A 57488-nucleotide genomic window follows, 5' to 3' on the forward strand; every position below is an offset into this window, starting at 1 on the left:
AGGCCGTCACCTCCCAGATCCCCGACCGGGACCTCGGTGAGAAGAACGTCCACATCGGCCCGTCCGACTACGTGGCCTGGCTGGACGACCGCAAGTGGGCCTACGTCCGCCTTGAGGGCCGCGCCTTCGGTGACGTCCCGCTGAACCTGGAGTACAAGCTGGAGGTCTGGGACTCCCCGAACTCCGCGGGTGTCATCATCGACGCCCTGCGCGCCGCGAAGATCGCCAAGGACCGCGGCATCGGCGGACCGATCCTGTCGGCGTCCTCCTACTTCATGAAGTCCCCGCCGGTCCAGTACTTCGACGACGAGGCCCGCGAGAACGTCGAGAAGTTCATCCGTGGTGAGGTCGAGCGCTAAAGCCCTGAGGGCCATCGCTCGCACCAGAACGCTCCTGCCAGGGCTGTGAAGGTCCCCGGGTCAACCGACCCGGGGACCTTCCGCATGTGTGAGGCTGTGCCCCATGCCCGTCGTCCGTGACCTGCGCGTCCTGTTGCGCCTGCGGTACTTCCGACGCCTGCTGTACATCCGCCTCCTGTCCCAGGGCGCCGACGGCGTCTACCAGGTCGCACTCGCCGCGTATGTCGTCTTCTCCCCCGAGAAACAGACCTCGGCGACTGCCATCGCCTCCACGATGGCAGTCCTGCTGCTCCCCTACTCACTGGTCGGCCCGTTCGCCGGCGTCCTGCTGGACCGCTGGCGGCGCCGACAGGTCTTCGTGTACGGCAATCTGCTGCGCGCCCTGATGGCCGCGGCCACCGCCGCGCTGATGGTCAGCCAGGTCCCGGACTGGCTGTTCTACGTCTCCGCGCTGTGTGTCACGGCCGTCAACCGCTTCATCCTCGCCGGGCTGTCCGCCTCTCTGCCCCGTGTGGTGGACGCCGAGCGTCTGGTGCTCGCGAACTCTCTGTCGCCGACAGCCGGGACGCTCGCCGCGACCGCGGGCGGCGGTCTGGCCTTCGCCGTACGGCTCGTGGCGTCCGGATCCGACGCGGCAGTGGTCCTCCTCGGCGCCTTTCTCTATCTGTGCGCCGGCCTCAGCGCCCTCACCCTGCCGCCCGCGCTCCTCGGCCCCGACCGGCAGCCGAAACGCCCGCACATGTCCACCGCCCTCGCCGACGCGGCACGCGCCCTCATCGCGGCTGTCCGGCACCTGGCCGCACCCCAGCGCAGGGAGGCCGCCTGGGCGCTGGCCGCGATGACACTGATGCGCTTCTGCTACGGGGCGCTGCTGGTCCTTCTGCTCATGCTGTGCCGGTACGCCCTCTCCACGACGTCCGAGGCGGGGCTCCGACTGCTCGGACTCGCACTGGCGGTGTCCGGTGCGGGATTCTTCGTGGCGGCCGCGGTGACGCCGTGGGCGGCGGCGCGCCTCGGTCCCGAACGGTGGATCGCGGTGTGCTCCGGAACCGCCACCGTACTGGTGCCTGCCCTGGGGCTTCCCTTCGCCGCCGGGCCGCTCCTGGCCGCGGCCTTCATTCTGGGCCTGATCACCCAGGGCGCCAAGATCGCCACCGACACCATCGTCCAAGCCTGCGTCGATGACGCATTCCGCGGCCGGATCTTCTCCGTGTACGACGTGCTCTTCAACGTGGCCTTCGTCGGCGCGGCCGGAGTGGCTGCTCTGATGCTGCCGCCGGACGGCCGCTCGACACCCCTGGTGATCCTGGTCGCCGTCCTCTACGGCGGGGTCGCCACAGCCTTGGCTCGCTTCGAGCGTCGCTGAGGCGGCCGACCAGGAAACGGAGAGGGCGATGTTTCACGTGAAACACCGCCCCTCGACGCCACAAGCCCCGGGTGGGTGTTTCACGTGAAACACCGCCGGACCCGGCAGCACAGAGATCAGCTCTGCTCTGCCCACCAGTCCTTCAGAGCCGTCACGGCCGCGTCATGCTCCATCGGGCCGTTCTCCAGACGCAGCTCCAGCATGTGCTTGTAAGCCTTGCCGATCACGGGGCCGGGACCGACACCCAGGATCTCCATGATCTGGTTGCCGTCGAGGTCCGGGCGGATCGCGTCCAGCTCTTCCTGCTCCTGCAACTGGGCGATGCGCTCCTCCAGGCCGTCGTAGGCCCTGGACAGCGCGGCCGCCTTTCGCTTGTTGCGGGTGGTGCAGTCCGAGCGGGTCAGCTTGTGCAGGCGATCCAGCAGCGGGCCCGCGTCACGGACGTAGCGCCGCACTGCGGAGTCCGTCCACTCTCCGGTGCCGTAGCCGTGAAAGCGCAGGTGGAGTTCGACCAGCCGTGAGACGTCCTTCACCAGGTCATTGGAGTACTTCAGGGCGGTCATGCGCTTCTTGGTCATCTTGGCACCGACCACCTCGTGGTGGTGGAACGAGACCCGGCCGTCCTTCTCGAAGCGGCGCGTCCGCGGCTTGCCGATGTCGTGCAGCAGCGCGGCCAGCCGGAGCACGAGATCGGGGCCGTCCTCCTCCAGGGCGATCGCCTGCTCCAGGACGATCAGCGTGTGGTCGTAGACGTCCTTGTGCCGATGGTGCTCGTCCCGCTCCAGACGCAGTGCCGGCAGCTCGGGCAGCACATGACCCGCGAGCCCGGTGTCCACGAGCAGGCCCAGTCCCTTGCGTGGGTGTGCGGAGAGGATCAGCTTGTTCAGCTCGTCCCGGACCCGCTCGGCCGAGACGATCTCGATACGTCCGGCCATCTCCGTCATCGCCGTGACGACCTCAGGGGCAAGCGTGAAGTCCAGCTGGGCGGCGAACCGCGCAGCCCGCATCATCCGCAGGGGGTCGTCCGAGAACGACTCCTCGGGCGTACCCGGCGTCCGCAGCAGCCGGGCCGCGAGATCCTCAAGGCCACCGTGCGGGTCGATGAACTCCTTCTCGGGCAGCGCCACGGCCATCGCGTTGACCGTGAAATCGCGGCGGACCAGGTCCTCCTCGATGGAGTCGCCGTACGACACCTCGGGCTTGCGCGAGGTGCGGTCGTAGGCCTCCGACCGATAGGTCGTGATCTCGATCTGGTAGCCGTCCTTCTGCGCGCCGACGGTGCCGAAGGCGATTCCGACCTCCCAGACGGCGTCCGCCCATGGCCGGACGATCTTGAGAACGTCCTCGGGGCGGGCGTCGGTCGTGAAGTCCAGGTCGTTGCCGAGCCGGCCGAGCAACGCGTCGCGCACCGATCCGCCGACCAGGGCGAGCGAGAACCCGGCCTCCTGGAATCGGCGGGCGAGATCGTCGGCGACGGGCGCCACCCGCAGCAGCTCGGCGACCGCGCGCTGCTGCGCCTGGCTCAGGGCAGAGGGAGTGTCTTCGTTGGGGTTCGGCACAACAGAAGAGGGTACGTGCCGCGGCGAGCCGGAGCGCCCTCCATTTCCTCCGGGACGGCCCTGGCAGGGGCGGTGGACGGCTCCCGGCATACCCACCGCAAGCACTGCCCTCGCGGCGTTCGGACGTTCTCCCCTCGATACTGGATATAGAGGACGGGCCGTCGCGGCTCCTCGATCTTGTGGCGGAGACCGCGGCACTTCCGCTCAGCGCGCATCGTTACCATGCGTGGACGCACATTCCGACGACCACTGACGACGACGAGGGACGGGCGAGCGCGTGGCCGAGGCGGCAGACTTCCAGGGGACCAGTGCCTCACCTGCCCGCCGGTGGCTGCGGCGCACCGGCGCGCTGCTCGCGGGGGCGCCTCTGCTGGCCGGGCTGCTGCAGCTGCCCGCCGCGGGGCCCGCCCAGGCCGCCTCCTCGGACGCGGTGTCCGTCTCCCTGGACTCGCTCACCCCCAACGCCCCCACGGACGGGGACACGCTGACCGTGTCGGGCACGGTGACCAACAACGGCAAGCAGACCGTCACCGGCGCCCATGCGGATCTGCGGGTGGGTCCCCTGCTCAACACCCGCTCGGCGATCGACGCCGTCGCCCGGCACTCCGACGACCTGCCGGGTGACACCGGCTCCGAGGTCGGCGGCAAGTACGAGAAGAAGTTCTCCAAGCTGTCCCCGGGCGTCGCCGAGCACTTCAGCATCTCCGTCCCCGTCGACAAGCTCGATCTCGGCGACGACGGCGTCTACGAGTTCGGTGTCGCCCTCTCCGGCCAGACCGCCGCGCAGCCCTGGGACCGGGTGCTCGGCATCCAGCGGACGTTCCTGCCGTGGCAGCCGTCCGAAGCCGGTACCAAGACCAGGACGACGTTCCTGTGGCCGCTGCTCTCCACGGTCCGTATGACGGCCAAGACGGGCGCCGGTGAGCTCCAGACACCGGTGTTCCTCAACGACGATCTGGCCAAGGAGCTGGCGCCGGGCGGCCGGCTGGCCCAGATGGTGGAGCTGGGCAAGGACCTCGACGTCACCTGGGTGATCGACCCGGACCTGCTGGCCTCGGTGGACCGGATGGCGACCGGCAACTACCGGCTGCCGGGCGACGGGGACACCACCACGCCCGGCCCGCGCGAGCACCAGGCGGTCGCCAAGCAGTGGCTGGCGAACCTGCAGAAGGCGGTGGCGGGCAAGGAGGTCGTCGCGCTTCCCTTCGGCGACCCGGACCTGGCGTCCCTCGCCCACAACGGCACCAGCGTCACCGGCTCGCTCAGCCACCTCAAGGACGCCACCGATGTCGCCGCCATCACCGTCAAGACCGTGCTTCACGTCACACCGAGCACCGACTTCGCCTGGCCGGTGGAGGGCGCCGTGGACCCGGCGATCATGAAGGTCGCGACCTCCGCCGGAGCCGACCGTGTGATCGCCCGCAGCGACAGCCTCCAGGAGACGGCCGGGCTGTCGTACACGCCTTCCGCCGCCCGGCCGGTCGGCGCTGGCACCACGGCGGTGGTCTCCGACGCCCGGCTGTCCACGGCCTTCGAGGGCGATCTGACGAAGGCGGACTCGGCCACGCTCGCCGTGCAGGAGTTCCTGGCCCAGAGCCTTGAGGTGAACGCGCAGACGGACAAGCAGCGCAGCGTCGTCGTCGCCCCGCAGCGCATGCCCACGGGGAGCCAGGCACAGGCGATGGCGGCGGCGCTCAAGGCGCTCCAGGGCGGGAACTGGTCCCAGACCCAGGATCTCGGCGCCGCGGCCAAGGACAAGCCCGACCCGGATGCCACCACGCGCATCCCGTCAGGGTCCGCCTATCCCTCGTCGCTGCGCTCGGAGGAACTGCCGCGGACGGCCTTCGAGCAGATCGCGCGCACCCAGGACAAGCTCGACAGCTTCCAGGTGATCCTCTCCGACCAGTCCCGCGTCGTGACCCCGTTCGGGCGGGCCATAAACCGTGAGATGTCCGCGTCGTGGCGGGGCAGGAGCGCGGCAGCGAGCAGCTACCGGGACGGCGTCGAGGACTGGCTCGACCACCTGGCCGACCAGGTCAAGCTGATCGACAAGTCGGAGACCAAGCTCTCCGGCCGCAGCGCCACCATCCCGGTGACCGTCCAGAACAACCTCGTCCAGCCCGTCGGACACCTGGTCCTGCGCCTCACGTCAAGCATGCCGACCCGGCTGAAGATCGGCGGCAAGGCCTACGACGAGCAGCCGGTCGAGATCTCCGGCGGGCACAGCCAGTCCGTGAAGTTCACCACCTCCGCCAACGCCAACGGCCGGGTCACGGTGGTCGCCCAGCTGTACACCGAGGACGGCGTGAAGTACGGCGCTCCCGTCAGCTTCGACGTGAAGGTCACCGAGATCACGCCCACCGTGATGCTGGTCATCGGCGGCGGCGTCCTCCTCCTCGTCCTCGCCGGCTTCCGGATGTACACCCAGCGCAAGCGCGCCGCGGCCCGCCAGAACGAGGACGGCAGCGGCACTGCGGAAGAGGCCACCGACGAGCCGGGGAACCCCGGCGCCCCTACGGATCGTCTCCCGGAAAAGCCGGAGGAATCCAGCTCCCCCGCCGGGGCAGACGACCCGGAGCACCCGAGTGACCCTGCGCCGGACACCGCACCGGAAAGCGCCGACCCGTCCGGGACGGGTGAGAGAGTGGACCGTTGAGCGATGTCGTGGCCGGTGAGCCAGGGACGATGAGGTGGGGTAAGCATGAACGCGCCGTACGACGGTGATCGCGGCCAGGGCGCGGCCGGCTCGGGCTACCCCGAGACGCCGCCGGAGCCCGGTCAGGTACCGCCGCAGCAAGCGGCGGACATGTACCTCCAGGACGCCTACGACCAGGATCCCTACCGGGCGCACGACCTGACCGCGCAGGACCCGGTCGCCGAGGCGCTCTACGACCGCGCCGCACACCCCCCGCCCCCTGCCGGCAGCTACGAGCAGCAGCAGCCCCTGTACGCCCCGCCCGCCCCGTCACCGTACGCACCCGACCCGCGGGTATGGGCGCAGACACCGGCGCCGGAGCCGGAGGGTGCGGCCCCGCACATGCCGTACGGCGACGACCCGCGCACGACCCAGTTCGTGGGCGTGGACGACCTGGTCACGCACTCGGGCGAGGAGTACCACGAGCCGGACGCCTTCGCGCACCTCTTCAAGGACCAGCAGCAGAACGGTGGGCAGATGCCCATGGACGCACCGGGCTCCTCCGGACCGGCCGCCGCTCCGGGCACCGGGTACGGTCCCGTCGGCCAGTACCCGGCGAACGGCCAGGGCCCCCAGCAGGGCAACCCGTACGCCGAAGCCTCCTACCCGGCTGCCCCGGCGAACCCGCTGCAGCCGCCGGTGCCCGCCCCGGCCCCGGCACCGGACCCCGCAGGTCCGCACGACGACGCCGCGTCCGTGGCGGCAGCGGCTCCCGCGGTCGCTGCCGCCCCCGCGAAGAAGGGCGGCAAGGCCGCCGGGCTGCTGAAGTCCAGTGCCGTGATGGCGGCGGGCACGATGGTCTCCCGCCTCACCGGCTTCATCCGCTCCGCGCTGATCGCCGCAGCGCTCGGCCTCGGCTTCCTCGCCGACTCTTTCCAGGTCGCCTACCAGCTGCCGACGATGATCTACATCCTCACCGTCGGCGGCGGGCTCAACTCCGTCTTCGTGCCGCAGCTGGTGCGGTCCATGAAGGAGGACGAGGACGGCGGCGAGGCGTTCGCCAACCGGCTGCTGACCCTGGTGATGGTGGCCCTGGCCGCGCTCACCGGTCTGGCGATGTTCGCGGCGCCGCTGCTGGTGCGGTTGCTGTCTCCCACCATCGCCAGCAATCCGGCCGCCAACGACGTGGCGGTCACCTTCACCCGCTACTTCCTGCCCTCGATCTTCTTCATGGGCATCCATGTGGTGATGGGTCAGATCCTCAACGCCCGCGGCAAGTTCGGCGCGATGATGTGGACCCCGGTCCTGAACAACATCGTCATCATCGTCTCGCTCGGCCTGTTCATCTGGGTCTACGGCAGTGCCGCGAACTCCCATCTGGATGTCACCAACATTCCGCCTCAGGGGCAGCGGCTGCTCGGTGTGGGTGTGCTGCTCGGACTGGTCGTCCAGGCGCTGGCGATGATCCCGTATCTGCGCGAGACCGGCTTCCGGATCCGGCTGCGGTTCGACTGGAAGGGCCATGGCCTGGGCAAGGCCGCCATGCTCGCCAAGTGGACGGTCCTGTTCGTCCTCGCCAACCAGGCGGGCGCCATGGTCGTCACCCGTCTGTCCACCGCCGCCGGCAAGGACTCCGGCGTCAAGGGCACCGGCTTTGCCGCCTACGCCAACGCCCAGCTGATCTGGGGTCTGCCGCAGGCCATCATCACCGTGTCGCTGATGGCGGCCCTGCTGCCGCGCATCTCGCGCGCGGCCGCCGAGGGTGACGCCGGTGCCGTCCGCGACGACATCTCGCACGGCCTGCGCACCACCGCCGTCGCCATCGTCCCGGTCGCGTTCGGCTTCCTCGCACTCGGCATCCCGATGTGCACCTTGATCTTCGGTTCCGCAGGCACCGGCTCGGCCACCAACATGGGCTACATGCTGATGGCCTTCGCCCTGGGCCTGATCCCGTACTCGGTGCAGTACGTCGTCCTGCGGGCCTTCTACGCCTACGAAGACACCCGCACCCCCTTCTACAACACCGTCATCGTGGCGGCGGTGAACGCGAGCGCTTCCGCGCTGTGCTACTTCCTGCTGCCGTCCCGCTGGGCGGTCGCCGGTATGGCCGCAGCGTACGGTCTGAGCTACGCGATCGGCGTGGGCGTCGCCTGGCGGCGGCTGCGCCAGCGGCTCGGCGGTGACCTGGACGGCACCCGGGTGCTGCGGACGTACGCACGCCTGTGCATCGCCTCCGTGCCCGCGGCCCTGCTCAGCGGCGCGGCCTGCTACGGCATCGGGCACACCCTCGGCCAGGGCGTCGTCGGGTCCTTCGCCGCGCTGCTCGCCGGCGGTGCCGTCCTGCTCGGCGTCTTCTTCGTCGCCGCCCGCCGGATGCGCATCGAGGAACTGAACTCGCTCGTGGGCATGGTCCGCGGGCGTCTGGGCCGCTGAGGCGGGGGTAGGCGCACAACCATCGTCCGCCGTCGTGTGTCGTGCATAGCGGCGGACTGTGGGCACAATTGGTTTCGGCGTCGGACAGCGTGCAACGGATGGGGAGGCAGGGACGACGGTGGCGGAACGGAGCACGGCTGCCGTCGACGTGGCAGACAACAGCGGTGAGCAGCCGCTGACCGCGAAGGCGGACCAGTCCACGGCCGACGGGGTGGCCAAGAACCCGGAGCAGGACACGGACAGCGACGAGGCACGGGGGAGCGGCGGGACCGAGGGTCCCGGGAAGAAGGCCTCGCCTCCCGAACTGCACAGCGGTCACAAGCTCGCCAGACGCTACCGACTGGAGGAGTGCGTCACCCGTCTGGACGGATTCAGCAGTTGGCGTGCGGTCGATGAGAAGCTCCGTCGTGCCGTCGGCGTGCATGTCCTTCCGGCGGACCATGCGCGGGCCCGTTCGGTCCTGGCTGCCGCCCGTTCCTCCGCGCTGCTCGGCGATCCGCGTTTCGTCCAGGTCCTGGATGCCGTCGAGGAGAACGACCTCGTCTACGTGGTGCACGAGTGGCTGCCCGACGCCACCGAGCTGACCACGCTCCTCACGACCGGCCCGCTGGAGCCGCACGACGCCTACCAGATGGTCAGTCAAGTCGCCTCCGCCATGGCCGCCGCGCACCGCGAGGGCCTCGCCCATCTGCGACTGAACCCGAACGCCGTGCTCCGCGCCTCGACCGGCCAGTGGCGCATCCGGGGCCTCGCCGTGAACGCCGCGCTGCGCGGCATCAGCTCCGACACCCCGCAGCGCACCGACACCGAGGGGATCGGCGCCCTGCTGTACGCCGCGCTGACCCAGCGCTGGCCGTACGAGAGCGACGCGTACGGTCTGTCCGGCCTCCCCAAGGGCGTCGGCCTGATCGCACCGGACCAGGTACGGGCCGGTGTTCACCGCGGCCTGTCCGAACTGGCCATGCGCGCACTCGCCAACGACGGGGCCACCGCCTCCCGGCACGAGGCTCCGTGCACCACGCCGGAGGAGCTGGTGAAGGCGATCGGCGAGATGCCGCGCATCCGCCCGCCGGAGCCCGCGTTCACGGCTCCGCCCGAGTACCAGCGCACGACCTACCAGCAGGGCACGTACGGCCGGCCGGCGCCGCATCCCGGCGTGACCCAGCCGGTCGTGCCCCCGCCGCCCCCGCTGCAGAGCCGCACCGGCAAGGCCCTGAAGTGGGCGGTGTCCGCCCTCCTCATCGCCGCCCTCGGTCTCGGCAGCTGGCAATTGGCGGACGCCCTGATGGACCGGGGCGGCAAGTCGGAGGACACCCACAAGAGCCAGACGACGGACGACGGCAACAAGGGGGCGGTGAACCCGAAGCCGCAGCCGATAAAGATCCAGAACGCTCGGGAATTCGTCGCCGAGCCCCCCGCCCAGAACGCCGGTGCCGAATCCAAGACCTACGACGGCGACCCGTCGACGTACTGGAAGACCAAGAGCTTCAGGGCGGGTCCGCCGATCGCGCCGTACAAGCCGGGCGTGGGCATCGTGTACGACCTCGGCTCGGTGAAGAAGCTCAGCACCGCCACTCTCGACATGCGCTACGCCGGCGACCACACGACGGTGGAGCTGTACGCTGCGGACTCGCTGACGCCGGCGTCGCTGGGCTCCATGACGGAGATCGGCAGCGTCACGACCACGAGCACCACCGCCACGGTGAGGGTCAAGAAGTCGGTCAAGACGCAGTACGTGCTCGTCTGGCTGACGGCCGTGCCGAACTCGGGGTACGACTCCACCCTGTATGCCAGCTCCGGCTGGAAGCAGGCCATCGGCGAAGTGCATTTCACGGGCTGACGTCGCACCCGGACGGGAGGGGGCAGATGGCGGAGGACGCCGGATACGACGGAGTGAGCGACAAGGATCTGCTCGCCCGCCATGTGGAAGGCGACTCGCATGCCTTCGGTGAGATCGTGCGGCGGCATCGGGATCGGCTCTGGGCGGTCGCACTGCGGACGCTGGGGGACCGCGAGGAGGCCGCTGACGCGGTCCAGGACGCCCTGGTGTCGGCCTACCGGGCCGCCCACACCTTCCGGGGCCAGTCGGCTGTCACCACATGGCTGCACCGGATCACGGTGAACGCCTGCCTGGACCGTGCCCGCAAGGTGGCCTCACGGAAGACCTCGCCGGTCGACGACACAGAACGGCTGGAGCAGCTGCTGGAGCCGCATGAGTCGGCTTCGGCACCGGCCGAGCGGAACGACGTGCACCGCCAGCTCCTCGAAGCGCTCGGTACCCTCCCGCACGACCAGCGGGCCGCCCTGGTCCTCGTGGACATGCAGGGCTACCCCGTGGCCGAGGCCGCCCGGATCCTCGATGTACCGACGGGCACCGTGAAGAGCCGGTGCGCCCGGGGCAGAGCCCGTCTGCTGCCTCTGCTGGCCCATCTACGGCCCGAGGGTTCCGGAAGTGGAAAGGAACCCGGCACGGGACGGAACCGGGTGGAGGGGACATCCGTCCCACCTGCAACGGGGTCTCCGAGCGAAGGCCTCAAGAACGCCGGACCGAGCGATTCAGCCGTAGTGAAGGGCGGAGGTGGGCGAGCGTGACTTCCATGACAGACACGGCCGGGCACCCGGACGTCGCGGAGATCTCCGACCTCACCGAAGGCCTTCTCCCTCCGGACCGCAGCAGGGTCATACGTCAGCATCTCGACTCGTGCGAGCTGTGCGCGGACGTCCATGCCTCACTGGAGGAGATCCGGGGACTGCTGGGGTCCGTATCGGAAACAGTGCGTATGCCGGCCGACGTGGCCGGCCGTATCGATGCGGCGCTCGCCGCCGAGGCACTTCTCAGCGCCTCCGGAGACGACATCACCGGCCATGTTTCACGTGAAACACCGGTTGCGGCCTCTCGCCCTGCCGGGCGACCGCAGGGTGCAACCGGACCAGGGCGGAAGAAGAGCGGACGCAGCCGCCGCAGGACCGTCGTGCTCGGGGGTGTTTTGACCGCGGCCGTGCTGGGGGCCGGAGCCCTGGTAGTCCAGGTGCTCGGCAGTGGGACGTCCACCACCACAGCTCACGGCAAGCCGAGTCCGTCCAGCAGCGCTTTCTCCGGTGTCAGTGTCCAGACCCAGGTGCGGGACCTGTTGGCTTCGAACAAGGACACCACACACGGAGACAGTGGTCAGCGGCCACGTTCCGGCACCGACTCCGGACGGGACACGCCGGGGGGCACAGAGAGCGCCAACACACTGCTTCAGACCGAGATCCCGGTGCCCGGCTGTGTCCGGCGGGCCCTCCCTCAGAGTGACCGTGCCCTGGCCGCGAAGTCGGGCACTTACGCCGGGAGGAGCGCCTACCTCGTCGTCGTGCGCGATAGCCACGACAGTGCTCGGGTCACGGCCTATGTCGTCGACGCAGCCTGTATGCGTCAACCTCCCACGGCCTCGGGCACGGTCCTCTTGAAAGAGTCCTACCCGCGCCCCTGAAATGACTCGGCCGAGGCTGTCGACAAGGAAAGGCCACGAGCACTGGACTCGTGGCCTTTCACGTCCCCCGCTCCACCACGCACAGCGTGCGTGTGCCCTGACACAGCGGGAATGCGCGCCCCGTAGGATCCGTTGGGTGGGGTGAGAGTTCTGAAAGGCGCTCCCACCGGTCGACCGACGCAGACCAGAGACGAGGAAACAAGCCGTGAGCGACGTCCGTAACGTGATCATCATCGGCTCCGGGCCCGCAGGCTACACGGCGGCGCTCTACACCGCGCGCGCGTCGCTGAAGCCTCTGGTGTTCGAGGGTGCCGTCACCGCCGGTGGCGCGCTGATGAACACCACCGAGGTCGAGAACTTCCCGGGCTTCCGCGACGGCATCATGGGCCCCGACCTCATGGACAACATGCGGGCGCAGTCCGAGCGCTTCGGCGCCGAGCTGGTCCCCGACGACATCGTCTCGGTCGACCTGACCGGTGAGATCAAGACCGTCACCGACACCGCCGGCACAGTGCACCGGGCGAAGGCCGTCATCGTCGCCACCGGCTCCCAGCACCGCAAGCTGGGCCTGCCGAACGAGGACGCGCTCTCCGGTCGGGGTGTCTCCTGGTGCGCCACCTGCGACGGTTTCTTCTTCAAGGACCAGGACATCGCCGTGATCGGCGGCGGCGACACCGCGATGGAGGAGGCCACCTTCCTCTCGCGCTTCGCCAAGTCCGTGACGATCGTCCACCGCCGGGACACCCTGCGCGCCTCCAAGGCGATGCAGGAGCGCGCCTTCGGCGACCCGAAGATCAAGTTCGTGTGGGACAGCGAGGTCGCCGAGATCCAGGGCGAGCAGAAGCTCTCCGGTCTGCAGCTGCGCAACGTCAAGACCGGTGAGCTGTCGGAGCTGCCCGTGACCGGTCTGTTCATCGCGATCGGCCACGACCCGCGCACCGAGCTGTTCAAGGGCCAGCTGGACCTGGACGAGGAGGGGTACCTGAAGGTCGCCTCCCCGTCCACCCTCACCAATGTCGCGGGTGTCTTCGCCGCCGGTGACGTGGTCGACCACACTTACCGCCAGGCGATCACGGCGGCCGGTACCGGCTGCTCCGCTGCTCTCGACGCCGAGCGCTTCCTCTCCGCCCTCGCCGACGAGGACAAGGCGGAGCCCGAGAAGACCGCCACCGTCTGACTTTCCCCCTCGCCCCACCGCACGATCGAGTTAAGGAGCCCGCCGTGGCCGGCACTCTGAAGAATGTGACCGACGATTCCTTCGAGCAGGACGTTCTCAAGAACGACAAGCCCGTCCTGGTGGACTTCTGGGCTGCCTGGTGCGGCCCGTGCCGCCAGATCGCCCCGTCTCTTGAGGCCATCGCTGCCGAGTACGGCGACAAGATCGAGATCGTCAAGCTCAACATCGATGAGAACCCCAATACGGCCGCCAAGTACGGCGTCATGTCCATCCCGACCCTGAACGTCTACCAGGGTGGCGAGGTCGCCAAGACCATCGTGGGCGCCAAGCCGAAGGCCGCGATCGTTCGCGACCTCGATGAGTTCATCGCCGAGTGACGTTTCACGTGAAACACGAATGGGCCAGCCCGGATGGGCTGGCCCATTCGCTTGAGAGGGTCGCAGCTTAGAGGGGCCGCAGCGCAGGCTCCTTCTGCACCGCTCCCAGAAGCCGGTCGAGCGCCATCTCCACGTCTTCCTTCCAGGAGAGCGTCGAGCGCAGCTCCAGCCGCAGCCGGGGATGTGTGGGGTGCTGCCGGACCGTCTTGAACCCCACGGCCAGCAGATGATCCGCCGGCAACAGACAGGCGGGCTCCTTCCAGCGGGCGTCACCGAAGGCCTCGATCGCTCTGAAGCCTCGGCGCAGCAGATCCTTGGCGACCGTCTGCACGAGCACCCGGCCGAGCCCCTGGCCCTGATAGCCGGGCATGATGAACGCCGTCATCAGCTGCACGGCGTCCGGCGAGACGGGGCTCGTGGGAAAGGCCGTCGAGCGCGGGACGTAGGCAGGAGGGGCGTAGAGCGCGAAGCCCACCGGCACATCGTCGACGTACACCACGCGGCCGCACGATCCCCAGTCCAGCAGGACGGCGGAGATCCACGCCTCCTTCTCCATCGCGGAGGTGCCGCCCTTTACCGCCGCTTCACCGCTGACGGGGTCCAGCTCCCAGAAGACGCACGAGCGGCAGCGTGAGGGAAGGTCCTGAAGGTTGTCCAGCGTGAGCGGCACGAGCCGACGCCCCATGAAGGCTGTTCCTCGCTTCCTTCGCCCGCCGCATCACAAGCGGCTGTCAGAGCGCTCCGTTCCCGGAGCAGGCTGCCGACGAATCCGCCGACCGCTCCAAGGCCCAGGCCCGCGCTCACCAGTCCGGTGCGGCTCATCGATCGCATGGCCCCCGACTCCCCATTCAGAGATACAGACGCTGTCCGGTGGATGTGCCATACCCGATCGCATCGTATCCACGATGCGATTTCCTCGATACCGACTCACAGCAAAGAGCGAGCCGTGTCCCGGTACACACCGGCCACGGCCCGCTCCCTGTACGACGAGTGGGCGAGCCAGAATCAGTCGTCCTGGTCCTCCGCCGCGTTCTCCTGAAGCTCGCCCTGCAGCACCGGTCCCTCACCCGGCGCGAGAGTGCTCAGGATGCGCTGCAGATCGTCCACGGAGGCGAACTCGACGGTGATCTTCCCCTTCTTCTGGCCCAGGTCGACCTTCACCCGGGTCTCGAAGCGGTCCGACAGGCGGGTCGCCAGCTCGTTCAGTGCCGGGGAGAGCCGGGAGCCGGCGCGCGGGCCCTTGGAGCGCTGAGGCTTCTGGGGACGCGAACCCATGAGGGTCACGATCTCCTCGACGGCTCGCACGGACAGGCCCTCGGCCACGATGCGGTGAGCCAGCCGGTCCTGTTCCTCAGGGTCTGTCACGGACAGCAGGGCGCGCGCGTGACCGGCGGAGAGGACCCCGGCGGCAACCCGCTTCTGGACCGTTGGCGAGAGCTTCAGCAGACGCAGGGTGTTGGAGACCTGGGGCCGGGAGCGCCCGATACGGTCGGCCAGCTGGTCGTGCGTGCAGTTGAAGTCCTTCAGCAGCTGGTCGTAGGCGGCCGCCTCTTCCAGCGGGTTCAGCTGCGCGCGGTGCAGGTTCTCCAGCAGCGCATCCAGAAGGAGCTTCTCATCCTCCGTGGCGCGGACGATCGCCGGGATGGCGTCCAGGCCGGCCTCACGGCAGGCTCGCCAGCGGCGCTCACCCATGATCAGCTCATAGCGGCCGGGCCCCAGCTGCCGTACCACGACGGGCTGCAGGAGACCGACCTCCTTGATGGAGGTCACCAGCTCGTGCAGCGCGTCCTCGTCGAAGACATCACGCGGCTGGCGGGGGTTGGGCGAGATCGCGTCGAGAGGGATCTCGGCGAAGTGCGCGCCCATCGGAGGAGCCGGCATCTCGGTGACCGGGTTTGCCGGGGGTTCCTCGGTTTCATGTGAAACAGGCGGCAGCGTGGCCACCTTGGCCGCGGCGACTCCGCGGTCAGTCGTCAGCACCGGGACCGCTGCCGGGGAGGTGGAGGCTCCGCCTCCCAGCGCGGCCGGAGCCGGGGTCTTCTCGGTCGGGGCAGCGGGGATCAGTGCGCCGAGCCCACGGCCCAGCCCCCTCCGTCGCTCGCTCACTGGATCCCCTCCACCATGCTCGGGTCGTTCTGAGCGCCGATGTGGGCCTGGCTCGCGTCGTAGCTGATGCCAATGCCTTTCAGCGCGATTTCTCGGGCCGCCTCAAGATACGAGAGGGCGCCGCTCGATCCAGGATCGTAAGTCAGCACCGTCTGCCCGTAGCTCGGCGCCTCGGAGATACGGACCGAGCGGGGAATGCTCGTCCGCAGCACCTCGTCGCCGAAGTGGGTGCGCACCTCTTCCGCGACCTGGGAGGCGAGACGCGTCCGGCCGTCGTACATGGTGAGCAGGATGGTCGACACATGCAGTGTGGGGTTGAGGTGCCCCCGCACCAGGTCGACGTTGCGCAGCAGCTGGCCCAGACCCTCCAGTGCGTAGTACTCACACTGGATCGGGATGAGGACCTCCTGGCCCGCCACCAGCGCGTTGACCGTCAGCAGGCCGAGTGAGGGCGGACAGTCGATGAGGATGTAGTCCAGGGGCTGTTCGTACGCCTGGATTGCCCGCTGAAGTCGGCTCTCCCGGGCCACCAGGGACACCAACTCGATCTCTGCACCGGCGAGATCGATGGTGGCCGGAGCGCAGAAGAGACCTTCCACATCCGAGACCGGTTGGACGACCTCGGCCAGAGGCTTGCTCTCCACCAACACGTCGTAGATGGAAGGGACTTCGGCGTGGTGGTCGATTCCGAGGGCGGTGGAGGCGTTGCCCTGGGGATCAAGATCGATCACCAGGACACGGGCGCCATGCAGAGCCAGCGAAGCGGCGAGGTTGACGGTCGTCGTCGTCTTGCCCACGCCGCCCTTCTGGTTGGCGACCACGATGACTCGGGTCTGCTCCGGTCGCGGCAGGCCTTCGCCGGCGCGGCCCAGAGCCTCTACCGCCAGTTGGGCCGCACGGCCGATGGGAGTGTCGTCCATCGGGGGCGGTGTTTCACGTGAAACATCCGCCCCCATCGACTCGGTACGGGGACCGGGGACCGGATCGGTCATCGGTCCCGCGATGTTGGCGTCGGACCGCAAGGATTCACTCTCCTCGACTTCAGGCTCGCAATGAACAGAGCCTCCCATGTCTTCGGGGTCGTGAACCAGTGAGGCCTGGGGTTCTGTGGAGAAATCCACCTCTGTGGACATCTTGGTTGCCCCTCCGAGTGAACTGAGAGGCTTGCGGTCGCGGGGTTCGGCCGCGGCGCGGCCACGACTGATGATGCCGTGCAGCAGTGAGCGACGTTTCACGTGAAACACGATGCACAGCGGCTGCGACCGGACCCCTGCGACACTCCGTCCTGCGTAGGTTTGGCACCTTGTGTGGAGTACGCCGCGTGGTCAGGACGGATCAGCGACGGCGGCGTGCCCGGCCCGTCCGCGCCGCCTTCGCCCGCTTCGCCGCGAACCGCACACCGCCGGGACTCTCACCGACCTCGACCCGCACGACGGTGGACAGCGGGTCCACCACTCCCTCGCCCACATGCAGGATGGACGTCTCCACCGCGCCGAGCTTGCTGAGGGCCGAGGCCGCGGCCTGCAGCTCCTCCTCGGCGGTGTCACCCTTGAGCGCGAGCATCTCGCCATAGGGACGCAGCAACGGGATGCCCCACGTGGCCAGACGGTCCAGCGGGGCCACGGCCCGAGCGGTCACCACATGGACCGGCGGCAACTTCCCCAGAACCTCCTCGGCACGTCCCCGCACGACCGTGACGTGGTCCAGGCCGAGCAGCTCGACGACCTCGGTGAGGAAATTGGTGCGCCGCAGCAGCGGCTCCAACAGGGTGATGTTCAGGTCGTCCCGGACCAGAGCGAGCGGAATGCCGGGCAGTCCGGCGCCGGAGCCGACGTCGCAGACCGTCACTCCCTCGGGAACGGCCTCGGAGAGCACCGCGCAGTTCAGCAGATGCCGCTCCCACAGGCGGGGCACCTCCCGCGGGCCGATCAGGCCACGCTGAACGCCCGCCTCGGCGAGCAGCTCCGCGTAGCGGACCGCATCGGCGAAACGATCACCAAACACTTCCCGCGCCTGTTCGGGCGCGGGGGGAAGCTCCGCTGCCTCCGTCACGGGGACCGTCCTTCCGTACAGCGCCGGCGCTTCGCGCGCCGGCCACCAGAACTACAGGCTGACAAAGTTCGGCCCCGTCTGCTCAACAGACGGGGCCGGTGGAACGTGGGGGCCGATCAGGCCGGCAGGATGACGACGAACCGCTGCGGCTCCTCGCCCTCTGACTCGCTGCGCAGTCCCGCGGCCTTGACCGCGTCGTGCACGACCTTGCGCTCGAACGGAGTCATCGGCTTGAGCTTGACGGGACCACCGGTGCTCTTCGCCTCGGCGGCGGCCTTCGCGCCGATCTCGGACAGCTCGGCCCGCTTCTTGGCCCGGTAACCCGCGATGTCCAGCATCAGCCGACTGCGGTCACCGGTCTCCCGGTGCACGGCGAGACGCGTCAGCTCCTGCAGCGCCTCCAGCACCTCGCCGTCCCGGCCGACCAGCTTCTGCAGGTCGCGGCTGCCGGTGTCACTGATGATCGACACGGAGGCGCGGTCGGCCTCGACATCCATGTCGATGTCGCCGTCGAGGTCGGCGATGTCCAGCAGACCCTCCAGGTAGTCCGCCGCGATCTCACCCTCCTGCTCCAGGCGGGTCAGGGTGTCTGCACCCTCGGCAGCGGCGGAGGTGGTGCCTTCCGTCACGGGATGGGCTCCTTCTTACTTCTTGGACGGGGACTTGGGCCGCTGCGGGCCACCCTTGCGCTGGCCGGACTGGGCCTTGCTGCGGGTGCCGGAGCCGGGCTTCGGGGCCTGCTGGGCAGCGGCGGGCTTGGCGTCCTGCGGCTCGTCGGACTTCTCCAGCGAGGTGGACGAGGTGGTCCCGGCCGCCTTGGGTCCGCCGGACTGACGCTGGGCCTTGGACTGGCGCTTGGGCTGCTGGCGCCGCGCCGCGGTGCCGGCCGCCGCCGAGGTGGTCTCCGCACCGTCTGCGGTCTGGTCCTCGGCCTGGGTCACGCTCTTCACCACGCTGCCGTCGGCCTGGGCGGCGAGACCGGCCTTGTTCAGCGCGTTGATGAACTTGCGCTCGAACTCGTTGCGGTCGCGGCCCTTGGCGACGATCGCCTTGACGATGGTCTTCTCGCTGCGGCGGCGGACCTTGCCGGTGTGGGTGACGTGCTTGGTCAGGCGCTCCAGGTAGGCGGCCTGGGCCTTGGAACCCGGGGTCGGGTTGTTGCGGATGACGTACATCTGCTGGCCCATGGTCCACACGTTGGTGGTCAGCCAGTAGACGAGGACACCGACCGGGAAGTTGATGCCGAAGACGGCGAACATGACCGGGAAGACGTACATCAGCATCTTCTGCTGCTGCATGAACGGCGTCTTGACCGTCGTGTCGACGTTCTTCGTCATCAGCTGACGCTGCGTGTAGAACTGCGAGAACGACATCAGGACGATCATGACCGCGGTCACGACCCGGACATCGGTCAGCGAGGCGCCGAGCGCCGCGACCGTGTCCGAGCTGTTCATGAACTTCGCGGCGAGCGGGGCGCCGAAGATGTGCGCATGACGGGCGCTGTTGAGCAGCGGCTCGTTGATGGCGCCGATCTTCGAGCCCGTCGCGATGCCGTTGAGCACGTGGTACAGGGCGAAGAAGAACGGGGACTGCGCCAGGATGGGAAGGCACGAGGAGAGCGGGTTGGTGCCCGTCTCCTTGTACAGCTTCATCATCTCTTCGGACTGACGCTGCCGGTCGTTCTTGTAGCGCTCCTGGATCTTCTTCATCTCCGGCTGGAGCGTCTGCATCGCGCGCGTCGACTTGATCTGCTTCACGAAGAGCGGGATCAGGCAGATGCGGATCAGAATCACCAGGGACACGATGGACAGGCCCCAGGCCCACCCGGAGTCAGGCCCGAAGATCGCCCCGTACACCTTGTGGAACTGGACGATGACCCAGGAGACGGGCCAGGTGATGAAACTGAAGAGGCTGGCAATCGTGTCCACTAATCATGCTCCTTGGGCATGGGACGAAGTCTCTGCGGCCGGGCTCGGAGGAAGCTCGGAAGAGAGCTTCTCTTCGGTGGCCGGTTCGGCGGCGGAGGGCCCGCCCCTGCGTGCACGCCAAGCGTCGCGCAGCATTTCGTGCCACCGCGGGCGCTTGCGCGGCGGAACATGGTCCACACCGCCCAGCGACCACGGATTGCACCGGAGGATGCGCCAGGCGGTGAGTGCCGTTCCCTTGACCGCACCGTGCCGGTCGATGGCCGTGTAGCCGTAGTGGGAGCACGACGGGTAGTACTTGCACACCGGCCCCAGCAGTGGACTGATCGTCCACTGGTACAGCTTGATCAGAGCCAGTAGCGGGTACTTCATCGCGTGCCCCCTCCCAGCAGCCGCTGAAGGGCGGCATCCAGGTCTCGGGCCAGCTGTGCGTGGTCTGCGTCGCCCGCTCCGGGCAGCGCTCGTACGACTACCAGGCTACCGGGGGGAAACAGGGCGACTCGGTCACGCATCAGATGACGCAGTCTGCGCTTCACTTTGTTGCGCACGACCGCACCACCCACGGCCTTGCTCACGACGAAACCCGCACGCGTCGGGGGAGCGCTCTCCCCAGGCGCGTGCGGGTCCGTGGCACCGCTACGAAGGTGGATGACGAGGGTCGGGCGTCCTGCCCGGCGTCCTCGTCGGACCGCGGTCGCGAAGTCCTCGCGCCGCCTCAGCCGATGCTCGGTAGGCAGCACGACGTCATGACCTGATCAGGATCAGGCGGACAGGCTGGCGCGACCCTTGGCGCGACGGTTCGCGAGAATCGCGCGGCCGGCACGGGTGCGCATCCGCAGGCGGAAGCCGTGGGTCTTCGCGCGGCGACGGTTGTTCGGCTGGAAGGTGCGCTTGCTCACTCGGGGGCTCCAGAAAATCGGTAGTGGCGGGGTGCCGTCTTGGCTGTCACCGTGCGCCCACGAGTAGCTCGCGTCACGCCCGAGTGCACCGCTTCCCGATCACCTGACGTGACCTGTGCCCATCGGAGGCAGGCGGCAGCAGCCATCGACAACTCGACCTGGTTACGGTACGCGGGGCTGCGCCATCCGGTCAAACCGAGGGTCACGGAGAGACACTATCCACAGGCTGGGGACAACAACTTGAACCGCACCCGCCGCGCTGACTACCGTGGCTGAACTCCGATTCGTTCTTTTGTCCCCCGCCCCGGCGGGTTTGCCCCCGCCGACCACCCGATGTACCCCGACCCGTTCCGCGATCACACGTTCGTGGGACCTGTGAGAGAGCGTGCCCTGTGGCTGACGTACCTGCCGATCTTGCCGCAGTGTGGCCACGCGTACTGGAGCAACTCCTCGGAGAGGGTCGCGTACAGGGTGTCGAGGCGAAGGACGAGCACTGGATCCGGCGCTGCCAGCCGCTCGCGCTGGTGGCGGACACCGCTCTGCTCGCCGTACCGAACGAATTCGCGAAGGGCGTACTGGAGGGCCGTCTCGCGCCGGTCGTCAGCGAGACGCTGAGCCGCGAGTGCGGCCGTCCCATTCGCATCGCGATCACCGTGGACGACTCCGCGGGCGAGCCGCCGGCTCCCTCGGCGCCGGTGCAGCAGACACCGAAGCCGCGCTACGAGGAGCCGGAGCTGCCGTCCGGTCCGTCCTACGAGGAACGGCCGTACGAGGGCTACGGCCGCCACCGCGCCGCCGAGCAGCCGCCGGCCGACCACCAGACCCGCGGCGACCAGCTCCCCGTCGTGCGCCCGGCGTATCCCTCCGAGTACCAGCGCCGCGAGCCCGGCGGCTGGCCGCGCCCCACACAGGACGAGTACGGCTGGCAGCAGCCGCGGCTCGGCTTCCCCGAGCGCGACCCGTACGCCTCGCCGTCGTCCCAGGACGCCTACGGTTCCGGCCCGGACGGCTACGGCCCGCCGTCGTCGGACTACCGCTCGCAGGGCACGAACCGGCCGTCGTACGAGCAGCAGCGCGGCGAGTACGACAGCCCGCGCACGGACTACGACTCCGGGCGCGCCGACTACGACTCCGCGCGCACCGAGTACGACCAGCGCGATCCCGTCCGCCGTGAGCTGCCCGACCAGCCGGCGGGCGGCGGCCCGGCGCACCGCGGCGGTCCCGGCCGCCCGGACCTGCCCGCGGCCGGCGGCACCGGAGCGCCCGGCCCGCTGGCCGCACAGCCCGCGCCGGCGAGCGGTCCCGGCGAGCCGACGGCACGGCTGAACCCCAAGTACCTCTTCGACACCTTCGTCATCGGCGCCTCCAACCGGTTCGCGCACGCCGCCGCGGTCGCCGTCGCCGAGGCACCGGCCAAGGCCTACAACCCCCTCTTCATCTACGGGGAGTCGGGACTCGGCAAGACGCACCTGCTGCACGCGATCGGGCACTACGCGCGCAGCCTCTACCCGGGCACGCGGGTGCGGTACGTGAGCTCGGAGGAGTTCACCAACGAGTTCATCAACTCCATCCGCGACGGCAAGGGCGACAGCTTCCGCAAGCGCTACCGCGAGATGGACATCCTGCTCGTCGACGACATCCAGTTCCTCGCGGACAAGGAGTCGACGCAGGAGGAGTTCTTCCACACCTTCAACACGCTCCACAACGCGAACAAGCAGATCGTGCTGTCCTCCGACCGGCCGCCGAAGCAGCTGGTCACGCTGGAGGACCGGTTGCGGAACCGTTTCGAGTGGGGTCTGATCACCGACGTCCAGCCGCCCGAGCTGGAGACGCGCATCGCGATCCTGCGCAAGAAGGCGGTGCAGGAGCAGCTGAACGCGCCGCCGGAGGTGCTGGAGTTCATCGCCTCGCGGATCTCCCGGAACATCCGTGAGCTGGAGGGTGCGCTGATCCGGGTGACGGCGTTCGCCTCGCTCAACCGGCAGCCGGTGGACCTGGGCCTGACCGAGATCGTCCTGAAGGACCTGATCCCCGGCGGCGAGGACACCGCGCCCGAGATCACGGCCACGGCGATCATGGCGGCGACCGCGGACTACTTCGGGCTGACGGTGGAGGATCTGTGCGGTACGTCCCGCGGGCGGGCGCTGGTCACCGCGCGGCAGATCGCCATGTACCTGTGCCGTGAGCTGACGGATCTGTCGTTGCCGAAGATCGGGGCGCAGTTCGGCGGGCGGGACCATACGACCGTCATGCACGCCGACCGGAAGATCCGGGCGTTGATGGCTGAGCGGCGGTCGATCTACAACCAGGTGACCGAGCTGACGAACCGGATCAAGAACGGCTGATGTGCGGCTGACGCCGCGCACGACTGCGCTGAGGGCGCCTTCGGGGTACGGACCCCGGGGGCGCCCTTCTGCATGTGGGGTGGGCACGACAGCCCGCCGCCACGTGCGGCAGCCCGCGGCCACGTACGACGGCACGTTCCTCGGCCGCCATCGGGTGTTCGATTTTCTGCCGGGTTACGGCCTCTCTCCACAGATTCGGCGACTTTCTTCCGTCCACACGCTGGGGACTGCGGAGTTGTCCCGAACGGTGTCCACAGGGAGCCTGTTCATACACCGTTCGCCCAGCTCAGCAGCCTGTGGAATCGTGGACGAACGATCTCCACAGACTGTGGACAAACGAAGGATCCACAGCCTGTGCACGGAGTTTTCCACCGGCCACCCACAGGCTGGCGCCGGTTGTCCCCAGCGATCCCCAGCTTCTCCACATGGCTGTCCACTGTTCGGCAACACGACTCACCCGCTCACCGCGTCGAGTGAAAGCCGTCACACGAAGCTGCCGGATTGGGGTGTGGGAAACGTGGGTAAACCTGGGGACGCAGCTGGGGAGAACTGCCCTCAGCCTGTGGGCGGTGTGTGCAGAACTTTCTGTTCTCCACAGAGACCCCCGGTTGTCCACCGCCTCCACCCACAGGCCCAGTGGATAAAATTCCTGCTCTGAGCTGGGCAAACGAGGTTATCCACGGTATCCACAGGCCCTACTACTACTTCCGACTAGAGAGAGCTCGGCAATCGTTTTGAAGCGGGGCCTGTGCACAACTCGCCGTCTCGCGCCCGGCTGCCTCTCGGAGCGACTTGACCCCGACGGGCACCTACTGTCAGTGCGGTGCGTCAGACTGGTCCCCGGTGTCCTTCCCTCCGCAGTGGGCGGTGACACCGAGTCGGAGGACTCAGTAGCAACAGCAGGAGGCGGCTTACGGTGAAGATCCGGGTGGAACGCGACGTACTCGCGGAGGCAGTGGCGTGGGCGGCACGCAGCCTCCCGGCCCGTCCGCCGGCGCCTGTCCTCGCCGGCCTCCTCCTCAAGGCCGAGGACGGCCAGCTGAGCCTGTCGAGCTTCGACTACGAGGTCTCCGCGCGCGTGTCCGTGGAAGCCGAGGTCGAGGAGGAGGGCACCGTCCTCGTCTCCGGCCGGCTGCTCGCCGACATCTCGCGTGCCCTGCCCAACCGGCCGGTGGAGATTTCCACAGACGGTGTACGGGCGACCGTGGTCTGTGGATCCTCCCGGTTCACCCTGCACACCCTGCCTGTGGAGGAGTACCCGGCGCTGCCGCAGATGCCGAACGCCACCGGCACCGTGCCCGGCGAGGTCTTCGCGGCCGCCGTGTCCCAGGTGGCCATCGCCGCCGGCCGGGACGACACGCTGCCCGTCCTCACCGGTGTGCGCATCGAGATCGAGGGCGACACGGTCACCCTGGCCTCCACCGACCGCTACCGCTTCGCCGTCCGTGAGTTCCTGTGGAAGCCGGAGAACCCGGACGCCTCCGCGGTCGCCCTGGTCCCCGCCAAGACGCTGCTGGACACCGCCAAGTCGCTCGGCGCCGGTGACAGCGTGACGCTGGCGCTGTCCGGGTCGGGCGCCGGCGAGGGCCTGATCGGTTTCGAGGGCGCCGGGCGTCGTACGACCACGCGTCTGCTCGAAGGCGACCTGCCCAAGTACCGCACGCTGTTCCCGACCGAGTTCAACTCCGTCGCCGTGATCGAGACCGCGCCCTTCGTGGAGGCCGTCAAGCGTGTGGCGCTGGTGGCCGAGCGGAACACCCCGGTGCGGCTGAGCTTCGAGCAGGGCGTGCTGATCCTGGAGGCCGGGTCCAGCGACGATGCACAGGCTGTGGAAAGGGTCGACGCGCAGCTGGACGGCGACGACATCTCCATCGCCTTCAACCCGACGTTCCTGCTGGACGGTCTGAGCGCGATCGACTCGCCGGTGGCGCAGCTGTCGTTCACGACGTCGACGAAGCCGGCGCTGCTCAGCGGGAAGCCGGCGGTGGATGCCGAGGCGGACGACGCGTACAAGTACCTGATCATGCCGGTGCGGCTCAGCGGCTGATTGTTTTCCACAGCTGTGCACAGGGCCGGGCGCCTTTCGTGGGCGCCCGCGGCCACGACGGCTGCGTCAGCCGGAAAGCCGCAGGTCAGGGGCTCATCGCATGAGCGCGTAGGCCCACAGCTGTGCAGGCGGGGGCGGGTTTAGGCTCGCCTTCGGCACCTCGTGCCTCTTCCGCCACACAGCGACCTAAGGAACACAACTGATGGAGCTCGGTCTCGTCGGCCTCGGCAAGATGGGCGGCAACATGCGCGAGCGGATCCGCCGCGCGGGCCACACCGTCATCGGATACGACCGCAACGCGGACCTCGCGGATGTCCACAGCCTGGAAGAGCTTGTGGGCAAGCTCAGCGGTCCGCGCGTGGTGTGGGTCATGGTCCCGGCCGGCGAGCCCACCCAGTCGACCATCGACCAGCTCGCCGAGCTGCTGGAGCCCGGCGACGTGGTGGTGGACGGCGGCAACTCCCGCTGGACGGACGACGAGAAGCACGCCGAGGAGCTGGCGGCCAAGGGCATAGGCTTCGTCGACTGCGGTGTCTCCGGCGGCGTCTGGGGCCTGGAGAACGGGTACGCGCTGATGTACGGCGGCGACGCCGAGAACGTCGCCAAGGTGCAGCCGGTCTTCGACGCGCTGAAGCCGGAGGGCGACTTCGGCTCGGTACACGCCGGCAAGGTCGGCGCGGGCCACTTCGCGAAGATGGTCCACAACGGCATCGAGTACGCGATGATGCAGGCCTACGCCGAGGGCTGGGAGCTGCTGGAGAAGGTCGACTCCGTCACGGACGTCCGCGAGGTGTTCCGCTCGTGGCAGGAGGGCACCGTCATCCGGTCCTGGCTGCTGGACCTCGCCGTCAACGCCCTCGACGAGGACGAGCACCTGGAGGGCCTGCGCGGTTATGCACAGGACTCCGGTGAGGGACGCTGGACTGTGGAGGCCGCGATCGACAACGCGGTGCCGCTGCCGGCGATCACCGCGTCGCTGTTCGCGCGGTTCGCCTCCCGTCAGGAGGACTCGCCGCAGATGAAGATGATCGCCGCGCTGCGCAACCAGTTCGGCGGTCACGCCGTAGAGAAGAAGTAGTCCACAGTCCGTCAGCACATCTGGGAAGGCCGCGGCGAAACGACCATGCACGTCACGCATCTTTCGCTGGCCGACTTCCGCTCGTACGCCCGGGCCGAGGTGCCGCTCGACCCGGGCGTCACCGCTTTCGTCGGCCCGAACGGGCAGGGCAAGACCAATCTGGTGGAAGCGGTCGGGTACCTCGCCACCCTCGGCAGCCACCGGGTCGCCTCCGACGCGCCGCTGGTCCGGATGGGCGCCGAGCGGGCCGTCATCCGGGCGCAGGTCCGGCAGGGCGAGCGGCAGCAGCTGGTCGAGCTGGAGCTGAACCCCGGCAGGGCCAACCGCGCCCGCATCAACCGGTCCTCGCAGGTCAGACCGAGGGATGTGCTGGGGATCGTACGGACGGTGCTGTTCGCGCCGGAGGATCTCGCCCTCGTCAAGGGCGACCCGGGCGAGCGGCGGCGGTTCCTGGACGAGCTGGTCACCGCCAGGTCGCCGCGCATGGCCGGGGTGCGCTCCGACTACGAGCGGGTCCTCAAGCAGCGCAACACGCTGCTCAAGACGGCCGCCCTCGCGCGTCGGCACGGTGGGCGGTCGCTGGACCTGTCCACGCTCGACGTGTGGGACCAGCACCTCGCGCGCGCGGGCGCCGAGCTGCTCGCCCAGCGGCTGGATCTGATCGCCGCGCTGCAGCCGCTGGCCGACAAGGCGTACGAGCAGCTGGCCCCCGGCGGCGGGCCGCTGGCGCTGGAGTACAAGCCGTCCGCGCCCGGCGAGGCCCACGCGCGCGAGGACCTCTACGCCCAGCTGATGGCGGCCCTGGCGGAGGCGCGCAAGCAGGAGATCGAGCGCGGGGTCACCCTGGTCGGCCCGCATCGGGACGATGTGACTCTCAAACTCGGTCAGCTGCCGGCCAAGGGCTATGCCTCGCACGGCGAGTCCTGGTCCTACGCGCTCGCTCTGCGGCTGGCCTCCTACGACCTGCTGCGGGCCGAGGGCAACGAGCCGGTGCTGGTCCTGGACGACGTCTTCGCCGAGCTGGACGCGCGCCGCCGGGAGCGGCTGGCCGAGCTGGTCGCGCCCGGCGAGCAGGTGCTGGTCACGGCCGCCGTGGACGACGACGTACCGCAGGTGCTGGCCGGGGCGCGGTACGCCGTGTCCGGCGGGGCGGTGGAGCGCGTATGAGCACCGGCGAACCCGCTCCCGACAAGGCTCCCGGGCCGGGCCCGAAGAAGGCTCCGGAGCCCTCCGGTGTCGACCTCGCGCGCGTGGCGTTGCGCGCGGCGAAGGAACAGGCACGCGCGCGTGGGGACGCGGCACGGCAGAAGAAGCAGGCGCGGCGGGGCGGTGGTCTGCGCTCCGGCGCGCGCGCCGACGGGCGCGACCCCATGGCGCTCGGTGCCGCGATCAACCGGCTGCTGACCGAGCGCGGCTGGGAGACCCCCGCTGCGGTGGGCGGTGTGATGGGCCGCTGGCCGCAGATCGTCGGGGACGACCTGGCCAAGCACTGTGTGCCGCAGCGGTACGACGAGGACGAGCGCGTGCTGGTGGTGAGCTGCGACTCGACGGCCTGGGCGACCCAGCTGCGCCACCTCGCGCCCGCGCTGGTCGCCCGGCTGAACGAGGACCTGGGGCACGGCACCGTGCGGATGATCAAGGTGCTCAATCCGGGCGGCCCGGCCCGCCGCTACGGCCCGCTGCGGGCTCCGGGGAGCTCCGGGCCCGGCGATACGTACGGGTGACGTACATCACGTAGGGAGCGGGGAGTGCGCGGTCGGCGGGGCTCCGTACACAGGTGTGGAGAGCCACCGCGGCGCGGCCGGACCGCCATCTGACCCCCCAGTAGCCAAGGGTTGACGGCTCGAAGCGCTGAGTGCCGCTGTGAGCCCCTTGGAGCCCCCATCCGCATATCGGGACCCGGTCGAGGCCGGTTCAGGGCGGCACATGGGGACTCAGGTACCGGCAAACCCCCATCGATGTCAGAGCTACCGGTAGACTGGAAGACAATCCCGCCCCATCGTGGGGACCGCCCGGGAAAAGCTGAGCAACGCTGATCAAGGCTTACCAACGCAACATGCCGCAGCCGCTCCGGCAACCTGCCGACGAGCCCGGCTCGTGCTGTGCCAGAAAGGGCGCTTCGTGGCCGATTCCGGCAACCCCAACGAGAACATCCCGTCCACCGACGCCGGCGTGAACGGCGAGGCCGCAGACCCCGGCGCAACCTCCGCCTCCTACGACGCCAGCGCCATCACCGTGCTCGAAGGGCTGGACGCGGTCCGCAAGCGGCCCGGCATGTACATCGGTTCCACGGGCGAGCGCGGTCTGCACCACCTGGTGTACGAGGTCGTCGACAACTCCGTCGACGAAGCGCTGGCCGGGTACGCGGACACGATCGACGTGACGATCCTCGCCGACGGCGGTGTCCGGGTCGTCGACAACGGCCGTGGCATCCCGGTGGGCATCGTGCCCTCCGAGGGCAAGCCGGCCGTCGAGGTCGTGCTGACCGTGCTGCACGCGGGCGGCAAGTTCGGCGGCGGCGGTTACGCGGTCTCCGGCGGTCTGCACGGCGTCGGCGTCTCCGTCGTGAACGCCCTGTCCACGAAGGTCGCCGTCGAGATCAGGACCGACGGTCACCGCTGGACGCAGGACTACAAGCTCGGCGTCCCGACGGCCCCGCTCGCCCAGCACGAGGCGACGAGCGAGACCGGCACCTCGGTCACCTTCTGGGCCGACCCCGACATCTTCGAGACCACCGAGTACTCCTTCGAGACGCTGTCGCGGCGCTTCCAGGAGATGGCGTTCCTCAACAAGGGCCTGACGCTCCGGCTCACCGACGAGCGCGAGTCGGCGAAGGCCACCAGCGGTGCCGACGAGGCGGGTGCGGACGAGAAGGCCGAGGTCAAGTCGGTCACGTACCACTACGAGGGCGGCATCGTCGACTTCGTGAAGTACCTCAACTCCCGCAAGGGAGAGGTCGTGCACCCCACCGTCATCGACCTGGAGGCGGAGGACAAGGACAAGAGCCTGTCCCTCGAGGTCGCGATGCAGTGGAACAGCGGCTACACCGAGGGCGTGTACTCCTTCGCGAACATCATCCACACCCACGAGGGCGGTACGCACGAAGAGGGCTTCCGCGCCGCGCTGACGTCGCTGATCAACAAGTACGCGCGCGACAAGAAGCTGCTGCGCGAGAAGGACGACAACCTCACCGGTGACGACATCCGCGAGGGTCTGACCGCGATCATCTCGGTCAAGCTGAGCGAGCCGCAGTTCGAGGGCCAGACGAAGACCAAGCTGGGCAACACGGAGGCCAAGACCTTCGTGCAGAAGGCGGTCTACGAGCACCTCAACGACTGGCTGGACCGCAACCCGGTCGAGGCCGCGGACATCATCCGCAAGGGCATCCAGGCGGCCACCGCGCGCGTGGCGGCCCGCAAGGCCCGCGACCTGACCCGCCGCAAGGGCCTGCTGGAGTCGGCGTCGCTGCCGGGCAAGCTCTCCGACTGCCAGTCGAACGACCCCACCAAGTGCGAGATCTTCATCGTCGAGGGTGACTCCGCCGGCGGCTCGGCCAAGTCCGGCCGCAACCCGCAGTACCAGGCGATCCTCCCGATCCGCGGCAAGATCCTCAACGTGGAGAAGGCCAGGATCGACAAGATCCTGCAGAACCAGGAGATCCAGGCGCTGATCTCGGCCTTCGGCACGGGTGTGCACGAGGACTTCGACATCGAGAAGCTCCGCTACCACAAGATCATCCTGATGGCGGACGCCGACGTCGACGGACAGCACATCAGCACCCTGCTGCTGACCTTCCTGTTCCGTTTCATGCGGCCGCTGGTCGAGGCCGGGCACGTGTACCTGTCCCGTCCCCCGCTGTACAAGATCAAGTGGGGCCGCGACGACGTGGAGTACGCGTACTCGGACCGCGAGCGCGACGCACTGATCGAGATGGGCCGCCAGCGCGGCAAGCGCGTCCGCGAGGACTCGATCCAGCGCTTCAAGGGTCTCGGCGAGATGAACGCCGAGGAGCTGCGCGTGACCACGATGGACCAGGAGCACCGGGTCCTCGGCCAGGTCACCCTGGACGACGCCGCCCAGGCCGACGACCTGTTCTCGGTCCTGATGGGCGAGGACGTCGAGGCGCGCCGCCAGTTCATCCAGCGCAACGCCAAGGACGTCCGCTTCCTCGACATCTGAGTCGGTCTCAGCTGACCGCACCAGGAAGGATCTTCACCAGCAATGGCCGACGAGAACACTCCGCAAACCCCTGAGACCGAGGGCGGCGAGCTCGCGATGCGCGTCGAGCCCGTCGGGCTCGAAACGGAGATGCAGCGCTCGTACCTGGACTACGCGATGTCCGTCATCGTGTCCCGTGCGCTGCCCGACGTCCGGGACGGCCTCAAGCCCGTCCACCGGCGCGTGCTGTACGCGATGTACGACGGCGGCTACCGCCCCGAGCGCGGCTTCTACAAGTGCGCCCGCGTGGTCGGCGACGTCATGGGCAACTACCACCCGCACGGCGACTCCTCCATCTACGACGCCCTGGTGCGCCTCGCCCAGCCGTGGTCGATGCGGATGCCGCTGGTGGACTCCAACGGCAACTTCGGCTCCCCGGGCAACGACCCGGCGGCCGCCATGCGGTACACCGAGTGCAAGATGGCGCCGCTGTCGATGGAGATGGTCCGCGACATCGACGAGGAGACCGTCGACTTCACGGACAACTACGACGGCCGCTCCCAGGAGCCGACCGTCCTGCCCGCCCGCTTCCCGAACCTGCTGATCAACGGCTCGGCCGGTATCGCGGTCGGTATGGCGACCAACATCCCGCCGCACAACCTGCGCGAGGTCGCGGCCGGCGCCCAGTGGTACCTGGAGAACCCCGAGGTCTCGCACGAGGAGCTGCTGGACGCGCTCATGGAGCGCATCAAGGGCCCCGACTTCCCGACCGGTGCGCTCGTCGTCGGCCGCAAGGGCATCGAGGAGGCGTACCGCACCGGGCGCGGCTCCATCACGATGCGCGCGGTGGTCGAGGTCGAGGAGATCCAGGGCCGCCAGTGCCTGGTGGTGACCGAGCTGCCGTACCAGGTGAACCCGGACAACCTGGCGCAGAAGATCGCCGACCTGGTGAAGGACGGCAAGATCGGCGGCATCGCGGACGTCCGCGACGAGACCAGCTCCCGCACGGGCCAGCGCCTCGTCATCGTCCTGAAGCGGGACGCGGTCGCCAAGGTCGTGCTGAACAACCTGTACAAGCACACTGACCTGCAGACCAACTTCGGCGCCAACATGCTGGCGCTGGTCGACGGCGTGCCGCGCACGCTGTCCCTGGACGCGTTCATCCGGCACTGGGTGACGCACCAGATCGAGGTCATCGTCCGCCGTACGCGTTTCAGGCTGCGCAAGGCCGAGGAGCGCGCCCACATCCTGCGCGGCCTCCTCAAGGCCCTGGACGCCATCGACGAGGTCATCGCGCTGATCCGGCGCAGCGACACGGTCGACGTCGCGCGCACCGGCCTGATGGACCTCCTGGAGATCGACGAGATCCAGGCCAACGCGATCCTGGAGATGCAGCTGCGGCGGCTGGCGGCACTGGAGCGGCAGAAGATCGTCCAGGAGCACGACGAACTCCAGGCGAAGATCAACGAGTACAACGAGATCCTCGCCTCGCCGGTCCGCCAGCGCGGGATCGTCAGCGAGGAACTGGCCGCGATCGTCGAGAAGTACGGCGACGACCGCGCGACCAAGCTGATCCCCTACGAGGGCGACATGTCCATCGAGGACCTGATCGCCGAGGAGGACATCGTCGTCACGGTCACCCGCGGCGGCTACGTCAAGCGGACCAAGACGGACGACTACCGGGCGCAGAAGCGCGGCGGCAAGGGCGTGCGCGGCACGAAGCTGAAGGAAGACGACATCGTCGACCACTTCTTCGTCTCCACCACGCACCACTGGCTGCTGTTCTTCACCAACAAGGGCCGGGTGTACCGGGCGAAGGCGTACGAGCTGCCCGAGGCGGGCCGGGACGCGCGCGGGCAGCACGTGGCGAACCTGCTGGCCTTCCAGCCGGACGAGGCGATCGCCGAGATCCTGGCGATCCGCGACTACGAGGCGGCGCCGTACCTGGTGCTGGCCACCAAGTCCGGTCTGGTCAAGAAGACGCCACTGAAGGATTACGATTCGCCCCGCTCCGGCGGTGTGATCGCGATCAACCTGCGCGAGCGCGAGGACGGAACGGACGACGAGCTGATCGGCGCCGAGCTGGTCTCGGCCGACGACGATCTGCTTCTGATCAGCAAGAAGGCACAGTCGATCAGGTTCACCGCCTCGGACGATTCCCTGCGCCCGATGGGCCGCGCGACCTCCGGTGTCAAGGGCATGAGTTTCCGGGAAGGCGATGAACTTCTGTCGATGAATGTTGTTCGACCCGGTACGTTCGTGTTCACTGCCACCGACGGTGGGTACGCGAAGCGGACCGCCGTCGACGAGTACCGCGTCCAGGGCCGCGGCGGCCTCGGCATCAAGGCCGCCAAGATCGTGGAGGACCGCGGTTCGCTCGTCGGCGCGCTGATCGTCGAGGAGAGTGACGAGATCCTCGCGATCACCCTCTCCGGCGGTGTGATTCGCACGCGAGTCAGCGAGGTCAGGGAGACGGGCCGTGACACCATGGGCGTCCAACTGATCAACCTGGGCAAGCGCGATGCCGTGGTCGGTATCGCACGTAACGCCGAGGCGGGGCGCGAGGCGGAGGAAGTCGACGGCGACGTGGCCGTGGACGAGACCGCCGAAGACGCCGCGACCACCGGCACGGACGAGGGCGAGGCACCCTCGGCGGAGTAGCACGAGGAGTGAGTCATCGTGAGCGGAGCCACGGGCGCCGGATCGGCCGGTACCTCCACGGGTACGGAAACGGACGGCGGCGGCCGTGGCTCCGCCGCGAACGGGACGGGTGCGGGGAGCGCGACCGACCCGCACACGACCAACCTGAAGCCGGTGCAGGCGTCCGGTCCGGACTCCCCCGGCACGTCTGGACCCCAGGGGGGCACTGTGACGGACACCCGAGGCCCGGCCGCGGCCGGCGAGGCCCAGCCGGCGTCCCCGCTCCCCGGTGAGCGGCGCCCGGAGCAGCCCGCCGGGCCCTACCACCCGCCGCAGGCCTATCCGGCGCAGGCCCCGGCCGGCGCCGTACGCCGTCCCCGTACCGGGGCGCGCACCGCGCCGCGCACCCGCAAGGCCCGGCTGCGCGTGGCCAAGGCCGACCCGTGGTCGGTGATGAAGGTCAGCTTCCTGCTCTCCATCGCGCTCGGCATCTGCACGATCGTCGCCTCGGCGGTGCTGTGGATGGTCATGGACGCGATGGGCGTGTTCTCGACGGTGGGCGGCACGATCTCGGAGGCGACCGGCTCGAACGAGGCGAACGGCTTCGACCTCCAGGCGTTCCTGTCGCTCCCCCACGTCCTGATGTTCACGACGGTCATCGCGGTCATCGACGTGGTCCTGGCCACGGCCCTCGCGACGCTCGGCGCGTTCATCTACAACCTCTCCGCGGGCTTCGTGGGCGGCATCGAGCTGACCCTGGCGGAGGACGAATGACCGCGATTTTGGGACTGACGTGGTCGTGCGCTAATCTTCAGGAGTCAGCGCGCGGGACACACACCGCACAGCGCGGCGGGGCTATAGCTCAGTTGGTTAGAGCGCATCCCTGATAAGGATGAGGCCACAGGTTCAAATCCTGTTAGCCCCACCAGCGAGAAGACCCCCGGTCCGGATGGATCGGGGGTCTTCTTCATGTGCTCGTTCTCCTGTGCGCGTGTCGACGAGTCGCGGGCATGAGAAAGGCCCGACCGCTGGCGACGGGGGATGCACCAGCGATCGGGCTGTGGCCAAGGGTAACAAGACTGGGCGGCCGACGGGGGAAATAGGGCAGGAATAAGTCAGGTTGGTCCGCTCAAGGGCCGCAGGGTGGGTCGTAGGAGAGGCGGGGCAGGTACTCGTGCCACTTCTGCGGGGTCAGTTCGCCCCGGGTGACCGCGCAGATGTGCTCGATCGCCGCGGTGGCGTCCAGGCTCCACAGGCGGACCGTGTCGGTGCCGCTGGAGAGACCGAGGACGTTGCTCCTGCGGCTGAACGACAGGAAGGTGCCCGACCTGGCGTTGGGGCTCATCGACTGGCCGATGGGGGCCGCCGAGGCGGGGTCGGTGACGTTCCACAGCCGGACGGTGTTGTCGTTGCCACCGCTGGCCAGCACGTGCCCGCCCGGGCTGAACGTCAGCAGCTTGACCGCCTCGGTGTGGCCGGTGAGCGGTGCGCCCAGCGCGGTCGCCGCGGCGGGGTGGGCGACGTTCCACAGCCGGACCGTGTCGTCGTCGCTGCCGCTGGCCAGCACCTGCCCGTCGGGGCTGAAGGCGATCGCGTTGACCGGTCCCGAGTGGTCCGTGAGCCGGCCCAGCGCGGCCGGCCGGGCCGGGTCGGTGACGTTCCAGAGGCGGACCGTGCTGTCCGCGCTGCCGGAGGCGAGGGTCCGGCCGTCGGGGCTGAAGGCGATCGCGTTGACGTAGCCCCGGTGGCCCGTCAGCGGCCTGCCGAGCGCGGTGGGGTGCGCGGGGTCGGTGATGTCCCACAGCCGGACGGTGGTGTCGTCGTAGGCGGTGGCCAGGGTGCGGCCGTCCGGGCTGAAGGCGAGTGTGGCCGGCCCCGCGAAGCGGGTCCGCAGGGCGATGGGCGCACCGGCGGCGACCGGGTGGGACGGATCGCCGACCTTCCACAGGTACACCGTGTGGTCGTAGGTGAGGACGGCGAGGACGCGGCCGTCGGGGGAGAACCGCAGCGCACGATGGCCGGCGTCCCCCCGCATGAACGGCCTGCTCAGCAGCACCGGCCGGTCGGGCCGCGCCACGTTCCACAGCCGGAGCCTGCCGTCCCGCGCCGCCGTGCCCAGCACCTGTCCGTCCGGCCGGAACGCACCGGTGCGGCCGATGATGTCCGAGGTCGGCAGCGACCACAGACGCACCTTGCTGTCGCCGCTGCCGGTGGCCAGGGTCCGTCCGTCGGGGCTGAACCCCAGGGCGTACATCTCCCCGCTGCTGCCCGCGAGCGGCTCCCCGACCTGTGACGGGGACGAGGGGTCGCTGACGTTCCACAGGCTCGCCGTGCTGTCCGCGCTCGCGGCGGCCAGTCTGCTGCCGTCCGGGCTGAAGGCCACCGACCAGATCGGTGCGGTGTGGCCGGTCAGCGGGGGACCGAGCGCGGTCGCCGAGGCGGGGGCGGTGACGTTCCACAGCCGGATCGTGTTGTCCGCGCTGCCGGAGGCGAGGGTGTGCCCGTCCGGGCTGAACGCCACCGAGTGCACGAGGTCCGTGTGACCCTTCAGCACGGTGCGGTACTGCTCCGGCCGGCGCGGGTCGGCCGTGTTCCACAGCAGGATCGTGTCATCGTCGCCGCCCGCCGCGAGGGTGTGTCCGTCCGGGCTGAACGCCACGCTGCGCACCGCCGCGCTGTGCCCGCGCAGGGCGCCGAGCGCACCCGGCCGGCGCGGGTCGGCCACGTTCCACAGCCGTACCGTGTGATCTTCACCGGCCGAGGCCAGCGTGCGTCCGTCGGGGCTGAAGGCGACCAGGTAGATCGTGCCCCGGTGGCCGGCGAGCGGCTTGCCCAGCGCCTTCGGGCGGGCGGGGTCGGTGACGTTCCACAGCCGGATCGTGCCGTCGTCGCCGGCGCTCGCCAGCGTGTGCCCGTCCGGGCTGAAGACGGCGCTGCTCACCCAGCTGGTGTGGCCGGTCAGCGGCCTGCCGAGGGGCTTGGGGTGGCTCCGGTCGGCCACGTTCCACAGCCGGACGGTGCGGTCGTAGCTGGCCGTGGCCAGGGTCTTGCCGTCGGGGCTGAACGAGGTGAGGTAGACGGCACCGGTGTGGCCGGACAGCGGGGTGGCCAGCGGCGCGTTCACGATCGAGATCAGCCTGCTGTACGTCCCCTCGTCGTCCGGGCGCAGCCGATGGGCGACCAGGTCGAGCTGGGCGGCCAGGGACGGATCCGTGCGCTCCACCCGGTCGGCCTCGGCGAGCACCTGCTCGAACACGGCGTCGTCCCGCTGCTTCCAGGCGATCACCGCCGTACCGCCCGCGACCAGGGCCAGGGCCACCAGCGCCGCCACCGCGGTGCGGCTGAGCCACACCGTGCGCTTGCGCAGCCGGACCGCCGCGGCCAGGAACTCCACCGCGCTGCGGGTCAGATACGTGTCCCCGGCCGACCTCGCCCAGCTGCGCGCCTGCTCCAGCCGGGAACCCCGGTAGAGCAGCGAGCTGTCCCGGCCCGAGTCCTCCCACGCCCGGCCGTCCTCCTCCAGCCGCTGGCGCAGCAGCTGGTCGCCCCGGTCGTCGTCGATCCAGTGCCGCAGCCGGGGCCAGGCGTGCAGCAGCGCCTCATGGGTGATCTCCACGGTGTCCGCGTCCAGCGTCACCAGCCGGGCCCGTACGAGGGCCTCCAGGGACTCCTCCGTCTTGCCGGGGTCCGCCGACTCCTGCGCCAGCTGCCGCCGGGTGCCGCGCCGACGGGTGGCCTGGGTGTCCTCGCCCAGCCTCACCAGCCGCAGCAGGAGCAGCCGGGCGGCCGTACGGGCCGCGGGGTCCAGCCCCGACCAGGCGCGCTCGGCGGTGGCCGCGACGGCCCCCTGGATCCCGCCCGCCGCGCGGTAGCCGGCCAGTGTCAGCCGTCCGGCCTTGCGGCGCTGCCAGGTGGCGAGCAGGGCGTGCGAGAGCAGCGGAAGCACGCCCGCGTCGTGCGCCCCGCGCGGACCGTCGGCGCTCACCTCGCGGACGATCAGCTCGGCGAGCCCCGGTTCCAGCTCCAGCCCCACCGCCTTGGCCGGTCCGGTCACCGCGTCGCGCAGTTCGGCGCTGGTCAGCGGGCCGAGCACCATGTGCCGGTGCTGGAGCGCGTCGGCGAGTTCCGGGTAGCCGAGGCACTGCTCGTAGAAGTCGGCGCGGATGCCGAGGACGACGAGCACCGGGGCGGGACCGTCCGCGCCGGCGGGCGGGGTGCAGGCGGCGTGCAGGAGCTGGAGGAACGTACGCCGGTCCGCCTCGTCGGGGCAGAGGGTGAACGCCTCCTCGAACTGGTCCACGATCACGACCGGCCGGCCCGCGCCGCCCCCCTCGCGGCGTGCCCACGCCGCCACGGCCTCCCGTGCCGCCCGCGCCACGCGCGGTGCGTCGGAGCCGGGAACCGCCGGATTCTCCGTGGCCTCCTGCTCGGCCCGGCGTGCGTCGGCGGCGACCGCGGTGAGGTCGGGGATGCGGCGCACCAGCTCGCCCAGGGGGTCGGCGCCGGGCACGAGGTGCAGCACGCGGTCGGCGGTGCCGTCCCCGGAGGGCGGCGGCGCCGTGCCCGTGCCCTGGCCGTCGCGCAGGGCGCCGCCGCGGACGGCGGGCACCAGGCCGGCGTTGAGCAGGGACGACTTCCCTGCTCCCGAGGCGCCCACCAGCATCACCAGGCCGCCGGTCCGCTCCGCGGCGCGCAGCTGGGCGACGAGCGCGCTCGTGCTCCGTTCCCGGCCGAAGAACCAGCGGGCGTCCTCCTGCCGGTACGGCGCCAGCCCGCGGTAGGGGCACACGCCCCCGGCGACGGACGGGTCCTGGGCGGGCGGCGGCCGGTTCTCCTCGGCGGGCGGTGCGGGCCGGTCGCCGACCGGGTCGGCCAGCGCGCGCTCCCACAGCCGCTGCCAGTGCGCGAGGTCGTACAGGCCCGTGGACACCGGTGAGGGCCGCAGCCGCCGTGCCTCCGGGATCAGGATGTGCAGCACCGCCGCGAGGGCGGTGAACTGGGCGGGCACGTTCCTGGCCCGGCGCCAGTCGCTGATCCGCTGCGCGGACACCCGCACGGGCCGCCCGCGCTCGTCGATCCGCTGGAGCCGTACGACCGCCTCGGCGACGCTCTTGAGGGGAGGATTTCCAGCCTCCTTGTACAGCAGCGCGAGCCGCTCGGCGAAAGCTGTGCGTGTCCCTGAGTCGGAACTCAAGGTCCCACCCCTTTACTTCCCCCCGTGCCTGGACGTCCGGACCGGAAAACCCACCCTATACGTCTGACCTGCGGATAAGCACAGGGCTGGGGCGCTGCGGTCTCCTCGGCGCGGACAACAGATGGCAGGATCCGGATCCGTCGGCGGACCTCGTGAACACCGTCCGGACAGGCCACGGACCTGCGTTCGAAGAGACGACCCATGGCACCGACACATCTCGGCCAACTTCATTCCCTCTTCGACCCGCGCCGAGCCGACGCGGCACGGGTCGACACCCCGCACCGTCCGGCACCGGTCCCCACGAGGGGAGGGACCGGTGCCGGACGGGCGGGGGCTGTGTGGTCTCTCCCTGGATACCTGACGACCCATCAGATATGGTCCCTTCCGCCTGTTCTTCCCAAAGGGCTGAGTCCGGCTGTTCCCGAAGGGGTGAGTGACATGCAGAAGCGTCCCCCGTGCCCGCGACCGCCCGGTGCTCCGCGCTGGGTCGCGATGTTCCACCAGCCCGCGCGGGACTCCTGGACGGTGGGCGCCGAGTCGCCCGACCGGGATCCCGTGCTGTACGCCGTCGGGGACATGACCCGGACCGTGCGGGCGCGCGGCGAGGAGGTGGCGGTGGCGCTGTGGGGGCCCGAGGACGGTGCCTGGCGCCTCTACGACATCCCGGCCGCCGCCAGGGAACCCGCCCCCGCCGTCACGACCGGCCGGCCCGTGCCCGGCTCGGGCGAACCGCCCAAGCTCGCGGAACGCATGACCGACCGCCGGCACCAGGTGCTCATGGCGGCTCTGGGCAAGGCGGGCCTGTACGACCTGAGCGCCGAGGACGACGAGGCGGTACGGGTCATGACCGACCTGCTCGACGAACCCACGGTCCGCCGGGTGGCCCACTGGCTCTCGCTGGGGGGTGGGGAGCGGTGACGGTCGGGGGTTCGGGGCGTGGGGTCGGTGGGTGGGGGTCGGTTGGGGATGGGGTTCGGGGGGCAGGGACGGTCTGGAGGTCAGCGAGTGGACCCGCGGCCGGAACCGTCGGCCGGGGTCGTTGACGACTGGAGGACATATGACGGTCTCCGTCGACCGCGCCCTGTGCTACGGCTCCGCCGAGTGCGCGCACCGGGTGCCGGACGTGTTCGCGTTCGAGGACGGGTACGGGGTCGTACGGCCGGGCCGGGCCGAGTCCGCCGACGACCCGCAGGTCAGGGAAGCGGCCGAGAAGTGCCCCTCGCAGGCGATTCTGCTCGGTGAGTGAGGGGGAGGGCGGTCGCCCGGCTCATGCAGCGGACGGTGGGCCGGCCGGGTAGGCCCAGGTGAGGCCGGCCAGCGCGCGGGCCCGGGCCTCGGCGACCGCCATGCGGGCCTCGCGCTCGACGGGGTCGACATGCGACGCCTGCCCCGTGACCTGGCCCTCCCACTTGCGGTACAGCAGGCCGGCCTCCGCGCAGAACCAGCCGCGGCTCACCGCGTCCAGCGCCAGCAGCAGGCCCGTGTCCTCGGAGGCCGGCAGGGCCATCCAGCCGCCGAGCGCGAGGAGCAGCTGCCGCCGGACGCACAGGCTCGCCGGATGGACCGGCGCGCGGAAGCCGTTCCGCTTCCATGGGCCGAGCACGGCCCCGCGTTCGAGCGGGCCGTCCTCCGGGTCGCCGGGAAAACCCGTCGTCGTGCCGTCGGGCAGCAGGTCGAGCACCCGGGACGTCGTCCAGCCGACGGTGGGATCCGCCTCCAGCACGGCCAGATCGCGGGCCAGCGCGCCCGGCGTGAGCTGGTCGTCGGCGTCCAGGACCTTCACATACGCGCCCCCCGCGCGCGCCAGCGCGATCGTACGGGCGACTCCGGGCCCGCCCGGCCGTCCCTGGCCGAAGCTCACCCGCGCGTCGTCCGGGACATGGGGGCGGACCCGGTCCGTCGTACCGTCCTCCTGGATCACCCACTCCCACTCCCAGCCGCCGGGAAGCCGCTGCTCGCACAGGGAGGCGTAGGCGTCCGGCAGGAACCGCGCGGACGGGGCGTGGACAGCGGTGACGACGGTGATGCGCCGGGGCGCGGCGGCACGCGCCACCTTGTGCGCGGGCGTGGTCGGTGTGTCGGTCATGGTCCCAGGTAACAACAGCTCATGGGCGGGAACAGCGCGAGACCCCCCGGCCAGCCCGGCCGGGGGGTCTTTCCGTTTCGACTGGTGCGTACGCAAGTCGCCGTATGTCGAGACGTTGCGGTACCGCGAGGGGCGGGAGGTATCAGCAGTCGAGTCTGGCCGCCGAGGCCTGTTCGGGGATGGTCACGGTCTCCGCCTGGCCTTCGTCGAGGGGCCGGTGCCGGCACCTCGGGGACTTTCCGTGGGCCTCGGCCCGGATGCGCTGCTTCATCGTGGGGGGCAGGGCCCTGCCGTGGGACCAGGCCCATTGGTGTGCCGCCGGGATCGTCGGGACCGCCGGGATGGTGCGGTGCGCGGTGCCGGTACGGGGGTTCTCGCTCCGGGGTGCGGCCGCCGCGGTCGTGGCGGACGAGGCGGCGACGAGTCCGAGCGCCGTGCAGAGCGCGAAGAAGGCGGTGACGATGGCGGTCCACAGCTTCATGACCTTGTTCTCGGTCATGGCCCCTCACTTTCGGGTTGGGCGATTTGCGTACTTTCCTCATGATGTGTATGTGGGGCGCGAAGTGGTGGACCGACGCCCGTGGCGCGTTGATGTTCCGATGAACACCACCCGGATGGACGCAAGGACGCCGGAAAGCCCCTGAAACCTCGTGAGGACGAGCGAAAAGGGCGCAAAGTAACCGTCCGTGGAGGTGTGATCACCCTCCGATCGGAACGGCGCCGGACCTGGTCTACTGCTGTACCGGAGGCGGAAGTTGGGGCCCGACGCAGGTCACCGATCGATATCGGTCGGTGTGTATAGTCGGGCGCCAGAGGTCCCCTACGTCAAGGAAAGACGAGGTCGCGCGGTGAAGAAGCTGCTCCTGGTCGCACTGGCCGCCATCGGCGGGCTCCTCGTGTACCGCCAGATCCAGGCGGATCGCGCCGAGCAGGACCTGTGGACGGAGGCGACTGACTCCGTGCCCACGGGTTCGTGAGTGCCGATACCAGAGTCTGAACAGACCCCGACCGCCCCTCGCGGTCGGGGTTTTGTGTTGCGGGGACGCGCCGGCTGCGGTAGGCGTTGCCCGGATGGGGCGAGGGCGCTCGGGGCAGGATGGAACGCGTCCGTACGGTGACGACAGGGGAGGGCGCAGGTGCGGGGGCGAGGGCGACGTACGGCGTGGTGGCGGCGGTACGGTCGCCGGGCGGTCCCCGGCCCGGTGCGGACGGCCCTGGTGCCGGGGCTGTGCGCGCTGCTCCTCCTGCCGGCCGGCACCGCGTCCGCCGCCGCCGGCTCCCCGCGACCGCAGTCGTACGGCTTCACGCCCGGCGCCCGCACCGTCGCGGGCGCGGCGGGCACCGGCACGGCCGAACGGCTGGCCCCCGGCCGTGTCTACCGCAGTTCCCTGCCGAGGAACGGCGAGCTCTCCTACCGGCTCGACCTCACGGCCGCCGACACGGCGTACGTCCCCGTCACCGCCGTACCCCCACCGGACACCCCCGTGTCCGCCACCGACGGCATCAAGGTGTCCGTCCGGGACGCGCACGGCACCCCCTGCTCCTTCGCCTCCGCCCGCTTCGGCGCCGGACTCAGCGCGCGCCCGGTCACCGCGCTGGGGCAGCGGGAGGCGGGCAGGACGGTGTGCCGGGGCGGCGGGACGTACTACGTGCTCGTCCAGCGCCTGGACGCCGAGGGCTCGGGTACGGCGGCCCCGGCGCAGCGCTGGGGCCTGGAGATCGCGCCCGTCACGGAACCGCGCCCGGCCCGGGCCGGGGCCACCTCCGCGCCGCAGGGCTGGGACTCCGCCACGCCCGAGCCGCCCGCCGGTGAGCCCCGCGACCGTCCCGGCGGCACCGGCTTCGCCTCGGCCCGCCCGCTGGACCAGGGGGTCTGGCGGACCGCGCTGGTGCCCGGCGAGACACGGTTCTACAAGGTGCCGGTCGACTGGGGCCGCCAACTGCACGCCTCCGTCGAACTGGACGGCGCCCAGGGCCACGGCTACGTCGGCGGCGCCCTGAACCTGTCCGTCTACAACCCCGTCCGCGGCTACGTCGAGGACACCGCCGTCGGCTACACCGGCATCCGGAAACCCGCGGTGCTCGCCCCGCTGCCGCCGGTCGAGTACGCCAACCGCTATGCCGCGCCCGCCGCCGTGACGTCCGTCCGTTTCGCCGGCGACTACTACCTGGTCCTGCACCTCAGCGAGCGGATGACCGGCCTGTTCGGGCCGGGGCCGTTCGGTGTGACGCTGAGGGTCCGGGTGGCCGGGCAGGCGCAGGCGGGGCCGCGGTACGCCGGGAGGCCCGTGCCGGGTGACGTGTTCACGGTCACGCAGCAGGACCGGGAGGCGGCAGTCACCGGCAGCCCCGGCGGCGGGGGCGGCGACCCCGTGATGAAGCTGGTCGCGATCGGCGGGATCGGCCTGGGAACCGTGCTGCTGGCGGTGCTGGCCGGCTGGACGGTGGCGGCCCGGCGGACTCAGACGCGGGTCAGCGCCCAGAAGCCCACGGCGTAGCAGGCCAGCGCCAGCAGCAGAAGCGGGATCGCGGCCCTGGCCGGCGGCCCGGGCCGGTCACTCCGGCGCGCACGGCGCGCCCTGTGCCGGGCCGGAGCGGGAACCCGCACGTCCTGAGCGGTGTACGAGGCGGTGGAGGCATCGACGTGAGGTGCCTGCACCGGGCTCGGGGAGGGGGTGTGGGAGGAGAAGTACGGCTGGTGCAGCGGGGGTTGGGGGAGGAAGGAGGGCTGCGGGACGTACGGAGCGTCTGGGGCGGGGGCGCCGGCGGCCCGGGGTACCTGCTCCTGGGGCGGCGGCAGACGGAAACTGCCGGTGTCGGAGAGGGAGCCGGTGGTGCTTTCGGTGCCAGGGGTGCTCAGGGTGCTGCTGGTGCGAGCGGGCCTCGACCTGTCGGCCGCAGCGGGGGAACCGGCGCCCGGGCCGCCATCCGTACCTGTATCCGCATACGCATCCGGATCGGCATCCGTACGCGGATCCGGATCGGCATCCGTATGCGGAAAGGCATCCGCATCCCCCTCCGCAACCAGTCCCAGGGCCACTCCGGACGCCCTCTTGAGCGGCCCGTCGGGGGCGAACCCCGGAGGAAGCGGCGGGAGTTGGTCGAAGATCTCGATCAGCTCGTCGTCCGGCTCCGGCTCCGGCAGCAGTTCCGCGGCGGCGGCGAGGGCCTTGCGCGCCCCCGTGGCGGTGCGGAACCGCGCGGCCGGGTCGGGCTGGAGCAGCGTGGCGACGACCTGCCAGAGCGGTTCCGGTACGCCCTTGGGCGGGCCGGGCGTCCCCCGCTCCGCGAAGTACTGCACGAGCGCCTTGGCGTCAGGCTTGGCGCCTTCGAGCAGATACAGCGCGACCAGGCCCACGGCGAACAGGTCGGCGGGGAAGTCGGGTTCCGAGCCGAGCATCTGCTCGGGCGCCAGGTAACCGGGCGTGCCCACCACGAGGTTGGTCTCCGTCAGCCGGGGTTCGCCGAGCCGCATGGCGATCCCTAAGTCGGACAGCCGCAGCCGGGGCCTGCCGGTTCCGGTGGCTTCGAGAAGGATGTTGGCGGGCTTGATGTCCCGGTGGATGACGCCTTCGGCGTGGACGGCGGCGAGACCGGACAGGAGCTGGTCGAGCAGGGTGCACACGAACGCCGGCGGCAGCGGGCCGTAGTCGCCCACGAGGTGGACCAGCGAGCCGCCGGCCACCAGGTCCATGGTGAAGAGGACCTTGTCGTCGTCGGCGGCCCAGCTGGCCGGGGCGAGGACATGGGGGTGATCGATCCGCAGGGCCTGCTCCCGTACGAAGCGGAGCAGGGAGTGGGCGTCGCGCTGCTGGAGCACCTTGGCGGCCACATAACGCCGTCGGCGGTGGTCCCAGGCCCGCCATACGGCGCCCACGCCCCCGCGTCCGATCGGGTCGGCCAGCTCATAGCGTCCGGCGAACACCTCACCCATGGCAGCCCATCGCTCCTCCCCCTGGCCCGCGGCTCGTCCCCCAGCCCCTTACTTCCCCGCGATTCCCGTCCGTCACGCCGGCCCCGACTTCACCAGCCGACGCCGTCCGTGCGTCCCGGCCCCGTGCGCGGCCCCGTCCCCCGCGCCTCCCGGTGCCTGGGCCTTGACCTGATCCCTGGCCCGGTGCCGTACCCCGTCCGGGGCACCGGGCCGTGGGTCCTCAGTTCTGGTGGGACTGGTAGTGCGCGACGGCGTCGGAGGTGCGGCCGGCGCCGTAGACCCGCAGGAACTCGGCCAGTTCGGGGTGGGTCGGGGCGAGGCTGTCCGCGGCGTCGATGATGTCACCCGCGGCGGCCACCGAGCGCAGCAGCGACTGGATCTCGCGGACCACCCGCTTGACCGTCGGCGCGCCCGAACCGCTCGTGGTCTGTGTGGTGTTGCTGAGCACGGAGCCCCCCTGCGACTTCTTGATCTCGTCCATGCGCTCGGTCGCCTCGGCGGCGCTGACACTGCCGTCCGCGACCTGGGCCGCCAGCTCCTGCAGCAGTTGCACCCGCTGGACCACGGCGGGATTGCCGATCTTCGCGCGCTGGCCGCTCATCAGCTGCGAGAGCATCGGAGCGGACAGTCCCAGCACCGCGGCGAGACGGGCCTGGTTGAGCCCGAGATCGTCGATCAGCTTACGGAAGAGCGCCCCCAACGGCTCCCCGTACCAGTTCCGCTGCAGCTCCCGCGCTCTCGCGGTGGCTTCCTGCTGTGCGGCGTCCATTGCGTCTCCCCATCGCTTCCCCTAAAAAACCGTGGTTCGCTGTAGCGAACCACGTCGAGCATCTTACGGAGAGTGGTCATCCGTGGGGACCCCCAATCTTTTTGCGGGATACCCGGGGTGACCCGGTACTCTGGTCTGCGGCGCCCGCCGGAACGTGGTTCCTCCGGCAGGCCGCTGCTTTCCGGGGCCTTAGCTCAGTTGGTAGAGCGCCGTCTTTGCATGGCGGATGTCAGGGGTTCGACTCCCCTAGGCTCCACCCGGTAAACGCCCTCTGACCTGCCGAAACGCGGTTCAGGGGGCGTTTTTCGCGCCCATGGGCGGGTAGCTCGGTGGCGCCTGGAGGCGGGGGGAGGTCCCGGCTCCCGAAAGGTTGGCTGGATCTTGCCTCTCCCGCCGGGGTGAGCCGGAGATCCGGTTGCGGGTTCCGGTGCTGTCGCGGACCGGAGAGGGAGCCCGTCGCGAACTCCTGCGGGCATGAAGATCCGGTACCGAGTGCGTACCCGCCCGGCCATGCGTCACGTGGCGTTACGTCTTCGTGACGAACGCCGGGAAGACCTTCAGGCACACCACTTGCTCACGTAAATTGACTGCGGCCCACAGCCGTCAGCTGATGCGCCGGTCGGGATGCTGATCTCCAGGCGATCCTGCTGGGCCGCCGGGCCCAGCGCCACGGCATCGACGAGCCGTGGCGGCCACCGCGGGGACCGACAGTTCGGCTACAACGCGCTGGTCCTGGTCGGGCTCTGCCTCATGGTCTCCTTTCTGCGGGAACGCCCGATCAACCGCCGTATGGCCCTGTGTTCCCCGGAGTCGGCGTTGTGCACGGTGTGCCTGGCGGGCATGGCCGCCGGGCACCGGCTGCTGTCGGTCGCGGACTACGCCTCGGCGACGTACCGGCGTTATGTCGAGTGCCGGGACGGGCTGACCCGGCTGGGCCCGCATCTCCGGCCGGCCGCCGAGGAGTTGCCCCGCGCCGGCGCGGCCCTGCCGACGGAGCCGCGCGCGGCGGCACTGATCACCGAGCGTGCCCTGCACCGGCCCGTAAGCCGGACGGACCGGCGTGCCCGACGGCGCGCCGGCCGGGCTGACCGGGCCGGAAAGACGGGCCGTACGGCCCCCGGCGGCCCCGGACCATGGCACCAGGGCGAACTTGCCGCGGAAGCCGCCGGCCTCCAGCCGGCGATGTGATTCGTATGCGTCCGCAAAGGGGAGGACGGTTGTCCGCTGTCGCAGACCGGCGTCGCGGGCGGCACGGTCGGCCACCTCGGCCAGATCGTCGCGGTTCAGCTCCACCCCGACGAGGGTGAACTCCACATCCGGGCGCCGGGCCGGATCAGGCGCGCTGAACGGGGTGAGGGTGAGGAACGTGCTGCCGGGGCGGACCGCCTCGATCAGGTCCGGGGCGCCGCCGGCGTCCACCACGATGTCGTACGCCTTCGCCTCCGACGCGGGCCGGGCCGGTCAGCACCGCGCCCTCGCCCGGGTGGCCGGCGTGCACCTCCGGAGGTCGGTGCGGGTCGCCGGCTCGTCCAGCAGCCGCAGCACGAGCTGCGCGACACCGTGCGCCACCGCGACGGCCGCCAGCGGTTGCCGCTGCCCGCCGGGATCGGCCGGCACCGCTTCGTGGACGACGTCACCCCGTCCGAACTCCGCGCCGCCACCCGCCTGTCGCGGGAGGAAGCCCGGGAAGGCCGTGCCCCGGCCGCGTCCGTGCGGGCGGGCGCATGAGCGTCCGGCTGCGCAAGCACGCCACCGCCGTCGTGATCGGCGGGTCCACCGGCATCGGCCGGGGCGTCGACACACATGTCTTCAGCCGTTCCCGGCCCACGGGTCCCGGTGCCGATCTGCTCGTCTGGCACCGGCTGGACCTGCGTGACGGCGAACACGCCGTGATGTCTAGTGGGGCAGGGACTCCGGTGGGGTGTGCGGTCGGCGGATCCGGGCGAAGAACCCGAGACTCGCCACGCTCGCCAGGGCCACATAGGCCGAGTACAGGGCCGCGTGCCCGGCGTTTGCGGCGGCTGCCGCGAGGTAGGGGGCCGTACCTCCGAAGACGGAGACCGTGAGCCCGTAGGGGATGCCGATCCCGGTGACGCGTGATCCGGGCGGGAACTGCTCCGCCATGATCAGCGGGGCGATGGCGCCGTAGCCGGAGAACAGGACCAGCCCGGCGCACTCGACGGCCAGAAGCCAGGTGAACGACTTCGGCGCCAGAGCCAGCAGCGGAACGGTGAGCACGGTGAAGGCCGTGGCGAACGTCAGCAGGAGCGGCTTGGTCCCGACGCGGTCGGCGAGCATGCCCGTCAGGGGGAGTACGCCGATGAACAGTACCTGCGCGACCGTGGTGGTGAGGAGCGCGGCGGACCGGGTGATGTGGCCGTCGGCCGCCGCGTACGACGGGAGGAACACCACCCATGTGTAGTAGACGACGGTGCCCGAGAGGGTGTAGCCGACGACCTTCCACAGTGCCCCTGGCCTGCTCAGCAGCGCCTTGTGGACGGGGGGACGGCGTTCCTGGTCCGCTTCGGCGGAGGTGGGCCCGGTGAGGTGGGACTCGATCATCCGCCGCCGCAGGACGAACGCGTAGCAGGCGAGCCCGGCTCCCAGGAGGAAGGGGACGCGCCAGCCCCAGGTGTTCATCTGCTCCGGTGCGAGGGCCCGGATCAGGACCACACCGAGCAGCGCCGCGAGGAGGTTTCCCAGCGCGTTGCTCACGTAGATCACGCTGGAGTAGAGGCCCTTGCGGCCCGGCGGTGCGATCTCCACCACGTACGCCGACGACGCGGCGAATTCGCCTCCCGCGGACAGGCCCTGGGCCAGCCGCGCCACCAGGATCGTGAGGGGTGCGAGCCGGCCTGCCGCGGAGTAGGCGGGACACAGGGCGATGAGGAGGCTCCCGGCCGCCATGAGGAGCATCGACAGGGTCAGTGCCGCGCGGCGGCCGAACCGGTCCCCCCACCGCCCCAGCACCAGCCCGCCCAAGGGGCGGGTGAGGAACCCCACGGCGAACACCATCAGGCTCTGCACCAGCGCACCCGCCGCGTCGTGGGAGTTGAAGACCCGCGGCGCGAAGAACGGCGTGAAGACGGCGTAGACGTTCCAGTCGTACCACTCCAGTACGTTGCCGACCGTCGCGTTGCGCAGACTCCGGCGACTACTGGCGGTGTCCAGGGCTCCTGGCACGACCGTCGTGGTCATGAGCATTCCTCTCGGGCGGCACGCGGAGGGCCGGGAGGACGGCGGCCGTGACTGCCGCCTCCGTCATCCCGGCCCCGTTGCTGGGCTGTTACTCGGTGTGGGCTGCCAAGAGCTCGACGAGGCCGGCGGACAGATCGGGGTCGTCCACGCCACCGCTGGAGGAGGGCGCGGAGCCGCCTTGAGGGTGCCAGCTGAGCGAAAGCACCTGGATCCACGCGTCCGCACAGGCGATCATCAAGCCGTGCCGGGGGTGGGACCGGACCGTTCCCGGAGAGTGGGCGGTGCCGGGAGCCGCTTCCCTGGGCAGCGCCCGGGCCTCGTGCACCCGCAGCCCGGTGCCGTCCGTGGCGATCAGGGCGCCTGGCTGGGGGTGACAGGCACGCACCACTCGTAAGACCTCCTCGGCGTTCCACGACCAGTTGATGGACGTGTCGTCCGGCCCGGGGCTGGAGAAGTAGGTGCGCTGTTCCGGGTCCTGCGGTATCGCCGCCAGATCTCCCGCGACCAGCCGGGGGATCACCTCGCGCAGCAGCCGGCGGGATTCGCTGAACAGCCGGTCGCGGATCTGCCCGGCGTCCTCGGTCCCGTCCAGCGGCACCGGCCGCTGGGCGAGCACCGGACCGTCGTCGATGCCCGGCGTGGTGATCAGCGCGGTGACCCCGGAATCCCGTTCGCCATGGCGGGCCATCCAGAAGAACGGGGCGAGGCCGGCGTAGCGAGGGAGCGGACCGGGGTGGAAGTTGACCACCGCGCGGCGGGGCACATCGAGGACGGGCTCGCGCAGTATCTGCTGGAAGTTCGCGATCAGCAGGTAGTCGGGGTCCAGCTCCGCGAGAGCGGCGACCGTCTCCGGATCGTTGACGCTGCGCGGGCGCAGGACCCTGACCCCGGCGCTGGATGCCTGTTCGGCCAGGTCCACCGGATCCGGCTCGCCCAGGTAGTAGCTGCACAACCGGCCGGGCGGGCGGGTCAGGACCGCGGCCACCTCCACGTCGGGATGCGCGAGCAACTCGGCGAGAAAGGGTGCTCCGAACTTGGAGTTGACCTCGGAGAGGAGGACGACCCGTATCGGAGCAGGCGGTGCGGGGGCTGTCACTTCGCCCACCACGCCCGCTCCACGAGCTTCGACTCCCAGGTGAGCGAGTCGAAGACGGCGTAACCGGGCTGCACGGGCAGGGCCGCACGTCCGGGAAGGTCCATGATCTCCTGGGCGAGCCGTTCCACGAGGATGCCTTCGGCCAGCGGGGGGCAGGCGCCGAAGATCGGCATGCGCTGCATGTCCACGAACCATTCGTCCAGCATCTTGGTGCCCGGGTACTCGGGCATCTCGGGGATGATGCGCTCCATCAGCCGGCGGGCGGCCGCGTCGTCGATGGGGCCGTCCTCAGGGAGGTCGTAGACCTCCTCGATCGGCATGGACTCCTTCGTGTAGGTGAAGACGAATACCTTGTGGCCCACCGTCGGAATCTTGAACATGAACTGACAGCGGTCACTGGCGCGGAACGCCCGGTGCAAGGCGTAGCGGTTCTTGACCTGATAGAACTCCATCTGGTCCATGACGAAGTCGCAGTCCGCCATGAAATGCTCGGCAGTATCCGGAGTTATCCCCTCCGGATAGACATCGATATTGACGTCCTTCGTCAGCTCGTAGGCCATCTCCGCGACGACCTCTGCTTTGTTTCGGCCGACGTTCTCCAGAGACGCCCCCAACTGTCGCTGAATGTTGGTGATGTCGAATTCGTCCGGGTCGGCCAGCTTGAGGTGGCGCGCCCCCATGCGCACCAGGCGCGTGGCGACCGCACCGCCGATCCCACCGGTTCCCACGATGCCGATGACCGAGTCCCGCAGCCTTTCCTGGCGCCGGCGCTGCTCCTCCGCCGAGTCGCCGAGCCAGCCGAGGTTCCGGTCGACGCGCTCCCAGTACAGCTTGTCGTCATAGTCGCCGCGGTACTGGATTACCTTTACACCCATCTCAAACCTGCCATGTGGTTTCGTAGGGCATTCTTTGCCGCCCGCTGGTTTCGGTGTTCGCGGGCGCCGCCGCCGTGCGGGGCGTGGCGCCGCGCGGGAAAGAAGCTACCGAGTACGGTGTTCGGCATGAGCCGAACCGTGGTTGACGGACCTGACATAGCTTTCGTCGCGGCATTGTTGGGCGATGCGTCCCGAGCCGCCATGGTCACCGCCCTGATGGACGATCTGCGGCTGCCCGCCAGCGAACTGGCCCGGCTCGCCGGGGTCAGCAAGTCGACCGCGAGCGAGCATCTGGGGCGTCTGGTGGACAACGGCCTGCTGGCCACGGAGCGGTGTGGCAGGCACACCTACTACCGCATCTCCGGCCCTTTGGTGGGGCGGGCCCTGGAGACGCTCGCGGTCCTGGCGCCCCAGCGTGCGCCGAACTCACTGCGCTCGGCCCGGCGCCAGGACGAACTGGCCCGTGCGCGGCTGTGCTACGACCATCTGGCCGGTCGTCTCGGAGTGGCCATCGCGGACGCCCTGCGGCAGCGCGGTGCGCTCCGCGAAGAGGACGGCGCGCTGCATGTGGACCCGGGTGCCTGGGACGCGGACCCGCCCCTGGGGATCACGTGCGACGCGGTGCGGGCGGGGCGCAGGCCCCTGGCGCGGGGATGTGTGGACTGGACGGTACGACGCCATCACCTGGCCGGAGCCCTGGGTGCGGCACTCACCCAGCGCATGTTCGAACTCGGGTGGATCCGGCGTCGCCGGGACAAGGAACGCGCCATCGCACTCACCGAGACCGGAGTCGAGGGCGTCACGGACGCGTTCGGCATCGGCGAGGCCCTGATGGCCTCCGTGGCATCGGGCTGACCGGCGGCGCCGCGTCCGCTACCGGCGCGGCAGCCCTGCCAGCAGGCGCAGTGCCTCAAGCGCGGCACTGACCTGCGGGTCGGCGAGGCGGAACAGCCGCCTGCGGCCCCGCTGCTCCACGGCCAGCAACCCCTGGTCCAGGAGGTACGCGAGGTGACTGCTCGCCGTGGAGGCCGACACGCCCGCGCAGAGGGCGAGTTCGCCGGCCGAGCACGCTTCGCGGTCTTCCAGGGCGAGCAGCATCTCGGTGCGGGCCGGCACGGAGAACAGTGCTGCCGCCTTGGCCAGGTCCAGCTGGGGCGTTGCCTTGGGGCGGCGGGAAGCGGTCATGTGGTGGAGTCCCTTTGTCGTCGATGATTCGACCTGCACCGAACGGTCTGCCGGTGACGATGGCGTACATGTCCACATCGTCGAGCGCTTCCCCCGCACAGTCCCGTATTCCAGTAAGTACCACACCCCCCGTGCGCCGCACCCTGACCCTCGCTGTGATGTGTGTCGGCATGTTCCTCGTACAACTCGACGTGACGGTGGTCAACGTCGCGCTGCCGCACATCGGCCACGCGCTCCACGCCGACCTGGCGGGGCTCCAGTGGGTGGTCGACTCCTACACGGTCGTCCTCGCCGCGTGTCTGCTCGGCGCGGGAGTGGTCGGCGACCGGTGGGGGCACCGCACGCTGGCCGTCGCGGGGCTCTCCCTATTCGGCGTGACCTCGCTGATGTGCGGCCTGGCCCCGAACACCGCCGTCCTGGTCGCCGCGCGGGCACTCCAGGGACTGGCGGCCGCGCTGCTGCTGCCCAGCACCCTCGCCGTGGTCAACCGCACGTTCCCCGAACGCGGGGAGAAGGCCCGGGCCCTCGGCGTCTGGGCCGGTATCTCGGCCCTCGCGCTGCCCGCCGGTCCGCTCCTGGGCGGCGTCCTGGTCACCGCAGCGGGGTGGCGCTCCGTCTTCCTGATCAACCTGCCGGTCGTCGCGGTGGCTCTCGCCCTGACCCTGCGGGCCGTCCGCAAGGACGAACCCGCCCGCACCAGCCGCCTCGACCTGCCCGGACTGCTGGCCGCGGCCCTGTCGCTGACCGCACTCGTCTACTGCGCGATCTCCGCGGGCCGCTCCGGCGCGTCCGCGCAGACCCTCGCGGCGGGAGCGGTCGCCGTGGTCGCCACGGTCCTGCTCGCCCTGTGGGAGCAGCGCGCCCCGCATCCGATGTTCCCGCCGGCCCTGCTGCGCAAGCTGGACTTCGTCGGTGCGAACGTCATCGCCGCCGCCATGAACTTCGTCGGCATCGGCGCCGTCTTCGTGGTGACTCTGTACCTGCAGAAGGTCCAGCACCACGACGCGTGGACGGCCGGCGTGATGCTGCTGCCGCTCTTCGTCCCGCTCGCCGTGTGCGCGCCGTTCACCGGACGCCTGGCGGCCCGGTACGGGCCGCGCCCGCCGATGCTCGCCGGACTGCTGCTCGGCTGTGCGGGTACCGCCTTCCTGCCGCTGATCACCTCCGGCTCGTCCTACCTCACCCTGGTGCCGGCCCTCCTCGGCCTCGGCCTCGGCATGGGGCTGCTGACCCCCTCCGTGGTCGCCGCCGCCCTCCAGGCGGGCCCACCGGAGCGTCCGGGCCTCTCCTCCGGCGTCAACAACACCGCCCGCCAGGCCGCCGGCGCCCTGGGCATCGCCGTCTTCGGCGCGATGGTGCAGGACCCCGAGGCCCCGGACCGGTTCACCACGGGCCTGCACCACGTCGGCGTGCTGTCCGTCGTGCTGTGGCTGGCCGCAGCCGTGCTGACCCTGCGCGCCGTTCCCCGGCCGGCCCGCTGATGCTCGCCCTCGACGACTTCCGCGCGCGCGCTCGGGACGTGCTGCCCCGCGACGTCTTCGACTACTACGACGGCGCCGCCGGCCAGGAGCGGACCGCACGGGACAACGAGGCGGCCTACCGGGACTGGTGGTTCAACCGCACGGTCCTCACCGACGTCTCCCGCCCCCGCACCCGGACCCGGATCCTGGGCCGGGCCGCCGCCGCTCCGGTACTGCTCGCGCCCACAGCGCTGCAGCAACTGGCCCATGCGCAGGGGGAGCTGGCCACTGCGGCGGCCGCGCTGAAAGCGGATCTGCCCTTCGTCGTGTCCACCCTGTCCTCGACCGATGTCGCCGAGGTCACCGCGGTGGGCGGGGACGTCTGGTTCCAGCTCTATCTGCACCGGGACCGGACCCTCACCACGGAACTGGTGCGCCGAGCCGAGCAGGCGGGCGTCCGCGCGCTGGTCCTGACGGTCGACACCCCCGCGCCCGGGCGGCGGTTACGGGATCGGCGACATGGCTTCGGCTCCCCGGCACACATACGGCCCGTGATCCTCGAAGCCGCTCTCGCCCGAAGCGGCGCCCGCCCCGTCTCCGCCGCCCCTTCCCTGGCCGACATGTTCGCGCTCAACTTCGACCCGAGCCTGACATGGCACGACGTCGACTGGCTGGCCGGCATCACCTCGCTGCCGCTCGTCCTCAAGGGCATAGCCCGCGCCTCGGACGCCCGGCGGGCGATCGACCTCGGCGCCAAGGCCGTCATCGTCTCCAACCACGGAGGCCGTCAACTCGACGGGGACCGCCCCACACTGCACTGCCTGCCCGAGGTGGCACAGGAGGCCGGCCAGGACGCCGAGGTGTACCTGGACGGCGGAATCCGTACGGGGGGAGACATCCTCAAAGCCCTCTGTCTCGGCGCCCGCGCCGTGCTCATCGGGCGCCCCTATCTCTGGGGCCTCGCCAGCGACGGGGAGGAGGGCGTGACAAGCGTCCTGCGCCTCCTCCTCGACGAACTCACGCTCGACATGCAGTTGACGGGGCTGGCCGACATCGAGGACGCCGGCCCGAGCCTGCTGGTCCCCGCCCGTACCCCCTGACCCACGAACGAGGAGAAGCCATGACACACACCGCCCCCCGGTCCGTCAGCAGCGATCTGATCCGGCAGAGGCTGGCGACCCACGGGTTCGGGCTCCCCACCCCGTGGCAGGTTCCGAGCCCCGCCGGCGCCCGCATCCCGGCCAGCCTCGTCCGCCGGGTCGGCAACCGGGTCCATGTCTCCGGGCACATCCCCACCAGCCATGACGGCGTGGTCACCGGCCCCTACGGAACCGTCGGCGACGAGATCGACCTGCCGAGCGCCCAGACCGCAGCCGTACGGACGCTGCTGTCCCTCCTCGCGAGCGTCGAGAAAGCGGTCGGGGACCTCGCGGACGTGAAGGCCTGGTGCTCGTTGCACTGCATGGTCAACTCGGCCCCGGGCTTCACCGACTTCCCCGCCGTGTTCAACCCGGCCTCCCGACTCCTCGTCGACGTCTTCGGCGACGAGATCGGCGCCCACGCGCGAGTGGCCGTAGGGGTGGCCGGCCTTCCCTGGAACGTCCCGGTCGAGATCGAGGCGGAACTGGAGACACACAGCATGTATTAGGGATTCTTCGGGGGGCTATTCGAAGCCCTTGTGGAAGAAGGCCGGGGCGGCGGCGAAGAGTTCGTTGACCGTCCCGGTTCTGTTACGGGACAACCGCTATCTGTCCCGCCCTTGTCACAGCCGGGCAGGAGACGTGGGATCTGCCCATTTCACCCGGGTTCAGCGAATCACCGGAAACTTGATGATTGGTACCCTTGGCTGTTCGAGCAAGGTCAACGGGGGAATGTCTGTGACAACTGAAACGAGCTCGCTGGATCACCTCTCCACGCTGGTGAAGGGCTGGCGAAGACGGCTCACGCGGGATCAGATCCCCGAACTGCGGCGCAGTCGTCAGGGGAGATCAAGGCTGGTCAGCCAGGAGGACATGGCTCAGCTGACCGGCGTCAGCAGCGTCTGGTACGGGAAGTTCGAACGGGGCGGAGCGGCGCAGTATTCGGAGGATTTCCTGAACCGGGTCTCCTGTGCCCTGAGACTCGACGAGGCCGAACGAAAGCTGCTGTTCCTGCACGCGGTCGGCTGGGAGCCGACGAGCCCCGCGAATTGCCAGGACACCGGCATCACCGACGGAGTCCGGCACCTGCTCGAACTCCAGCCGTGGCCCGCCTACGCATCCGACACGGCCTGGGACGTCATTTACCAGAACCGGGCCTTCAGCGAATGGTTCCCCTCCGGGGTCGCCGGTCAGAACATCGCCAAGGAGGTGTTCGCCCCCGACGCCGGCAGGCGGATCCGTTTCCACAACTGGGAGCAGGACTGGGCCGGGCCGATGCTGGCCCAGATGCGGATGGCGCAGGCTCGCCACCCGGAGAACACCCGGCTGAGCACGGTGGTCGGGGAGATCCTCGAAACCAGCGCGTGCGCACGCCGGCTGTGGCGCGAGCACCGGGTCGTCGAGCATGCGGACGGGAATCGGCGCGAGGTGCTCCTCGCGGGCCAGGAGACGCCGACGACCATCGAGATCGTCATGGCCTCTCCGCTGAGCAACGGGGAGCTGCGGCTGGTCTCGCTCATCCCGGTGCAGCCGCCCGAGGGTTCCCGGTAGCGGGCGGCATCGGCCGGCGTCGTCCCGGACGAGGGCCGGGGCGACGCCGGCCGACGGGCCGGCACCTCCGGATTCACCAGGAGGGGGTCCGGGGGAGCGGCTCGCCGTACCAGTGCTCGATCATCATCCGGGCGATCGACACACCGGACGGCAGCGCCACCACGCCCTCGGCCATCGCCTCCCGCAGCTGAGCCCGGGAGAACCAGCTCGCCTGGGCGATCTCCTCGCCGTCCACCGTGATCCGCGGATCCGTGGTCCGGCCGAAGAAGCCGAGCATCAGGCTCGCGGGGAACGGCCACGCCTGGCTCCCGGCGTACTCGACCGAGTCCGTCCGGACGCCCACCTCCTCCAGCACCTCCCGGCGGACCGCCTGCTCCAGTGACTCACCGGGGTCCACGAACCCCGCCAGCACGGACCAACGGCCCTCGTCCCACGCCGCGTTCCGGGCCAGCAGGCAGCGGTCCTCGGCATCGGTGACCAGCATGATCACCGCCGGGTCCGTACGCGGGAAGTGCTCCGTCCCGCACGAGCGGCAGCGCCTCATGTGCCCGCCGAAGGCGATGTCGGTGGGGTGCGCGCACCGGGGGCAGAAGGGGTGGGTCCGGTGCCAGGCGTCCAGCGCCACGGCGTGGACCAGCAGCCCGACGTCCCGGGCCGCCAGGAGCGTACCGGTCTCGCGGAGTCCGGCCTCGCGGACGCCGGGGGCCCGGTGGGGCTCCAGGTCGGACACCGAGACGGCGAAGTAGTCCACCCCCGCGGTGTCCGAGCCGAGGTAGTACCGCATCCCGTCGGGTGCCGCCGGCGCCGGCAGCAGGACGATGCCGGGCTGCCCGGTCGCGTCCTCGGCCACCAGGGTGCGGTCCCGGGCCACCAGCACCACCCGGGTGCTCTCGCGGAGCCAGGCCGCACCGAGCCAGGCCTCGTCCGTCCGGTGCTCCCCGGCGCGGTCCACCGTGGCCCTGGACAGGGCCGGCTCCGGCATCCCGGCGGCGGCTGCGGTCCGCACTACGACGCGGTCCCCGACGCGAGGATCCCCACCGTGAGTTCGGCCACCCGCGCCGCGGATGCGGGGTTCTGCCCGGTCACCAGACGCCCGTCCGCCACGGTGTTCTCGGCCCACATCGGACCGGTGCGGACCGTGGCCCCGCGCTCCGTCAGCCGCGTCTGCAGGAGGAACGGAACCACCTCGGCCAGCTCCACGGACTCCTCCTCGGCGTTGGTGAAGACCGCGACCTCCTTGCCGTCGACCAGGTGTGTCCCGTCGGACAGCCGCAGATTCACCAGCGCGGACGGCCCGTGGCAGACCGCCGCCACCACGCCGCCCCGCTCGTACACCGCCGCCGCGAAGGCGGTCAGCTCGGTGGCGTCGGGGAAGTCCCACATGGTCCCGTGCCCGCCCACGAAGTACACGGCGGCGTAGTCCGCGGGATCGAGCCGGTCCGCGGTCGGCGTGTCGGCGAGCTTCGCGGCCACCGCCGGATCGGCGAGGAACCGGGCCGCGTCCTCGTCGTCGGGTGCGACACCGTCCAACGGCGACGAACCGCCGCGCACGGAGACGAAGTCGACCTGGTACCCCGCCTTGGTGAAGACCTCGTAGGGGTGCGCCGCCTCGGGCACGTAGAACCCGGTGCTGCGGCCCGTGTCCCCCAGCTCGCCATGGCTGGTGAGCGCGAGAAGGACCTTCGCGGACGACGCGGCCGAAGGGGAAGAGGGAGAAGAGGGGGAAGAAGACGTGGTCATGGGTTACCTCTCGGAGGGGACGGTGGCGGGGCGGCCGGAGCGGTGTGCGCTCCAGGGGCCACGCCGTGACGCCGTAGGGGGCGGGGACGTGTCGGCCCACCGGGAGGCCGGGGACCGCCGCGAGGCCGTCGGCGGGGCCGCGGGCCGGGAGCCGGCAGCGGGGCTCGACGGTGTCCGCCGGCGGGCGGCATCGGGCCGCACCGACGGCGTCCGCCGACGGCCGGCGGGGACACCGGTGCCCTCCGGCCGGCCGTTCGCGGCCAGTGACCGCAGGACGCGGTCCGCGCTGGCCGGGTTCAGCGCCATCGGGACGTCCTGAAGGACCGCCAGCCGCATGAGTGCCTGCACGTCGGGGCTGTGCGGGTGCACCCCCATCGGGTCCCAGAAGAAGATCATCAGATCCACCCGCTGATCGACGATCATGGCGCCGATCTGCTGGTCCCCGCCGAGTGGGCCGCTGGCCACCTGGTGGACGGCCAGCCCGAACCGCTCCGCCAGCAAGGCGCCGGTGGACTCGGTCGCCACCAGCTCGTGCCGGGCGAGTTCGCGGTACTGACGGCCGACCCAGTCGACCATCACCGCCTTCATGCCGTCATGGGCGATGAGCGCGATGCGCATGTCACTTACCCCCG

General features: G+C 70.4%; 50 protein-coding genes, 2 tRNA genes and 1 pseudogene (1 of these 53 cut by a window edge). 30 read left to right on the forward strand and 23 right to left on the reverse strand.

Features of this window, described 5'->3' with window-relative positions:
- Together ABT171_RS10540 and ABT171_RS10545 are read left to right on the forward strand one after the other, a co-directional pair.
- Positions 1-359: the 3' portion of an inositol-3-phosphate synthase gene (locus ABT171_RS10540; RefSeq protein ID WP_351241961.1), read on the forward strand. The gene continues 724 nt to the left of window position 1, outside the view; the window shows 359 of its 1083 coding nt (coding positions 725-1083); the start codon falls outside the window, past its left edge; its stop codon occupies positions 357-359.
- Positions 360-462: 103 nt separating this feature from the next.
- Entirely contained in the window at positions 463-1725 is a 1263-nt protein-coding gene (locus tag ABT171_RS10545; RefSeq protein WP_351241963.1) for an MFS transporter, read from the forward strand.
- A gap of 116 nt (positions 1726-1841) precedes the next feature.
- On the opposite strand, the gene ABT171_RS10550 is transcribed toward ABT171_RS10545, so the two are convergent.
- Positions 1842-3284: a CCA tRNA nucleotidyltransferase gene (locus tag ABT171_RS10550; protein WP_351241965.1), complete on the reverse strand. Its 1443-nt coding sequence runs from the start codon at positions 3282-3284 to the stop codon at positions 1842-1844.
- 277 nt (positions 3285-3561) lie between these two features.
- Here ABT171_RS10550 and ABT171_RS10555 point away from each other — a divergent pair, with 277 nt between their 5' ends.
- The 7 genes from ABT171_RS10555 to trxA all read left to right on the forward strand — a co-directional run bounded on the left by ABT171_RS10555 (position 3562) and on the right by trxA (position 13379).
- Positions 3562-5940: a DUF6049 family protein gene (locus tag ABT171_RS10555; protein WP_351241967.1), complete on the forward strand. Its 2379-nt coding sequence runs from the start codon at positions 3562-3564 to the stop codon at positions 5938-5940.
- Between the two features lie 45 nt (positions 5941-5985).
- Positions 5986-8352, forward strand: a complete 2367-nt coding sequence (murJ, locus tag ABT171_RS10560) for a murein biosynthesis integral membrane protein MurJ (protein ID WP_351241969.1) — start codon at positions 5986-5988, stop codon at positions 8350-8352.
- Positions 8353-8470: 118 nt separating this feature from the next.
- On the forward strand, positions 8471-10192 hold the full coding sequence (locus tag ABT171_RS10565; protein ID WP_351241971.1) for a protein kinase family protein: 1722 nt from the start codon (positions 8471-8473) through the stop codon (positions 10190-10192).
- 26 nt (positions 10193-10218) lie between these two features.
- Complete coding sequence (gene sigM / locus ABT171_RS10570; protein ID WP_351241973.1) at positions 10219-10944, forward strand: RNA polymerase sigma factor SigM; 726 nt, start codon at positions 10219-10221, stop codon at positions 10942-10944.
- Positions 10945-10949: 5 nt separating this feature from the next.
- Positions 10950-11825: an RsmA family anti-sigma factor gene (locus tag ABT171_RS10575; RefSeq protein ID WP_351241975.1), complete on the forward strand. Its 876-nt coding sequence runs from the start codon at positions 10950-10952 to the stop codon at positions 11823-11825.
- A 205-nt stretch (positions 11826-12030) separates the two neighbouring features.
- Positions 12031-13002: a thioredoxin-disulfide reductase gene (gene trxB, locus ABT171_RS10580; protein WP_351241977.1), complete on the forward strand. Its 972-nt coding sequence runs from the start codon at positions 12031-12033 to the stop codon at positions 13000-13002.
- A 44-nt stretch (positions 13003-13046) separates the two neighbouring features.
- Positions 13047-13379, forward strand: a complete 333-nt coding sequence (trxA, locus tag ABT171_RS10585) for a thioredoxin (RefSeq protein WP_351241979.1) — start codon at positions 13047-13049, stop codon at positions 13377-13379.
- A gap of 67 nt (positions 13380-13446) precedes the next feature.
- Here trxA and ABT171_RS10590 read toward each other — a convergent pair whose 3' ends face one another.
- The 9 genes from ABT171_RS10590 to rpmH form a co-directional block, all read right to left on the reverse strand.
- Positions 13447-14064 (reverse strand): GNAT family N-acetyltransferase, encoded by a 618-nt coding sequence (locus ABT171_RS10590; protein WP_351241981.1) that lies wholly within the window; start codon positions 14062-14064, stop codon positions 13447-13449.
- A gap of 320 nt (positions 14065-14384) precedes the next feature.
- On the reverse strand, positions 14385-15485 hold the full coding sequence (locus tag ABT171_RS10595) for a ParB/RepB/Spo0J family partition protein (RefSeq protein WP_351241983.1): 1101 nt from the start codon (positions 15483-15485) through the stop codon (positions 14385-14387).
- Entirely contained in the window at positions 15482-16555 is a 1074-nt protein-coding gene (locus ABT171_RS10600; protein ID WP_351242345.1) for a ParA family protein, read from the reverse strand. Before ABT171_RS10600 ends, ABT171_RS10595 begins: the two co-directional genes overlap by 4 nt.
- A 265-nt stretch (positions 16556-16820) precedes the next feature.
- Positions 16821-17537: a 16S rRNA (guanine(527)-N(7))-methyltransferase RsmG gene (gene rsmG / locus ABT171_RS10605; RefSeq protein WP_351241985.1), complete on the reverse strand. Its 717-nt coding sequence runs from the start codon at positions 17535-17537 to the stop codon at positions 16821-16823.
- 116 nt (positions 17538-17653) lie between these two features.
- Complete coding sequence (locus tag ABT171_RS10610) at positions 17654-18166, reverse strand: Jag family protein (RefSeq protein ID WP_351241987.1); 513 nt, start codon at positions 18164-18166, stop codon at positions 17654-17656.
- Between the two features lie 15 nt (positions 18167-18181).
- Positions 18182-19465, reverse strand: a complete 1284-nt coding sequence (gene yidC, locus ABT171_RS10615) for a membrane protein insertase YidC (protein ID WP_351241989.1) — start codon at positions 19463-19465, stop codon at positions 18182-18184.
- Positions 19466-19468: 3 nt separating this feature from the next.
- On the reverse strand, positions 19469-19834 hold the full coding sequence (yidD, locus tag ABT171_RS10620) for a membrane protein insertion efficiency factor YidD (protein ID WP_351241991.1): 366 nt from the start codon (positions 19832-19834) through the stop codon (positions 19469-19471).
- Entirely contained in the window at positions 19831-20202 is a 372-nt protein-coding gene (gene rnpA, locus ABT171_RS10625) for a ribonuclease P protein component (RefSeq protein ID WP_351241993.1), read from the reverse strand. The genes yidD and rnpA overlap by 4 nt, the downstream gene beginning before the upstream one ends.
- 21 nt (positions 20203-20223) lie before the next feature.
- Positions 20224-20361, reverse strand: a complete 138-nt coding sequence (rpmH, locus tag ABT171_RS10630) for a 50S ribosomal protein L34 (protein ID WP_015659252.1) — start codon at positions 20359-20361, stop codon at positions 20224-20226.
- Between the two features lie 392 nt (positions 20362-20753).
- Here rpmH and dnaA point away from each other — a divergent pair, with 392 nt between their 5' ends.
- The 9 genes from dnaA (at position 20754) to ABT171_RS10675 (ending at position 33557) form a co-directional block, all read left to right on the forward strand.
- On the forward strand, positions 20754-22706 hold the full coding sequence (gene dnaA / locus ABT171_RS10635; protein ID WP_351241996.1) for a chromosomal replication initiator protein DnaA: 1953 nt from the start codon (positions 20754-20756) through the stop codon (positions 22704-22706).
- 916 nt (positions 22707-23622) lie between these two features.
- On the forward strand, positions 23623-24753 hold the full coding sequence (dnaN, locus tag ABT171_RS10640; protein ID WP_069779831.1) for a DNA polymerase III subunit beta: 1131 nt from the start codon (positions 23623-23625) through the stop codon (positions 24751-24753).
- A gap of 202 nt (positions 24754-24955) precedes the next feature.
- Positions 24956-25831, forward strand: coding sequence for a phosphogluconate dehydrogenase (NAD(+)-dependent, decarboxylating) (gene gnd / locus ABT171_RS10645; protein ID WP_351241998.1), 876 nt, complete (start codon positions 24956-24958; stop codon positions 25829-25831).
- A 45-nt stretch (positions 25832-25876) separates the two neighbouring features.
- Positions 25877-26998, forward strand: coding sequence for a DNA replication/repair protein RecF (recF, locus tag ABT171_RS10650; protein WP_351242000.1), 1122 nt, complete (start codon positions 25877-25879; stop codon positions 26996-26998).
- Positions 26995-27555 (forward strand): DciA family protein, encoded by a 561-nt coding sequence (locus ABT171_RS10655; RefSeq protein ID WP_351242002.1) that lies wholly within the window; start codon positions 26995-26997, stop codon positions 27553-27555. Before recF ends, ABT171_RS10655 begins: the two co-directional genes overlap by 4 nt.
- Before the next feature lie 373 nt (positions 27556-27928).
- Positions 27929-30010, forward strand: a complete 2082-nt coding sequence (gene gyrB, locus ABT171_RS10660; RefSeq protein WP_351242004.1) for a DNA topoisomerase (ATP-hydrolyzing) subunit B — start codon at positions 27929-27931, stop codon at positions 30008-30010.
- 42 nt (positions 30011-30052) lie between these two features.
- A complete protein-coding gene (gene gyrA / locus ABT171_RS10665; RefSeq protein WP_351242006.1) occupies positions 30053-32650 on the forward strand; it encodes a DNA gyrase subunit A in 2598 nt (865 codons plus the stop codon).
- A gap of 18 nt (positions 32651-32668) precedes the next feature.
- Positions 32669-33403, forward strand: coding sequence for a DUF3566 domain-containing protein (locus ABT171_RS10670; RefSeq protein ID WP_351242008.1), 735 nt, complete (start codon positions 32669-32671; stop codon positions 33401-33403).
- A 77-nt stretch (positions 33404-33480) separates the two neighbouring features.
- Positions 33481-33557: transfer RNA gene (locus tag ABT171_RS10675), tRNA-Ile, on the forward strand.
- Positions 33558-33758: 201 nt separating this feature from the next.
- Here the strand turns inward: ABT171_RS10675 and ABT171_RS10680 are convergent.
- Positions 33759-37823, reverse strand: a complete 4065-nt coding sequence (locus tag ABT171_RS10680; RefSeq protein ID WP_351242010.1) for an nSTAND1 domain-containing NTPase — start codon at positions 37821-37823, stop codon at positions 33759-33761.
- A gap of 438 nt (positions 37824-38261) precedes the next feature.
- Here ABT171_RS10680 and ABT171_RS10685 point away from each other — a divergent pair, with 438 nt between their 5' ends.
- Together ABT171_RS10685 and ABT171_RS10690 are read left to right on the forward strand one after the other, a co-directional pair.
- On the forward strand, positions 38262-38741 hold the full coding sequence (locus ABT171_RS10685; protein WP_351242012.1) for a hypothetical protein: 480 nt from the start codon (positions 38262-38264) through the stop codon (positions 38739-38741).
- Positions 38742-38880: 139 nt separating this feature from the next.
- On the forward strand, positions 38881-39069 hold the full coding sequence (locus tag ABT171_RS10690; protein WP_351242014.1) for a ferredoxin: 189 nt from the start codon (positions 38881-38883) through the stop codon (positions 39067-39069).
- Positions 39070-39090: 21 nt separating this feature from the next.
- Here the strand turns inward: ABT171_RS10690 and ABT171_RS10695 are convergent, their stop codons facing one another.
- Positions 39091-39909: a glycosyltransferase family 2 protein gene (locus ABT171_RS10695; RefSeq protein WP_351242016.1), complete on the reverse strand. Its 819-nt coding sequence runs from the start codon at positions 39907-39909 to the stop codon at positions 39091-39093.
- A gap of 142 nt (positions 39910-40051) precedes the next feature.
- Positions 40052-40408: a DUF6344 domain-containing protein gene (locus ABT171_RS10700; RefSeq protein WP_351242018.1), complete on the reverse strand. Its 357-nt coding sequence runs from the start codon at positions 40406-40408 to the stop codon at positions 40052-40054.
- Positions 40409-40757: 349 nt separating this feature from the next.
- Here ABT171_RS10700 and ABT171_RS10705 point away from each other — a divergent pair, with 349 nt between their 5' ends.
- Together ABT171_RS10705 and ABT171_RS10710 are read left to right on the forward strand one after the other, a co-directional pair.
- Complete coding sequence (locus ABT171_RS10705) at positions 40758-40886, forward strand: DLW-39 family protein (RefSeq protein WP_003999697.1); 129 nt, start codon at positions 40758-40760, stop codon at positions 40884-40886.
- Positions 40887-41111: 225 nt separating this feature from the next.
- Complete coding sequence (locus tag ABT171_RS10710; RefSeq protein ID WP_351242020.1) at positions 41112-42407, forward strand: hypothetical protein; 1296 nt, start codon at positions 41112-41114, stop codon at positions 42405-42407.
- On the opposite strand, the gene ABT171_RS10715 is transcribed toward ABT171_RS10710, so the two are convergent.
- Together ABT171_RS10715 and ABT171_RS10720 are read right to left on the reverse strand one after the other, a co-directional pair.
- Entirely contained in the window at positions 42371-43843 is a 1473-nt protein-coding gene (locus ABT171_RS10715; protein ID WP_351242022.1) for a serine/threonine-protein kinase, read from the reverse strand. The genes ABT171_RS10710 and ABT171_RS10715 overlap by 37 nt on opposite strands.
- Positions 43844-44063: 220 nt before the next feature.
- Entirely contained in the window at positions 44064-44612 is a 549-nt protein-coding gene (locus tag ABT171_RS10720; protein ID WP_351242024.1) for a helix-turn-helix domain-containing protein, read from the reverse strand.
- Between the two features lie 183 nt (positions 44613-44795).
- On the opposite strand from ABT171_RS10720, the gene ABT171_RS10725 reads away from it, so the two are divergent.
- Both ABT171_RS10725 and ABT171_RS10730 read left to right on the forward strand, forming a co-directional pair.
- Positions 44796-44868, forward strand: a tRNA-Ala gene (locus ABT171_RS10725).
- A gap of 368 nt (positions 44869-45236) precedes the next feature.
- A complete protein-coding gene (locus ABT171_RS10730) occupies positions 45237-45800 on the forward strand; it encodes a DUF6545 domain-containing protein (protein ID WP_351242026.1) in 564 nt (187 codons plus the stop codon).
- 15 nt (positions 45801-45815) lie between these two features.
- On the opposite strand, the pseudogene ABT171_RS10735 reads toward ABT171_RS10730, so the two are convergent.
- Positions 45816-46034, reverse strand: a pseudogene (locus ABT171_RS10735) (hypothetical protein); the annotation flags it as partial.
- Between the two features lie 138 nt (positions 46035-46172).
- Between ABT171_RS10735 and ABT171_RS10740 the strand changes: the two are divergent.
- The gene (locus tag ABT171_RS10740; protein ID WP_351242028.1) at positions 46173-46340 is read left to right on the forward strand and encodes a hypothetical protein; all 168 of its coding nucleotides are present in this window, start codon (positions 46173-46175) and stop codon (positions 46338-46340) included.
- A 168-nt stretch (positions 46341-46508) separates the two neighbouring features.
- On the opposite strand, the gene ABT171_RS10745 is transcribed toward ABT171_RS10740, so the two are convergent.
- From ABT171_RS10745 to ABT171_RS10755, 3 genes are all read right to left on the reverse strand, one after another.
- On the reverse strand, positions 46509-47810 hold the full coding sequence (locus ABT171_RS10745) for an MFS transporter (protein ID WP_351242030.1): 1302 nt from the start codon (positions 47808-47810) through the stop codon (positions 46509-46511).
- 88 nt (positions 47811-47898) lie between these two features.
- Positions 47899-48915: a methionyl-tRNA formyltransferase gene (locus ABT171_RS10750; protein WP_351242032.1), complete on the reverse strand. Its 1017-nt coding sequence runs from the start codon at positions 48913-48915 to the stop codon at positions 47899-47901.
- Positions 48903-49781 carry a ThiF family adenylyltransferase gene (locus ABT171_RS10755; RefSeq protein WP_351242034.1) on the reverse strand — a complete coding sequence of 293 codons (879 nt, stop codon included), beginning with the start codon at positions 49779-49781 and terminating at the stop codon, positions 48903-48905. The genes ABT171_RS10750 and ABT171_RS10755 overlap by 13 nt, the downstream gene beginning before the upstream one ends.
- 126 nt (positions 49782-49907) lie before the next feature.
- On the opposite strand from ABT171_RS10755, the gene ABT171_RS10760 reads away from it, so the two are divergent.
- On the forward strand, positions 49908-50636 hold the full coding sequence (locus ABT171_RS10760; RefSeq protein ID WP_351242036.1) for an ArsR/SmtB family transcription factor: 729 nt from the start codon (positions 49908-49910) through the stop codon (positions 50634-50636).
- A gap of 18 nt (positions 50637-50654) precedes the next feature.
- On the opposite strand, the gene ABT171_RS10765 is transcribed toward ABT171_RS10760, so the two are convergent.
- Entirely contained in the window at positions 50655-50966 is a 312-nt protein-coding gene (locus tag ABT171_RS10765) for an ArsR/SmtB family transcription factor (protein ID WP_351242038.1), read from the reverse strand.
- A gap of 131 nt (positions 50967-51097) precedes the next feature.
- On the opposite strand from ABT171_RS10765, the gene ABT171_RS10770 reads away from it, so the two are divergent.
- The 4 genes from ABT171_RS10770 (at position 51098) to ABT171_RS10785 (ending at position 55116) form a co-directional block, all read left to right on the forward strand.
- Positions 51098-52447 carry an MFS transporter gene (locus ABT171_RS10770; RefSeq protein ID WP_351242040.1) on the forward strand — a complete coding sequence of 450 codons (1350 nt, stop codon included), beginning with the start codon at positions 51098-51100 and terminating at the stop codon, positions 52445-52447.
- Positions 52447-53526 (forward strand): alpha-hydroxy acid oxidase, encoded by a 1080-nt coding sequence (locus tag ABT171_RS10775; protein ID WP_351242042.1) that lies wholly within the window; start codon positions 52447-52449, stop codon positions 53524-53526. The genes ABT171_RS10770 and ABT171_RS10775 overlap by 1 nt, the downstream gene beginning before the upstream one ends.
- Positions 53527-53546: 20 nt before the next feature.
- Positions 53547-54074: a RidA family protein gene (locus tag ABT171_RS10780; RefSeq protein WP_351242044.1), complete on the forward strand. Its 528-nt coding sequence runs from the start codon at positions 53547-53549 to the stop codon at positions 54072-54074.
- A 364-nt stretch (positions 54075-54438) separates the two neighbouring features.
- Positions 54439-55116 (forward strand): MmyB family transcriptional regulator, encoded by a 678-nt coding sequence (locus ABT171_RS10785; protein ID WP_503074724.1) that lies wholly within the window; start codon positions 54439-54441, stop codon positions 55114-55116.
- A 73-nt stretch (positions 55117-55189) separates the two neighbouring features.
- On the opposite strand, the gene nudC is transcribed toward ABT171_RS10785, so the two are convergent.
- From nudC to ABT171_RS10800, 3 genes are read right to left on the reverse strand one after another with little or no spacing between them, the layout of a single operon-like run.
- Positions 55190-56122 (reverse strand): NAD(+) diphosphatase, encoded by a 933-nt coding sequence (gene nudC, locus ABT171_RS10790; RefSeq protein ID WP_351242048.1) that lies wholly within the window; start codon positions 56120-56122, stop codon positions 55190-55192.
- Positions 56122-56856 carry a type 1 glutamine amidotransferase domain-containing protein gene (locus ABT171_RS10795; protein WP_351242050.1) on the reverse strand — a complete coding sequence of 245 codons (735 nt, stop codon included), beginning with the start codon at positions 56854-56856 and terminating at the stop codon, positions 56122-56124. Before ABT171_RS10795 ends, nudC begins: the two co-directional genes overlap by 1 nt.
- 3 nt (positions 56857-56859) lie before the next feature.
- A complete protein-coding gene (locus ABT171_RS10800; RefSeq protein ID WP_351242052.1) occupies positions 56860-57474 on the reverse strand; it encodes a methylglyoxal synthase in 615 nt (204 codons plus the stop codon).
- Between the last annotated feature and the right edge of the window lie 14 nt (positions 57475-57488).

The sequence above is a fragment of the Streptomyces sp. NPDC001851 genome (genome assembly GCF_040297165.1).
Taxonomy (GTDB): domain Bacteria; phylum Actinomycetota; class Actinomycetes; order Streptomycetales; family Streptomycetaceae; genus Streptomyces.

Bases quoted from the DNA above. Each gene is read 5' to 3' on its own strand.
- recF (WP_351242000.1), top strand. From the start codon at position 25,877: ATGCACGTCACGCATCTTTCGCTGGCCGACTTCCGCTCGTACGCCCGG.
- ABT171_RS10800 (WP_351242052.1), bottom strand. From the start codon at position 57,474: ATGCGCATCGCGCTCATCGCCCATGACGGCATGAAGGCGGTGATGGTC.
- gnd (WP_351241998.1), top strand. From the start codon at position 24,956: ATGGAGCTCGGTCTCGTCGGCCTCGGCAAGATGGGCGGCAACATGCGC.
- ABT171_RS10685 (WP_351242012.1), top strand. From the start codon at position 38,262: ATGCAGAAGCGTCCCCCGTGCCCGCGACCGCCCGGTGCTCCGCGCTGG.
- ABT171_RS10780 (WP_351242044.1), top strand. From the start codon at position 53,547: ATGACACACACCGCCCCCCGGTCCGTCAGCAGCGATCTGATCCGGCAG.
- ABT171_RS10590 (WP_351241981.1), bottom strand. From the start codon at position 14,064: ATGGGGCGTCGGCTCGTGCCGCTCACGCTGGACAACCTTCAGGACCTT.
- ABT171_RS10730 (WP_351242026.1), top strand. From the start codon at position 45,237: ATGCTGATCTCCAGGCGATCCTGCTGGGCCGCCGGGCCCAGCGCCACG.
- ABT171_RS10765 (WP_351242038.1), bottom strand. From the start codon at position 50,966: ATGACCGCTTCCCGCCGCCCCAAGGCAACGCCCCAGCTGGACCTGGCC.
- ABT171_RS10690 (WP_351242014.1), top strand. From the start codon at position 38,881: ATGACGGTCTCCGTCGACCGCGCCCTGTGCTACGGCTCCGCCGAGTGC.
- ABT171_RS10700 (WP_351242018.1), bottom strand. From the start codon at position 40,408: ATGACCGAGAACAAGGTCATGAAGCTGTGGACCGCCATCGTCACCGCC.
- yidD (WP_351241991.1), bottom strand. From the start codon at position 19,834: ATGAAGTACCCGCTACTGGCTCTGATCAAGCTGTACCAGTGGACGATC.
- ABT171_RS10775 (WP_351242042.1), top strand. From the start codon at position 52,447: ATGCTCGCCCTCGACGACTTCCGCGCGCGCGCTCGGGACGTGCTGCCC.
- ABT171_RS10695 (WP_351242016.1), bottom strand. From the start codon at position 39,909: ATGACCGACACACCGACCACGCCCGCGCACAAGGTGGCGCGTGCCGCC.
- ABT171_RS10655 (WP_351242002.1), top strand. From the start codon at position 26,995: ATGAGCACCGGCGAACCCGCTCCCGACAAGGCTCCCGGGCCGGGCCCG.
- murJ (WP_351241969.1), top strand. From the start codon at position 5,986: ATGAACGCGCCGTACGACGGTGATCGCGGCCAGGGCGCGGCCGGCTCG.
- ABT171_RS10575 (WP_351241975.1), top strand. From the start codon at position 10,950: ATGACAGACACGGCCGGGCACCCGGACGTCGCGGAGATCTCCGACCTC.
- ABT171_RS10720 (WP_351242024.1), bottom strand. From the start codon at position 44,612: ATGGACGCCGCACAGCAGGAAGCCACCGCGAGAGCGCGGGAGCTGCAG.
- ABT171_RS10760 (WP_351242036.1), top strand. From the start codon at position 49,908: ATGAGCCGAACCGTGGTTGACGGACCTGACATAGCTTTCGTCGCGGCA.
- sigM (WP_351241973.1), top strand. From the start codon at position 10,219: ATGGCGGAGGACGCCGGATACGACGGAGTGAGCGACAAGGATCTGCTC.
- ABT171_RS10745 (WP_351242030.1), bottom strand. From the start codon at position 47,810: ATGACCACGACGGTCGTGCCAGGAGCCCTGGACACCGCCAGTAGTCGC.
- ABT171_RS10715 (WP_351242022.1), bottom strand. From the start codon at position 43,843: ATGGGTGAGGTGTTCGCCGGACGCTATGAGCTGGCCGACCCGATCGGA.
- ABT171_RS10545 (WP_351241963.1), top strand. From the start codon at position 463: ATGCCCGTCGTCCGTGACCTGCGCGTCCTGTTGCGCCTGCGGTACTTC.
- gyrA (WP_351242006.1), top strand. From the start codon at position 30,053: ATGGCCGACGAGAACACTCCGCAAACCCCTGAGACCGAGGGCGGCGAG.
- ABT171_RS10755 (WP_351242034.1), bottom strand. From the start codon at position 49,781: ATGGGTGTAAAGGTAATCCAGTACCGCGGCGACTATGACGACAAGCTG.
- ABT171_RS10785 (WP_503074724.1), top strand. From the start codon at position 54,439: ATGGCTCAGCTGACCGGCGTCAGCAGCGTCTGGTACGGGAAGTTCGAA.
- ABT171_RS10600 (WP_351242345.1), bottom strand. From the start codon at position 16,555: ATGGGAGGCTCTGTTCATTGCGAGCCTGAAGTCGAGGAGAGTGAATCC.
- ABT171_RS10795 (WP_351242050.1), bottom strand. From the start codon at position 56,856: ATGACCACGTCTTCTTCCCCCTCTTCTCCCTCTTCCCCTTCGGCCGCG.